Annotated in this window: 31 protein-coding genes and 1 CRISPR repeat array; of the genes, 22 read left to right on the top strand and 9 right to left on the bottom strand. The window is 64.1% G+C overall.

From position 1 onward, the window contains the following. Nucleotides 1-256: 256 nt before the first annotated feature. Both Q8O14_11860 and Q8O14_11855 read right to left on the bottom strand, forming a co-directional pair. Entirely contained in the window at nt 257-976 is a 720-nt protein-coding gene (locus Q8O14_11860) for a hypothetical protein (GenBank protein ID MDP2361422.1), read from the bottom strand. 94 nt (nt 977-1070) lie between these two features. Further along, nucleotides 1071-2285, bottom strand: coding sequence for a tyrosine-type recombinase/integrase (locus tag Q8O14_11855; GenBank protein ID MDP2361421.1), 1215 nt, complete (start codon nt 2283-2285; stop codon nt 1071-1073). 998 nt (nt 2286-3283) lie between these two features. On the opposite strand from Q8O14_11855, the gene Q8O14_11850 reads away from it, so the two are divergent. Further along, nucleotides 3284-3721 (top strand): EamA family transporter, encoded by a 438-nt coding sequence (locus tag Q8O14_11850; GenBank protein MDP2361420.1) that lies wholly within the window; start codon nt 3284-3286, stop codon nt 3719-3721. Between the two features lie 106 nt (nt 3722-3827). Here Q8O14_11850 and Q8O14_11845 read toward each other — a convergent pair whose 3' ends face one another. From Q8O14_11845 to Q8O14_11825, 5 genes are all read right to left on the bottom strand, one after another. Continuing rightward, complete coding sequence (locus tag Q8O14_11845; protein ID MDP2361419.1) at nt 3828-5069, bottom strand: TolC family protein; 1242 nt, start codon at nt 5067-5069, stop codon at nt 3828-3830. Next, on the bottom strand, nt 5066-8170 hold the full coding sequence (locus Q8O14_11840; GenBank protein ID MDP2361418.1) for an efflux RND transporter permease subunit: 3105 nt from the start codon (nt 8168-8170) through the stop codon (nt 5066-5068). The genes Q8O14_11845 and Q8O14_11840 overlap by 4 nt, the downstream gene beginning before the upstream one ends. Nucleotides 8171-8188: 18 nt before the next feature. Beyond that, nucleotides 8189-9754, bottom strand: coding sequence for an efflux RND transporter periplasmic adaptor subunit (locus Q8O14_11835; GenBank protein MDP2361417.1), 1566 nt, complete (start codon nt 9752-9754; stop codon nt 8189-8191). 171 nt (nt 9755-9925) lie between these two features. Continuing rightward, nucleotides 9926-10282, bottom strand: a complete 357-nt coding sequence (locus tag Q8O14_11830; protein MDP2361416.1) for a hypothetical protein — start codon at nt 10280-10282, stop codon at nt 9926-9928. 319 nt (nt 10283-10601) lie between these two features. After that, a complete protein-coding gene (locus tag Q8O14_11825; GenBank protein ID MDP2361415.1) occupies nt 10602-11660 on the bottom strand; it encodes a hypothetical protein in 1059 nt (352 codons plus the stop codon). Between the two features lie 372 nt (nt 11661-12032). Between Q8O14_11825 and Q8O14_11820 the strand changes: the two genes are divergently transcribed. From Q8O14_11820 to Q8O14_11795, 6 genes are all read left to right on the top strand, one after another. Next, complete coding sequence (locus tag Q8O14_11820; GenBank protein MDP2361414.1) at nt 12033-12653, top strand: hypothetical protein; 621 nt, start codon at nt 12033-12035, stop codon at nt 12651-12653. A gap of 18 nt (nt 12654-12671) precedes the next feature. Beyond that, nucleotides 12672-13940 carry a TolC family protein gene (locus Q8O14_11815; protein MDP2361413.1) on the top strand — a complete coding sequence of 423 codons (1269 nt, stop codon included), beginning with the start codon at nt 12672-12674 and terminating at the stop codon, nt 13938-13940. Then, complete coding sequence (locus Q8O14_11810) at nt 13937-15586, top strand: efflux RND transporter periplasmic adaptor subunit (protein ID MDP2361412.1); 1650 nt, start codon at nt 13937-13939, stop codon at nt 15584-15586. The genes Q8O14_11815 and Q8O14_11810 overlap by 4 nt, the downstream gene beginning before the upstream one ends. A gap of 78 nt (nt 15587-15664) precedes the next feature. Next, the gene (locus Q8O14_11805) at nt 15665-18928 is read left to right on the top strand and encodes a CusA/CzcA family heavy metal efflux RND transporter (protein ID MDP2361411.1); all 3264 of its coding nucleotides are present in this window, start codon (nt 15665-15667) and stop codon (nt 18926-18928) included. 35 nt (nt 18929-18963) lie between these two features. After that, a complete protein-coding gene (locus tag Q8O14_11800; GenBank protein ID MDP2361410.1) occupies nt 18964-20325 on the top strand; it encodes a sigma-54 dependent transcriptional regulator in 1362 nt (453 codons plus the stop codon). Further along, entirely contained in the window at nt 20322-21437 is a 1116-nt protein-coding gene (locus Q8O14_11795) for an ATP-binding protein (GenBank protein MDP2361409.1), read from the top strand. The genes Q8O14_11800 and Q8O14_11795 overlap by 4 nt, the downstream gene beginning before the upstream one ends. A 707-nt stretch (nt 21438-22144) precedes the next feature. Here Q8O14_11795 and Q8O14_11790 read toward each other — a convergent pair. Both Q8O14_11790 and Q8O14_11785 read right to left on the bottom strand, forming a co-directional pair. Continuing rightward, complete coding sequence (locus Q8O14_11790; GenBank protein MDP2361408.1) at nt 22145-26236, bottom strand: UvrD-helicase domain-containing protein; 4092 nt, start codon at nt 26234-26236, stop codon at nt 22145-22147. Beyond that, nucleotides 26233-28983: a DEAD/DEAH box helicase gene (locus Q8O14_11785; GenBank protein ID MDP2361407.1), complete on the bottom strand. Its 2751-nt coding sequence runs from the start codon at nt 28981-28983 to the stop codon at nt 26233-26235. The genes Q8O14_11790 and Q8O14_11785 overlap by 4 nt, the downstream gene beginning before the upstream one ends. Before the next feature lie 272 nt (nt 28984-29255). Between Q8O14_11785 and Q8O14_11780 the strand changes: the two genes are divergently transcribed. The 15 genes from Q8O14_11780 (at nt 29256) to cas2 (ending at nt 46378) form a co-directional block, all read left to right on the top strand. After that, nucleotides 29256-29894, top strand: a complete 639-nt coding sequence (locus Q8O14_11780) for a hypothetical protein (GenBank protein ID MDP2361406.1) — start codon at nt 29256-29258, stop codon at nt 29892-29894. A 65-nt stretch (nt 29895-29959) separates the two neighbouring features. Next, a complete protein-coding gene (gene cmr1 / locus Q8O14_11775) occupies nt 29960-31555 on the top strand; it encodes a type III-B CRISPR module RAMP protein Cmr1 (protein MDP2361405.1) in 1596 nt (531 codons plus the stop codon). Then, complete coding sequence (gene cas10, locus Q8O14_11770; protein MDP2361404.1) at nt 31552-33273, top strand: type III-B CRISPR-associated protein Cas10/Cmr2; 1722 nt, start codon at nt 31552-31554, stop codon at nt 33271-33273. The genes cmr1 and cas10 overlap by 4 nt, the downstream gene beginning before the upstream one ends. A 14-nt stretch (nt 33274-33287) precedes the next feature. Continuing rightward, nucleotides 33288-34409, top strand: coding sequence for a type III-B CRISPR module-associated Cmr3 family protein (locus tag Q8O14_11765; GenBank protein MDP2361403.1), 1122 nt, complete (start codon nt 33288-33290; stop codon nt 34407-34409). A 15-nt stretch (nt 34410-34424) separates the two neighbouring features. Further along, on the top strand, nt 34425-35279 hold the full coding sequence (gene cmr4, locus Q8O14_11760) for a type III-B CRISPR module RAMP protein Cmr4 (protein MDP2361402.1): 855 nt from the start codon (nt 34425-34427) through the stop codon (nt 35277-35279). A gap of 8 nt (nt 35280-35287) precedes the next feature. Then, nucleotides 35288-35680, top strand: a complete 393-nt coding sequence (gene cmr5, locus Q8O14_11755; GenBank protein MDP2361401.1) for a type III-B CRISPR module-associated protein Cmr5 — start codon at nt 35288-35290, stop codon at nt 35678-35680. Then, entirely contained in the window at nt 35677-36450 is a 774-nt protein-coding gene (cmr6, locus tag Q8O14_11750) for a type III-B CRISPR module RAMP protein Cmr6 (GenBank protein MDP2361400.1), read from the top strand. Before cmr5 ends, cmr6 begins: the two co-directional genes overlap by 4 nt. Further along, complete coding sequence (locus Q8O14_11745; protein ID MDP2361399.1) at nt 36447-37226, top strand: hypothetical protein; 780 nt, start codon at nt 36447-36449, stop codon at nt 37224-37226. The genes cmr6 and Q8O14_11745 overlap by 4 nt, the downstream gene beginning before the upstream one ends. Then, a complete protein-coding gene (locus Q8O14_11740; GenBank protein ID MDP2361398.1) occupies nt 37226-37549 on the top strand; it encodes a DUF1874 domain-containing protein in 324 nt (107 codons plus the stop codon). The genes Q8O14_11745 and Q8O14_11740 overlap by 1 nt, the downstream gene beginning before the upstream one ends. Before the next feature lie 31 nt (nt 37550-37580). Then, nucleotides 37581-39821, top strand: coding sequence for an MBL fold metallo-hydrolase (locus Q8O14_11735; GenBank protein ID MDP2361397.1), 2241 nt, complete (start codon nt 37581-37583; stop codon nt 39819-39821). A gap of 257 nt (nt 39822-40078) precedes the next feature. Beyond that, a complete protein-coding gene (locus tag Q8O14_11730; protein ID MDP2361396.1) occupies nt 40079-41758 on the top strand; it encodes a hypothetical protein in 1680 nt (559 codons plus the stop codon). A gap of 510 nt (nt 41759-42268) precedes the next feature. Continuing rightward, a complete protein-coding gene (locus tag Q8O14_11725) occupies nt 42269-42601 on the top strand; it encodes a YkvA family protein (GenBank protein MDP2361395.1) in 333 nt (110 codons plus the stop codon). Nucleotides 42602-42838: 237 nt separating this feature from the next. Next, entirely contained in the window at nt 42839-43288 is a 450-nt protein-coding gene (locus tag Q8O14_11720) for a YkvA family protein (protein MDP2361394.1), read from the top strand. A gap of 167 nt (nt 43289-43455) precedes the next feature. Continuing rightward, complete coding sequence (gene cas1 / locus Q8O14_11715; protein ID MDP2361393.1) at nt 43456-46056, top strand: CRISPR-associated endonuclease Cas1; 2601 nt, start codon at nt 43456-43458, stop codon at nt 46054-46056. A gap of 52 nt (nt 46057-46108) precedes the next feature. Further along, entirely contained in the window at nt 46109-46378 is a 270-nt protein-coding gene (cas2, locus tag Q8O14_11710) for a CRISPR-associated endonuclease Cas2 (GenBank protein MDP2361392.1), read from the top strand. Between the two features lie 466 nt (nt 46379-46844). Continuing rightward, nucleotides 46845-47684: direct repeats of the CRISPR family, unit length 35 nt; unit sequence CTATCAGCTTGAATGGCCCGAAGGGGCATTAAGAC. Nucleotides 47685-47735: the final 51 nt, after the last annotated feature.

Genomic DNA, 47735 nt, shown 5'->3' with positions numbered 1-47735 from the left:
CCGCCTCGTCGTGCACAACCTGCTGGGGCAGCAGGTGGCCGTCTTGGTGGATGGCATCCTGCCGGCGGGCACGCACCACCTGCCCTTCCAGGCCGGCCGCCTGGCCAGCGGCGTCTACCTGGTCACGCTGGAGGCGGCGGGAAGGGCGCAGACGAGGACGGTGACGCTGCTGCGCTGATGCTGGGCGATCCCCCACCGAGACAACAATCCCCACATCAAGCAGTGCCCTGCATCGCATGGCGCGGGTAAGGCCGCATCAGTTCTGCCCGATGGGAAAGGCCGCCCAGAGCAGGTGCAGGGCGCCCGTGTCCTTGACGAAATCATCTGTCACCCGCTTCGCGCCGAACTGGGCCTCCAGGGCGTGCAAGCGCGTGAGCAGGGACTCCAGGGCGCTGACGGTGGACGACCCCACCCGCTTGCGATTGTCGCGCAGGATGGACGCCCATGTCTCCCGTTCCCCCGGCTCCAGGCCGGTGCGTGGGGTTGTTCCGGTGCCAAGCTTCTCCCATGCCTCGACGAAGCGGGGCGTCCGGAAGGACTGGATCACCACGCAGCCCCACTTCTCATTGGACAGCTTCCAGAAGGCCAGCGGGTCCCGCGCGGTGTCCTCGAAGGGCATTGTCTGAGGACCGGCCTTGCCGAACGCAACCAGCCGCTTCACATCCTCTTCCACGGCGTCGAAAATCCAGCCACCGAAGGTCTTCGCCTCGAAAACGTAGACCTCGCCTGGGCGCTGGGCCAGCAGGTCCACGCGACGCCGACTTGTTCCATTGCTGCCCTTGAGGTAAACCTCCGGCGCCACGGCGAAGCCCAGGTTACGCAGGGCGGCGGCCAGGTGCACGACAGTGTGCTGCTCGGGCATGGGCGCATCGACCTCGCCGTTCAGCCAGCCTAGACGATTGTAGGAATCCCCCAGCTGGCGAGCGGCCTCGTGAAGCACGGAATTCAACGATGCAGGCATGGGACGAGTGGACATGACAGCCTCCAGGTAGATGGTTGAGCCTCGAGTCCTTAAGCGCCATTTGCAGCCATGATCGCGTGATCGTCAATAACAAGTCGTGACTACGGTTTCAGTCACGAGTCTTCCCCTCATGATCGGCCATGCTGTCCCCACAGGCCAGCATGGCGGCCGTGGCCTTTTCCAGGCTGGCCCGCACGGGACCCGTGGCTAGGCGGGCGTAGATCTCGGTGGTGGCCTTCGATTCGTGGCCCAGGGTCTTTTGGATCACCTCGAGCGGCGTGCCCGTGTCGATCTGGAAGGAGGCCAGGCTGCGGCGGAGGTCGTGCATGCGCAGGCCGCAGAGCCCGGCCCGGGTCAGCACGCGCTCCCAGCCCACCTTGGGATTGGCCATGTGTCCGCTGCGCGGCTGGGCCGGGTCCGCCGAGATGCGCCCGCCTTCACGACCGGGAAAGACGAAGGGGCTGTCCACCCCTTGCCGCCGGGCCTCCAAGAGTTCCAGCGCGTGGCTGGAGAGGACCACCTGCAGCTCGCGCCCATTCTTGGACTGCCCCGCCGGCACGATCCACACCGCCCGGGGAAAGGAGATGTCCTCCCAGCGCATGGCGAGCAGATTGCCCTTGCGCGCGCCGGTGTAGAGGGCAAGCAGGAGAAAGTCCCGCACGTCCTCGCTCGACTCGTCGCGAACCGCCTGGAAGAAGGCGGGCAGCTCCTCGGGGAAGAGGCGGCGGGTGCGGGCCTCCTCGCGGTAGAAGCGCACGCCGGCCGCCGGGTTGGGCATGTCCAGCTCGTGCTCGCGGATGGCGCGATTCAACGCAGCACGCAGGAAGGCCAGGACGCGGTTGGCCGCGCAGTGGCCGCATCGCTGGCCCAGGCTCTGGTGCAGGGCGGTCACCTCCTTGCGTCGAACATGGATCAGCGGCCGCGTCCCGGCCCAGCGGCTCAAATGCCGGGCCACGTGGGACTGGTAGTCCTTGACGGTCTTCCGCGAGAGATGCTCGCGGGCGTAGCCCAGGTACTCGGCCAGGGCCTGGCGCACCAGCAGCGGCGCCTCGTCCAGCACGGGCTCGGGCTCCTCGCCCAGGGCCAGGCTGGAGACGAACTGGGCGGCCAGCATGCGCGCCTTGGGAATGGACAGCTCGTCCAGCGAGCCCAGCCGGCGCACCACCTTGCCCGGCCCGTGGCGCTTGACCACGTAGAAGGACTTGCCGCCGGCGCCGGTGACCTGTACGGCGAGGGCCGGCACCTGGTCGTCATGGACGAACTCGCGGTTCTTGGTGGTGGTCAGGGCCGCCAGGGCCTGGACCGTGAAGCGGAAGCGGCGCACACGCCCTCCTGGAATGCTTCATCCTCTGCCAAGATCCCGGACCCGGCCCCGGAAGCGGGGTCGGAGCTCCCGTTGCACCGCCGTTCCACGCTTTTTTGTGAAAGGGCGGGACAGGCCGGGACCGAACACGGGACACAGTGTGCGCTGAAAGTCCTGCAAATCAAAGGGATCGTGAGGAAGAAGGACCTGACGTGACGAATCAATACGACTTGCGGAATACGCCTCTTAATCAGTTGGTTCGGGGTTCGAGTCCCTGTTGGAGCATTTGAGCATCAAAGGGTTCCGCCTCCGCTGGAACCCTTCCTTTTTGCACCGTTGCACGCCGGTTGCACCAACTTCCCCCATCCTCGATTCATCACGAATGATCCCGGACCTTGAAAGGCGCGTTGTGCGCTGGGGGAAGGGAAGGGGTTCGCGGGCAAGGGGATCAATCAGCGTCGGCCTTGTCCGAGCCAGGTCTGGACGGAGCTGGGCTCCGACCGGCGGACCGATTCCTCGTTGGGAAGACGTGCTCTGTCTTGCAAGGCAGCGATCAACTTGGCACAACGAAAGCCTAAGCCTGGCAAGGAAATTTGATCAGATATGCCTCATCCGGCCACTTCCTGAGGTGGTCGCGAAGCACGTCAAAAATCATCAGTTGGTTCGGGGTTCGAGTCCCGGTTGGAGCATGTGAGCATCAATGGGTTCCGCCACAGTGGGGATCCTTTCGTTCTGTCGTGTCGCAGCATAGCCGCCGCACAATTCTAGGTCGCCGATTTGCCTTGTCGATCGCCATCTGAGCCTCCCCGAGATGTCACGTAGTGGCAATCATCCCATGCGAGCGCACCTGTGCTCATCTGGAGTCGGGGCGGGTCAGGAGTTGGGGCGATGCAAGTGGCGCGCCTTACCTTGCTGGCGAATTGAGGCGTCACGGCTGGACGTTTCACATCCGGCTCGCCGGCAATGGGTGGACGAGCCGATCGCGCCACAGAAGAACAACTGTCACAAGGAAGGTCCACATGACGAGCTGGTTCTGGTACGCCGTCGGGGCGGCCGTGTTGTACGGCCTGCATCAGATCTTCACCAAACTGGCCGCCGAGCATGTGTCGGATGGACTGGGTGGTCTGATTGTCGAAGGAACGGCCACGGTGGCCATCGCCCTGTACTTGCTTGTTCTATGGCAGACCTCCGCCGAGGCCCAGCGCGCGGCAGGCCCAGGTATTCTCTACTCCGTCCTCACGGGGATCTGCGTGGGAGCTGGAACCGTGATGTTCTTTCTGCTTTTCCAGAAGGGCGGTCCCCTGTCGGCCGTGCCCATGGTGCTTGCCGGCGGGGCTGCCCTGATGGCGATCGCTGGCATCCTGTTCTTCAAGGAACCAGCATCCTGGCCCAGGCTGCTGGGCATTGCCCTGTCCATCGCAGGCTTGTTCCTGTTGCGCCTAACACCCGCGAAATGACGCGCAACGGTGGCGGGCGTCGAAAAGTCGACCCGCCATCCCGCCCCGATAACTGGCCCGCCAGGGAGTCGTTCCCTGGCGGGCTCCTTACTTCACCAGCACATCGTCAAATGGACACGAATTCCGACAACCGGGCCCAGGACTCCATGACCATTCGCAGGGCCTCCAGATGTTCAAGCTGTGCCTGCGTCCTCTCTCCACGCGCCGCTAGAACCTCGACCAGGCTCAGCTCACCCACGGCATGGCGGGCCTGCGCGGCCTGCAGGATCCGCTCGGCTTGCGGTTGGATCACGTCCACCTGAGCCCGGACCCGGGCCAGGGCCTCCTGCAGTTGCTGATGAGCCTCCTTGAGTCGCAATCGCCGCTCCTGGCCCGACCAACGTTGTCGCTGCCGGACGGCGTCGACCTCGGCTCGTGCTTCCATCACACGACCCTGGTTGCGATTGAACAAGGGCAGAGGAACGTTGAGACCCATGTCCAGCCGACGGTCGTCCGTGGCCTCCAGTCGGCGGAACAGCACCTCGACATTCACATCGGGAATGCGCTCCGCCCGGGCCAGTTTGAGCCGCGCATCCGCGCCGCGCGCCTGGGCCTCGTCCCACAGGACATCGGGGTGCAGGGCCAAGCTGTTCGCCACGTCCTCCAGGGAGGGAAGCTCGAAGTGGGCCTCCAACTCGCCGGCAAGTGATGCTGGCACCCGATCCGGCTCGCCCATCGCCGTGGCAAGGGAGGTCATGGCAAACCGGGCGAGTTCCCCGCTGCGCTCCAAATCCAATTTGAAGCGCGACCAATCCATTTCCACGTTCGCGATCTCATGGGGAGCCAACTCGCCTTGCTGGACGCGTGTGCGCGCCATGGACACCCCGGTTTCCAGATCCTCCGCGCCTTGAGCCAGGATCTCACGTGCCCGCTGTTGGAACAGGGCCGTGGCAAAGGCGTCCCGGACCTCCCGCTCCACCGCCCGGCGGACGGATTCCACTTGGCGGGCTTGGGCCTCCTGATCCAGTCGCGCCGCCTCCCGGGCTTTCCCTACTCGGCCGCCCAGCGGAATCGTTTGGGAGAAGCCCAAAATGGACTCACGCGAGTCGGGCTGATCGGTGTCGGTGCGCAGCTGCTCCGCGCCCGCGATGAGGGCCGGGTTCGACCACAGGCCCGCCTGGCGGGTCCTGCCATGCGCGGCCTCTTCCCGCGCGCGCGCCGCGGCCAGGCGCGGGTGGTGCTCATGGGCCCGGCGCAGGGCCTCCTCGAGGGTCAGTTCCTGCACGGGCGGCTCCGCCGCACGGGTCGTGGTCAAGCCCAGCAGCAGCAGGGCAGCGACGGTCATCATCAAACGAGTGGCGGCGTTCATGCAACACCTCCTGCTTCGCTGGCCACCGGCCGGCCATGTTTCAGGTAGAGGGCCGGGACGATGACCATGTTCAACACCATGGAGGTCATCAGGCCGAAGAGGATGACGATCGCCATGGGGGTCTGGATCTCGTTGCCGGGTTTGTCCCCGCCCAGAGCCAGCGGAATCAAAGCCAAGCCGGTGGCCATGGCGGTCATCAGAATCGGCACCAGGCGTTCCATCGCCCCGCGCTGCACGGCCTCGAGGAAGTCGGTCACTCCCTCGTGCTCCTGCAGGTGGCGGATGTGTGATACCAGCATGATGCCGTTGCGCGTGGCGATGCCAAACACCGTGATGAAGCCGATCAAGGAGGCCACGCTCAAGACGCCGCCACTGGCGAAGACGCCGGCCACACCACCGATCAGTGCCAGTGGCAGGTTGAGCATGATCAGGGACGCGTCGCGCGCGGAGCGGAAGGCCACGTGCAGCAGGAACCCGATGCCGATCACGACGGCGATGCTGATGAGCGTGAGTCGCCGCCCCGCCTCGGCGGCGCTTTCAAACTGTCCAGCGTACTCCACGTGGTAGCCACCGGCTTCCTGCAGAAGCGGATTCACGCGGGCCTGCACGTCGTGGACGACGCTGGTGACGTCACGACCGGAGACGTTGCACTGCACGACGATCTTGCGCTCGATCTGCTCGCGCAGGATCTGGTTCGGGCCCGTGTCACGCTGAATGCGGGCCAGGGCGTGCAGGGGCACGCGCGCGCCCATGGGCGTGTCCACCAGCAGGTCACCCAAGGTGTCCAGCCGCCACTCTTCGGTGGAAACAACGCGAACGACCAGATCGTAGGAGGCCTGGCCATCGATGATCCGTGACACCACCACACCCTGCAAGGCTGCCTCGACCATGTGGGCGACGTCCCGGATGGTCAAGGCATGGCGGGCGATCTCGGCCCGATCGAAGTGGATCTTCAGGATGGGCACTTCGGTCTGCTGTTCGACGGACAGGTCCACCACGCCTTCCACCTCCTGCATTGCCTGCCGGGCGCTTTCCGCCAGTGAACGCAACTTGTAGAGGTCCGGACCGAAGATCTTCACGGCGATGTTGGCCCTCGTGCCGGACAGCATGTGGTCGATGCGATGGGAAATGGGTTGGCCGATGGTGATGTTGACGCCCGGCACGCGCGAGAAGGCGGTGCGCAGCTCGTCCAGGAACTCCTGCTTGTCGCGGTCCTTCAGCGCGATGGAGACATCCAGTTCGGCGGACTCCACGCCCTGGGCATGTTCGTCCAGCTCGGCGCGGCCGGTGCGGCGTGCCACGGAAAGCACTTCGGGGAACTGCAGCAGGGTTTGCTCGATCACTCGTCCCAGCTGATCCGACTCTTCCAGCGAAGTACCCGGCAGGGTGACGGCGCTGATCGTCAGCGACCCCTCGTTGAACTCCGGCAGGAAGGCGCGCCCCATGCGGGTGGACGCGGCCAGGGCCAGCAGCAGCAGGAGCATGGCTGGAAGCGTGAAGCGCCACGGGTGGTCCAAGGCGGCCCCAAGGATGGGCCGGTACTTGTGTTTCAGCCAACGGACGAAGGCCGGCTCTTGCTCCTGTCGCACGCCCTTGCTGGAAGGCAACAGGAAGGAGCACAGCACCGGGGTCACGGTGACCGCCACGAAGAGCGAGGCCGCCAGCGCCACCAGGTAGGCCTGCCCCAGGGGTTGCAGGAGGCGGCCTTCGACGCCGGACAGGAAGAAGATGGGGATGAACACGAGGGCGATGATGAGGGTGGCGAAAACGATGGAGCTGCGGATCTCCACGCTGGCGTCGAAGACCACGCCCAGGATGGAGCGGCGCTCGCCGGCAGGCCGCGCGTGATTCTCACGCAGGCGGCGGAACACGTTCTCGACATCGATCACCGCATCGTCCACCAGCGCGCCGATGGCGATGGCCATGCCGCCCAGGGTCATGGTGTTGATGGAGGCGCCCAGCCACTTCAGGGTCAGGACCGCCGTGACCAGGGACAAGGGAATCGCGGTCAAGGTGATCAGGGTGGCGCGGTGGTTTCCCAGGAAGAGCATCACGACCAGGGTGACCAGCAGCACGCCTTCCAGCAGGGCCATGAGGACGTTGCGCACGGAGACATCGATGAAATCGGCCTGGCGGAAGATGTCGGTCTTGAGCGTCATGCCGGCGGGCAGTTTGGCTTTGGCCGCCTCCAGCACGGCATCCAGGCGCTCGGTCAGCTCAAGCGTGTTGGCGCCGGGCTGCTTCTGGATGCCCAGGATCACGGCGGGCTTGCCCATGGCCGAACCTTCCCCGCGCTTCTGGGCCTCGCCGATCTCCACGCGCCCCAGGTCGCGGACGAGGGTTGGAATGCCGCCACGGACCGCCACCATCGTGGCGCCGATGTCCTCCAGCGAGCGGACCCGGCCAATACCGGTCACCAACCATTCCGAGCCACGCTCATTGATGATGCCGGCCGAGACGTTCTCGTTGCCTTCCTCCAGGGCGTGAACGACTTGCGCCAATGTGATCTGGTTGGCCTGCAAGGCCGCTGGATCAACCACGACATGGAATTGCTTCTCGCCACCGCCGATGGGCGTCACCTGGGACACGCCGGGCACGGCCAGCAGACGCCGCCTCAAGGACGTTTCGGCGTAGCTGCGGAGTTCGGCGGGGGAATGCTGGTCCGAACTCAACGCCAGGAACAGGATCTCGCCCATGATGGAGGACTGGGGAGCCAGGGTCGGACGCTCGCCTTCCGGCGGCAGGTCGCCCGCCACGGAGCCCAGCTTCTCGCTGACGATCTGGCGGGCCTCGCGGATCTCGGTGCCCCATTCGAACTCCACCCACACGACGGAGATGCCGACCGCCGTGGCCGAGCGGACACGCCTGACGCCCGCCGCGCCATTCACGGCCGTTTCAATGGGGAAAGTGATCTGGGTCTCGACTTCTGACGGCGACATGCCGTGCGCTTCCGTGATCACCGTGACGGTGGGAGCCGTCAGATCGGGGAACACGTCCACGGGCATGCGCAGGGCGGTGGTGATGCCGAGCGCGGTCAAGAGCACGGCCACCACCAGGACAAGCGGGCGATTGTGCAACGCCCACTGGATCAATCTATCCATGATGATTCCTCTTAGGTTTCAATGCGCGTGGCCATGCGCGGGAATGACTCCGGACATGGAGGCCAGGCGCAGCGCGACGGCGCCCTTGGACACCACGCGCTCGCCCTCGCGCAAGCCTTCCAGCACTTGCACGAAGCCCTTGTCGCGGATGCCGGCGCGGATCACCCGCTTCTCGAAGGTCTCGCCGGACAGTTGGACGTAGGCGATCAGCAGCTCGCCTTCCTCCACCAGTGCACGCTCCGGCACAGCGACGGCGCTCTCGACCCGCGAGGTCTCCACTTGCAGCGTGACGTTCTGGCTGATGCGGAGTTGGCCATCCGGGTTGCGGGTTTCGTAGAGCAGGGGAACGGTGCGGGTGGCCACATCCACTTCCAAGCCCAGGGAGAGGAAGCGCCCCCGTCCGTCGCCGGTGACCGGGATGGGAGACTGATCGTCCCCCGCACCTTCGATGTAGGCGGCGCGGGCCTGGCTGAGTCGCGCGACGGACGCTTCCGGAATGCCGGCCTCCACCCAGACGACGGATGGATCCATGACGGAGAAGAGGGCCTGGCCGGCTTGCACCACATCGCCGGGACCGGCAAGCTGGGAGTTGAGGACACCGTCGATGGGAGCGCGCAGTTCCATGCGGACGCCATCGGCGGCCCTTCCCTCGCCGGCCTGCTGGAAGGTCTTGAGCATGGCGGATGCGGCCTCGTGGCGGGCCCGCGCCGACGCCAGCTCGGCCTCGGCCTCCTGCATTTCCCGCGGGGATCTCACCTGCTGCGCGGCCAGCGCCTTGGTGCGGTCGAAGTGCGCCTGGGCCAGTTCCCAGGCCGTCCGGGCCCGCACGGCCCCTGCCTGCGTCTCGGCCACCCTCAAGCCGACTTCCGAGAAGTCCGGCACCAGGATGGCCAGGACCTGGCCGGCCCGCACCGTTTGGCCAGGGCGGGGAACGGACCCGCTGGACGCGACCAGGCGGCCGGTGGCCGGGGCCGTCAGCGTGGCGCTGGTGCCTGGTTTGGCCCGCACCCGCGCCGGAACCCGCACGTGTTCCACCATGAGTCGCATGGTGACGGGTTCGGTGCGCGACAGGATGGTCCACTGCTGTTCCTTGAGAAAGCTGATGCCTTCGGGGCCGTCCGCCACGTCGACGGCCAGGGCAGCTTTCGCATCGGCCGCCACCTGGATCGTGCCCAGCTGGATGGTGGCCTCGCCACCCTCAATGGGAACCCGCAGCGACAGGGTCCAATCCCCAGGCTGGGGAAAGACCAGCTTCGGCAGGTAGATCCCCACCCGTGCCGGCGCCGCTTCCTCATGATTCAACTCGGTGCCTTCCTTGTGAAGAACAAAGGTCACTGGACCTTCGCGGCGGGGTTCAAGGGTCTGCAGGTCGGTGACGTGGGTGATGAAGGTGGTGGGTTCGCCGGCCACGGGGACTTGATGTTCGGCGAACACCTCATGCCGGTCCGTCCAGACCGTGACCTGAGCGGTCTTGGCTTCGGTTTCGCCTCCGGGGTCGGCGTGATCATGTGAGTTCCGGCAACCGGCGCTAGCCACGAGCAGGGCCAGGACCACTGGTAGCAGGGTACGGGTACGGGTACGCATGTGGACTCCATGGTTGTTGGTCCAGGTGCATTTACAAGCCGGACTTCCCGAGGTCGGGTACGCGATACTCGCAGGCCGACCACTTGCCGAGCGGAATCAGGCGGAGCCTGCCGGATCGGGCATGGATGGGATTGCCGCTTGCGGAGCTAAACGGTTCGAAGGGGAGGGAGCTTAGGCGACGGGAGGGGCACGGGCGCCGGGAGCTGCGGCATCAGGATCGGGAGGTGGATCCTTTTTTACCGCAACGGCGACATAGGGCTTGCTCAGGGGTTCAGACACAACCAGACTGGGAAGGGCCGGGAGTGCCAAGGAAACAAAGGCCACGGGGCGAGGCCGGCCCGCCAGAGAGATCTGGTGCTCCACGGCGTGGTGGGGACGGTGTTCGGTATCATCCATCGTCCAGGCGTGGGGATCGGTCAGGGTGCCGGTCAGAGCATCATGGAGCGAAGAACCACCCAGATGGTGGTGCTCCGACAACAGGTGCAGGCGCAAGAAGGTGAGCTGGAACGCCAACAGGACCGTGAACAACTGACGGAACCCCCTCCCGCGGGGCAAGTGCTGCCTCAAGTTGTTTCGAGAGCGGGCCATGTGTTCCTTCAGTAATACCGTATGAGGTCGGGTTCCTCACTTGGGCGCAAGGTGGCAATCATTCCCTCAACGGACAATCCGGCTGACTTACTTCCCCCAGCCTAATTTACTCAGTGAATGGACATTGGGCGAAACGAGCGATCATTCGTGTTCATCATGTTGATGGACAATGCCGCGAAGAGGCTCCCCTAGAATCAATGACGGTGCAGGATCCCTGAAATCCCAACCACGCTGTCGGAACCCAGGATGCCAGTCCCACCTACTCGCGCAACACGATGCCGTTTGGTTTCCTGCCCACCGCGATGTCCTTGATCCTGGCGCGTGTGGCCACATTGATCACTGAGACGGTGCCGGCGCCCTGGTTGGTCACATAGGCGGTCAGGCCGTCCGCGGTGAAAACGATGGCGTGGGCATCCGCGCCGGTGGGAATGTCCGCGTCGTGCATCCACGTGCCCTGGTCGTCATGATAGATGGCCACCGCGCCATCGGTGGCATTGGAGACCCACAGCTCGCCGCGCTGCATGTGGAAGGCCGCGTAGCCGGGCTTGAAGCCCAAGTCCAGCGTGTGGCGCACCTGCAGCGAGTCGTGATGGAAGATCGAGATGCTGTGCCCGTCCTCGTTGTCCGTGTACATCATGCCGTCCATCCCGGGCCAGGCGCCCACGGGATTCTCGCCCACCTGGATCTGACCCACCACGGTTTTCGTGTGGGGGTCGATCGCCGTCACCAGGCCGGAGCCGCCGCAGGCGATGAAGGCCATGTGGCCGTCGTCCGAGAAGGTGATCTCGGCGGGGTCCATGCCCACCATGATGGTGTCCATGGGCAAGTAGCTCATCGCGTCGAAGACCATGACCTTGCCGTCCATGGCCATCTGTCCCACCCAGATTTCCAGCCCATCTGGTGAGAAGACTGCGCTGTGTGTCATGGCGGGAAGAGACTGGGAGTGCAGGGTCTGGCCCGTGTTGGCGTTCAGGACGAGGAACTTGCCCACCATGCCCTCCATGCCGCCATGTCCGCCGCCCAGGTCCATGCCCGGCACACCGACCGCGATGCGCTGGCCGTCTGGCGAGAGGCTGAGGTGATGGGGCCAGGTCATCGCGTGGCCTTCACCATCCCGCAATTGGATGGTGCCGGCGACCTCGTTCTGCGAGAGATCGATGACAGAGATCGCGCCGTCCTGCCCATTGACCACATAGGCGGCGGGGTAGTCCACGTTCAGGCTTGTTGCAGAGCCGTTGTCCGATTCGCAGCCGACCCACGTCATCAGGCCCAGTAGCAGCGATCCTCCGAGCAGGGCTCCCTTCAGGGTACGCGTCATGGCGACGTTCCTTTCCGACTCCGGCGTTGAATTTGAAGTGTGTTTCCCTTCCCCGCAGGCGGTCAAACCCTGCCATGCGAAGGCGTGCGCCCAATTCAGCAAGCCATGTGCCAAGGTGTCGTCGGTGCCATCAATGGGCCTGTCGACGCCCCCCTAGCTTTGCAATCCGTTGTTCCCCGCAAATGACGAATGGGTTGAAGGGTGCTGGAGGTTGCGCCGCAGGAGAAATGTCGACAGCCCTGTTGGAGACTATTCCCCATAGCCGGATGTCCATGGTCCGAGCTGTCCCTCTCCGCGGCTTCAGCAGCGCTGCAATCGCCAGGATCTCAACTGGCCTGAGACTTGCCTCCATACCAGCAAACGGAAGTTTCCATGATTCACATCCGCTGCTTGATCCAGCTGACCTTCGTGTTCCTGGTTGTGCTAAGCGCCCGCCTGGAGGCGCATGAACACAAGGAGCATCATGAGGCCTCGCCTGCGCAGGACACGACACTCCAGGTCAACACACCAGCACCTGCTTCAGCACAGCCGCCCATGGTCATGATCGAAACCGGAGCGCACCATCACGATGTGGAAGGAGGATTTCTGGACCTGGTGGCCGACAACCACGCCACCCTGGTCCACTTCCCCATCGCCTGGGTGCTGCTGCTTGTCATGCTGGAGGCTTGGACACTGGCCAAGGGACGGGAGCTGCCGCCGATCGGCCAAACCTTGGCGGTCCTGGTGGCCCTGAGCTTCCTGCCCACGGCGGCGACCGGCTTGCTTCACGCCAGCATGATGGAGGCGACTCCCGACCTGCAGCGCACAATCGAGACTCATCGCCTGCTGGCCCTTCTCTCGGCCCTGCTGATGGTGGTCGCGGCCGGGCTGCGCTGGTATGCGAGCAAGCAGCGGGCGCTTGCCCTGCGTGCCGCCTACCTGGGCCTGGTCGGCCTGACGCTGCTCCTGGTGCTGTCCGCCGGATACCTGGGCGGCATCGTGTCGCGAAGCTGAGTGCGAAAGGAGAAAGGGATGATGCGCCACGCGCGGGTGACGATCCTGACAGGTCTGTTGGCATGTGCCGGGACCTGGGCCGAGGAGACGGACCTCCGGCCCCTCGCGCCGGATTTGGATCTGTTGATCCAGCAAGCCCTTTCCCAGGCGCCTGTCCTGGCCCTGGCTCACGCCCGCGTGGAGGCGGCTCGCGCCCGGTCGGGAGCCGCGGCGGCCCTGCCCGACCCATCGCTGGAGCTGGCGGGGCAGGCCATGGGCATCTCTCCGCTTGGGAACAACTCCACGTTGACGCTGGAACTCGGCCAGGAACTCCCCTACCCCGGCAAACGGGCCGCCCGCCGGGCCACGGCCGAGGCCGAGTCGGCCGTGAGCGAGATGGAGTTGAAAACCATGCAGGCCCAAGTGGTGGAAGCCCTGCGCATCTCCTACGCCGGACTCTATGCCGCGGATCAGGAATGGGAAGCGTTTAGCTTGGCTGGTGAATGGCTCTCCTTGGCAGAGGGCGCCGTCTCTGCCAGCATCGCCTCGGGACAGGCGGATCGGGCAGCCCTGCTGCGTCTGCGTGTGCAGGCCGCCGAACTGAGGCAGTGGAAGGCCGGCGTGACGGCGGAACGGGCGGGCCTGCTGGCGGACCTCAATCTATTGCTCGGTCAGCCGGCAGACCAGGATCTGGGTGTCGTGCACGCCCTGCCGGTGCTGGATCTGGCTCCCTGGGACAGTCTGGCGGCATGGCTTGACGCCAATCCGGAGCAGCGTGTAAAAGCTGCGGAGGTCCAGGTTGCGGTGCATCGGCAGGAAGAGTCGCGCCTGGATCTACGACCTGACTTCATGGTGGGCGCCGGGGGCGGCTTGTCGGCCATGTCGGATCCCGTCATCATGCTGAAGCTGGGCTCGACCCTGCCTCTCTGGCGTAACAAGAAGCAAGGTCCCTTGCTCTTGGCCGCCCGCCACGAACAAGAGGCGGCGGAGGCGGCTGCGGGCGCCGCGCGTGCCCAGGCCTTGGCGGACCTCAGGCGCTGGCAGGCTGAATGGCAGCGCACCCGGGAGGTGGTCCGCGAGTACCGGGACTCCATTCTGCCCCTGCGCGAATCCACCACCGAAGCGGGTCTGTCCACATACACCAATCGGGGAGCCGACTTCGCCGGACTAATCGACGACATCCTGCAGCGGATCGACGCCAGGACAGGCCTGGCGCGAGCCGAATCGGAGCAGATGATTGCCTGGGCGCGCATCCAGCGGCTCTGCCCGGAACCGGAATTTCAACGTGACGAAAGGAAGACACCATGAACCGGTCCACCAAGATCCTCGTGTGGAGTCTGGTAGCGCTGGCGGCGTTGGGCACGGGCCTGGCGCTGACCCTGCGTTCCCATTCCCCCACGGGCGAGCACGTCAGCCAGTACCACTGCCCCATGCACCCCACGTACGTCAGTGAAAAGCCGGGGGATTGTCCGATCTGCGGCATGCGCCTGGTTCCGGTCGAAGTGGCAGAGGCAAGCGCGTCCCCTGCTGCGACGGCGGGTAGCGGCATGGCGCCGCCTGCGCAGGATTCACTTGCCACGGGATGGACCTGCCCCATGCATCCCGACGTGCATGCCGACAAGACCGGCGCCTGTCCCACCTGCGGCATGGATCTGGTTCCCGAGAAGCGAAAACCGGCCACGGCTCCAGCCCTGCAGACAACCTACAGTTGCCCCATGCACCCCGATGTCAAGACCACCCAGCCGGGCAGCTGCCCCTCCTGCGGCATGGATCTGGTGCCCGCCAGGAAGGCGGAGGCGGAGCTGGGAAAAGGAGCTGGCCGCCGGCTGCTGTACTACCGCAATCCGATGAATCCCCAGGTGACTTCAGCGACGCCCGCCAAGGACGAGATGGGCATGGACTACGTGCCGGTGTACTCGGATGCTGCTGCGACCACCGGCGACGTGCCGGGACTATCGACGGTCTCCACCAGCGCGGAGGGCATGCGCCAGGCCGGCGTGCAGGTGGCGGTCGTGCAGCGGGGCGAACTGGGACGCGGCATTCGCACCGTGGGCCAGGTGCGGGCCGATGAGGGCCGGGTGCGGTTGATCAGTTTGAAGGTGGGAGGCTGGATCGAGGAGCTGTGGGTCCAGGTCACGGGCCAGGTCGTGCGAAAGGGCCAGCCTCTGTTGACGCTCTACTCGCCAGAACTGCTGCAAGCGCAGGAGGAATTCGCACAGGCCCTGGCCGGTGCCCGCCGGATGCAGGGTGGCGCGACCGCGAGCGAAGCCACGGCCCTGATGTCCGCCGCCCGTCGCCGTCTAGAACTACTGGACGCCCCGCCCACGCTGATTGCCGAGTTGGAGGCTGGGGCTCCGGCCCGACGGGCAGTGGTATTGGACGCACCCTCGGCGGGCTTCGTCACGGTCAAGCCCGTGCTCCAGGGACAGCGCGTCGAGGCGGGCATGGAACTCTTCACTGTGACGGACTTGGACAAGGTCTGGGTGGACGCGGCCATCTACGAGAGCGAAGCCGCGCGCGCCCATGTCAACCAGATCGCCGAAATCAGCCTGCCCAGCGACCCAGGTCATCCCTTCAAGGCCCACGTGCAGCAGGTCCTGCCCACGCTGGATCCGGTCACCCGCACCGTGTCGCTGCGCTTCCGCCTGGACAACCCGGGCCTGACGCTGAAGCCGGGCATGTACGTGGACGTGGCCCTGGAAACCGACACCCAGCCAGGCCTTCTGATTCCGGCCTCCGCCATCCTGGACAGCGGCCTGCGACAGATCGTCTACGTAGAGTCCAACCCGGGCACCTTCACGCCACGAATGATCCGCGTGGGCCTGCGCGATGGCGACCAGGCTCTGGTCGTCTCCGGGCTTAAGGAGGGCGAACGCGTGGCCAGTCGCGGCACCTTCCTGCTGGACTCCGAGGCCCGCATCCGCGGCGCTCTGGCCGAGACCCGCACTCCCTGACACCATCACGAGAGGTCCATCCATGATCCGGCGCATCATCGATCCGCAGTCACTGTCTCCATCATGTGAGGTTCATCGATGATCCGGCGCATCATCACCTTCTCGGCGCAACATCGCCTGCTGGTCATTCTGGCAGTGCTTGCCCTTTGTGCCGTGGCCTTTCGCGTACTGGGCAAGATCCGGCTGGACGCACTGCCCGACCTCTCGGATACCCAGGTCATCATCTACTCCAAATGGGACCGCTCCCCGGACCTCATCGAAGACCAGGTGACCTATCCCATCGTCAGCGCCCTGCTCGGCGCGCCGCGCGTGAAGGCCATCCGCGGCTACTCGGATTTCGGCTTCTCCTACATCTACGTCGTGTTCCAGGACGGCACGGACATCTACTGGGCCCGCTCGCGGGTGCTGGAGTACCTGTCGAAGATCCAGGCGGATCTGCCCCAAGGGGTCCGAACGGAGCTGGGGCCGGACGCCACGGGGGTGGGCTGGGTCTACCAGTACGCGCTGGTGGATCGTTCGGGCACGCACTCGCTGGACGACCTGCGCGCCTTCCAGGACTGGAATCTGCGTTACGCGCTGCAGTCGGTGCCGGGCGTGTCCGAAGTCGCTTCGATCGGGGGCATCAAGCGGCAAGTGCAGATCACCGTGGATCCCAACCGCTTGGCGGCGCACAACCTTTCATTGGACCAGATAGCCGGCGCCATCCGCCGGTCCAACAACGAATCCGGTGGCCGGCTGGTGGAGTGGAGCGGCACCGAGTACATGGTGCGAGTACACGGTTATGCCCAAACGTTGACGGATTTCGAGCGCATCGTGGTGTCGGCGGTCGATGGCGTGCCCGTCCTGCTGAAGGACGTGGCGCGCATTGCCTTGGGGCCGGACATGCGGCGTGGCGTGGCAGACCTGGATGGGCTGGGAGACGCCGTGGGCGGCATTATCGTCATGCGTCACGGTGAGAATGCCCTGAACGTCATCAATGCGGTCAAGGCACGGTTGGAGAGCCTGAGGCCCTCGCTGCCCGCCGGCGTCGAGGTGGTCACGACCTACGACCGCGCGGACCTGATCGAGCGGGCGCTGGACACGCTCAAGCACGAGCTCGTCGTCGAGATACTGATCGTCTCGCTGGTGATCCTGCTCTTCCTCTGGCACTTCCCCTCGGCCGTGGTGCCCATCATCACCATCCCCATCTCGGTGCTCTTGTCCTTCATCCCCCTCTACCTGATGGGCATCTCCGTCAACATCATGTCGCTGGCGGGCATCGCCATTTCCATCGGCGTGTTGGTGGACGGAGCCATCGTTGAAGTGGAGAACGCCTACAACAAGATCCACCACTGGCAGGTGGGGGGCCGCCAAGGCGACTTCCACCAGGTGCGGTTGGCGGCCCTGGTCGAAGTGGGTCCCTCGGTCTTCTTCTCCTTGCTCGTGATCGCCGTGGCCTTCCTGCCCATCTTCGCCCTGGTCGACCAGGAGGGTCGGCTCTTCAAGCCCCTGGCCTTGTCCAAGACCCTGGCGATGGCCATGGCCGCGTTGTTGGCCATCACATTGGACCCCGCCCTGCGCATGCTCTTTGCCCGCGAAGAGCCCTTCCGCTTCAAGCCGCGCTGGCTGGCCGGCCTTGCCAGTAGCCTGGCCGTGGGCACCTACCACTCCGAGGAGCGCCATCCCATCAGCCGCGCCATCTTCCGGGTCTACGAGCCCGCCTGCCGGGTTGTGCTCGAGCATCCCTGGAAGACCGTGCTGGCGGCCCTGGCGCTGGTGGCGCTCAGCCTGCCGGTCTACTTCAAGCTTGGCACCGAATTCATGCCGCCCTTGAACGAAGGCACGATCCTCTACATGCCCACGACGCTGCCGGGCATCTCCGTCAGCCAGGCGCAGGACCTGCTGCAGACCCAGGATCAGATCATCAAGTCCTTCCCCGAGGTGGAGCGCGTCTTCGGCAAGGCCGGACGGGCGGACACGGCGACGGACCCGGCGCCCTTGTCGATGATGGAGACGACGGTGGTGTTGAAGCCGCCCAGCGAGTGGCGGGCAAAGGAACGCTGGTATTCGTCCTGGTGGCCCGAGCGTCTCAAGCCGCTGCTGCGCCCGATCTGGCCGGACCACTTGTCCTGGGACGAGCTTGTCGATCAGCTGAACGACTCCCTGAGGACGCCGGGCGTCACCAATGCCTGGACCATGCCCATCAAGGCGCGCACCGACATGCTGACCACCGGCGTGCGCACGCCGGTGGGGATCAAGATTTTCGGCTCCGATCCAGCGGAGATCGAGCGCGTGGGGCGGGAGATCGAGCAGCTCATCCGCGAGGTTCCAGGCACACGCAGCGTCTATGCCGAGCGCGCCAGCAGCGGCTACTTTCTCGACATCGTGCCGCGCCGCGACCAACTGGCGCGCCACGGCCTGACCATCGAGGATGTGCAGATGGTGGTCGGCAGCGCCATCGGCGGCGACGAGGTCAGCACGGTCATCGACGGCCGACAGCGCTTCTCCGTCAACCTGCGCTATCCGCGCGAGCTGCGCAGCGACCTGGACCAGATGGCCCGCGTGCTGGTGCCCACGCCTTCCGGCACACAGGTGCCGCTGGGGCAGTTGGCCGATCTGCTCATCGCCAGCGGGCCGTCGATGCTGCGCAACGAGAACGGCTTCCTCTCGGGCTACGTCTACGTGGACATCGCGGGCCGGGACGTGGGCGGCTATGTCGACGAGGCCAAGACCAAGGTGGTTGCCGGGCTGAAGTTGCCGGCGGGCACCAGCCTGCAGTGGAGCGGACAGTACGAGAACATGCAGCGGGTGGGCGAGCACCTGCGGCTCATCATTCCCATCACCCTCTGCCTCATCCTGCTCCTGCTCTACTTGAACACGCGCTCGGGCTTCAAGACCCTGCTCGTCATGCTGGCCGTGCCTTTCTCGGCCATCGGGGCGATCTGGCTCTTCTATTGGCTGGACTACAACGTCTCCATCGCCGCCTGGGTGGGCATGATCGCCCTGCTGGGCCTGGACGCCGAGACCGGCGTCTTCATGCTGCTCTTCCTGGACCTGGCCTGCGATGAGGCGCGGCGCGAAGGCCGCTTGACCACCCACGCCGAGCTGGACGTGGCCCTCATGCACGGCGCCGTCAAGCGGGCGCGGCCCAAGATGATGACCGTGGCCGCCACCTTCATGGGCCTCCTGCCCATCATGTGGGCTACCTCGGCGGGCGCCGACGTGATGAAGCGTATAGCCGCGCCCATGATTGGTGGTCTTTTCACATCATTCCTGCTGGAATTGCTCGTGTACCCGGCAGTCTACAAACTGTGGATGCTGCGCACGGAGCTGAAAGGAATGAAGAAGCAGGCTGTTGCCTGATCCTTGCAGGGAGCTTCCGGCAGCCAGGAGAGACCATGAGCGACCGCATTCTCTTCGCGGACGACGATCCCAGTTTCCTCGAGGGGATGTGCTTCCTGTTGGAGGAGGCCGGCTATCCCGTTGAACGGGCCACCGGCGGGCGCGAGGCCTTTGAACTGCTGCAGCGAAGCCGATTTCCCGTCATGATCACCGACCTGCGCATGCCGGACCTGGATGGCCTGGACTTGCTGCGCAAGGCGCAGGGCCTCGACCCCGATCTCATCATCATCATGATCACGGCCCTGGGCGACGCGGCACATGCCGTGGAGGCGATGAAGGCCGGCGCCTTTGATTTCCTGCCCAAGCCTTGTGAGCGGGACGCCTTCATTCTAACCATCAGCCGCGCCATGGAACACGCCCGTTTGCGACGTCAGGTGCGCGAGTTGAGCCGGCCCGCCGGCAGCCTGGGCAAGCAGTTGATTCATGCGTCGGATGGGATGGCGGACCTGCTGGCGATGGTGGATCGTGTCGCTGCCTCGGACGCCACCGTGCTCATCGAAGGGGAGAGTGGCACGGGCAAGGAGCTGGTCGCACGACGCCTGCACGCCGCCAGTCCCCGGCACGCGGGGCCCTTCGTGGCCATCAACTGCGGTGCGCTGCCCCACGAACTGCTCGAGTCCGAACTCTTCGGCCATGTGCGCGGCGCCTTCACGGGGGCGACGCAGGACCGGCCGGGGCGCTTCCGCCAAGCGGAGGGCGGCACACTGCTGCTGGACGAGATTGGGGAGATGCCGCTGGACCTTCAGACGCGCCTCCTGCGTGTCCTCCAGGAGCGCGTGCTGGAGCCCGTCGGCGCGGACCATTCGATTCCCCTGGACGTGCGGGTGGTGGTGGCCAGCAACCGGCCCCTGGAGGCGGAGGTGGAAGCCGGGCGTTTCCGCCGGGATCTCTACTACCGCCTCAACGTCGTGCCGCTGCGCGTGCCGCCGCTGCGCGAGCGACCCGAGGACGTGCTTTGCCTGGCGCGTCATTTCCTGGCACGTCACAGTGGGGGACGAGAGTGGCGCATCCATGCGGACGCGGCGCGACGCCTGTGCGCCCGGCCCTGGCCGGGCAACGTGCGCGAGCTGGAGAACTTTTGCCAGCGCGCGGCCCTCTTGTCCGAAACCTGTGAATTGGACGTGGGCTTCCTGACGGAGCCTGGACCCGCCGGGCCGAATGTCATCACCACTGACGACATTCAATTGCCAGCGGAGGGCATCTCCTTGTTGGACCTGGAACGGGCCATCCTGGTCAAGGCGCTGGAGATGAACCAGGACAACCAGAGCGCAACAGCCCGCTTCCTGGGCATCCCGCGTCACATTCTGCTCTACCGGATGGAGAAGTTCGGCATCCTGGCGAAAGGGCGCGCCGAATGAAGGCCGAAGCTCAGACCACGGGCTGGGCTTGGCTGGCCTCCGGCCCGGCATTGTTGTGGCTGTGGGCGCCCATCCTGGCCATCAGCATGACGCACCTCCTGACGCCGGCCTCCGTGGACTGGCTGCATGATGTGCTCCGACGCCTCTACTACGTGCCAATCATCGGCGCGGCCTTCCTCTTCGGGCTGCGCGGGTCGGTCGTGGCCGCACTGGCCTCCACCCTGCTCTACCTGCCCCACGCCTTCTTGATGGCCGGCATGCAGGACTCCATGCTGCATCAGGACCCCACCGGCACGGCCAACAAGGTGCTGGAAGTCCTGCTTTACAACGTGGTGGGGCTGGTCACGGGTCTGCTTGCTGAACGCGAGCATCGCTCCCGGCTGGAGGTCGAGCGCAAGATCGAGCAGATGCTGGCGCTGGAGCAGCAGCTGGTCCGTTCCGGGAGATTGCAGGCGTTGGGGCAATTGACCGCAGGCTTGGCCCATGAGATCCGCAATCCACTGGCTTCGCTCAAGACGGCCGTCACGATCGTTTCCGATGAGATTCCCACGACCTCGCCACGGCGACGTTTCGTCGAGATCCTGGGCAAGGAGCTGGACCGCTTGGACGCCCTGCTCACCCGCTTCCTTGCCTTTGCGCGTCCCGGGCAGGTGAATTTGGTGGAGGTTGATCTGGCCCTGGTGATGGAAAGAGCGAAGGAACTTGTCCACGCCCAGGCCGAGCTGCGTGGTGTCCGCCTGGAAGCCGAGACGAATGGTCCGGCCCTTGTTCGGGGGGATCTCGATCAACTGACCCAGGTCCTGCTCAACGTCCTGCTCAATGCCATCCAGTTCAGCCGACCGAAAAGCCGAGTGCGAGTGCGGCGCGAAGAACAGGTGCTGCCCCATGGCCACTACCAGGTCATCTCCATCCTGGACGAAGGTCCCGGCATTGCCCCAGATCAGCTGGAACGAATCTTCGACCCTTTCTTCACCTCGCGTGCCGATGGCACCGGCTTGGGCCTTTCCATCGCCAGCCGGCTGATGGACGAGCACGGCGGCTACATAGACGTGGCAAATCGCCCCGAGGGCGGGGCCAGAATACAGCTGTACCTGCCAGGTCACAAGGCATGAGTTACCTGAAGGCAGGCCCACCGGATGAATTCACGCCTTGAGCTCGTCAATTGTCTTGGTGTGTCAATTGACAAAGTGGTCCCCATCGAGCCCGTCTAAGAGTATGGCAGCAATGGGATTAAATCCGATCTCCCTTGTTCCCTTAGGTCCAATGAACTACTCTCCCACCCAGGCGATTCCAGCCCCCTGGAATCGACCCGCCGGCATGCGTAGGGCACGTGCCGGCAAGTAGTCCAGCATAGGCATGTGCGGACTACTCCCCCAGAAAAGGTCTTCCTCCCACATGGGTGGGCGGAAGGCCTTTTTCACGCTTGGTTCGTGATCCCTCATGCGAGTGACACGGTGCATGTTGTTGTGTGAAGGGCTTGTCGTCCGTTTGAGGTGACAGGGCAAGCCACGTGAAGAAGCGACGCTGCCGACCGGTCGACGGCCCTTTCCTGGCGCACATGATGATCCAACTGGACGGCGATTGCCGGCAACGGTCCGCATGCTTCAGCTGGCCGCATGCCAGTGGTGAGGTCCGAGCCGGTCGATCCAGCGGTCTAGCAGCCTGTCGGGCTTGGGCCTTGGATGGGATCCGCGCCCAAATCGAGGCCGGTCTTTCGGAATTTTCGCATAGCATACTGGTGGTCTGTTCAAGAAAATTGCGGAAAATCCGGACCGATTGGGGCGATGAAGACCGCCAAGTGGACAAGTCCGACAGGCTGCTAGGCCGGACGAGGAGTCAAGGACTGTGAAGGGACCGGCTGTGGCACACCCGCCGGCACCACCAGCCAATAGAAGCCCCGCCGCTGCACCTCCGCATCCGGACGGAACTCCAGGCCTTCCCTCGTCAGCTCCCGGCGGATCACCGCCGCCACGCGCAGGCCGGTGCAAGGTGTGTCGGCGGGTTGGCCAAAACCAGCCAGGTAGTCGCTCAGCTGCTCCCGATAGGCCCTGGAGACCTGCCCCACCTCCAGGCGTCGGCCGTCGATCTCGGCCAACAGGCTCTTCCCTTGCAGCACCAAAGCCTGACCATGGGGCAGCCGGTCGTGGAGGAGGCGCTGGTGGGCCGCCAGGTCCTCCGCATCGGCATGGACGCCCCGGCGCACCAGGCCACTCAAATCCACGTCTTCCAGGGAGGCCAGCACAGGTGGGAGGCGGCGACTGGATGCAAAGGCCGTGCCGGCGGCCAGGGCCTGTTCGCGCGGCCCCTCGATCACGATCAAGCGGCGCGCGGCTCGCGTGCAGGCCACATAGGCCACCCGACGCTCTTCCTCCAGCTCATCGGGGCTGGTGCCCAGTTTCATGGCGGAAGGCGCCAGCACCACCGCGTCGTATTGAAGACCCTTGGCGCGATGGATCGTGCCCAGCAGCACCTCCTGCACAGGAGCCTTCTCTTCATCCTGGTCGGACGGCCAGAGCTGCAGGGCCTGCAGGAGCCCGTCGGGCTGGGCGGCCAGCTCATCGGCGGCCGACAACAAGTCGTCCCGCCGGATGGGATCTCCCAGGTTGCGCGCCAGACCCCGCGCCAGGCGTCGCCCTGTGCGCAGGGCTCGTTGATCCCAGTCCGCCTGCCGATCGCGCTGGGCTTTTCGGTCCCTGCTGATGCACTCGGCCACGCCCATCGCATCCGTTACTTCCGGCAGGTCCGCCAGCAGCGCCCGCACATGCAGCCACTCCCGCGCATGCTCGAAGTGGGCATAGGCCTGATCGGTCAGGATCTCCAACGAGCCCATCTGACTGCTCAGGTTCTGGAAGCGCGTGTCCCGCTCCAGGGCGGCCAGGGTCAAGCCCAGCTCGGCGTTGGTGCGGAAGAGCACGCCGATGCGGGCCAGCGGCTCACCCTTGCTCTTGGTTGTCCCAAGCAGGGGATAGAGGGAACCCAGCACCTGGGCCGGGTCATGAGGATCGCCCGGCAGCACGTGGACATCGCCTCCCTTGTGCCGGGCCTTCTGGGGTGCGCTTCCCCTCCGACCTCGCCGCTGCCAGGCTTCCGCCAGCACCGTCGAGCTGCAGCGGTAGTTGGTGGCGAGCGTGAGCGATGTGGGTGGCTTGTCCATGGCCGCCAGGGATTGCTCCAGCGCCTCGATCAAAGGTTCGGGGGCCGGGGACTCACCCAGCGCCGCCCGTTCGTGGCCATAGATGGACTGGTCCGGATCACCCACCGCGAAGAGCGATCCCCGGGCTCCTTTGGCCAGCACTTGCAGAAGTTCCAGACGTGGTCGCGTCAGGTCCTGCATCTCATCCAGCAGGATCTCCTTCGCCACCAGCCGAGCGGGCTGGCGTTCCAGTTCCCAGGCGGCCCAGGGGATCCACAGTTCCACCGGCGGCTTCACACCACAAATCGTCTTGCGAGCCTGATCGGGGTCCGGCCGCTCAACCAACAGCTTGGCGGCCGGCCGCCAGCCCTTGCCATCCCGACGCACCCAACCTTGCCCTTCCCAGTGGGACAGCCACTCTGGACGCCGGGCCTGGGCCTCTTCCAGGAGGCGTTGGAAGATCTCTGGTTCAGCGAAGCGTGCCGGTGGCCCCAGCACCAGGCCGGCGTAGCCGTGCAGGGTGTGCACGGGCACGCGCTCCGCCTCGCCGCGGATGCCCAGCTTGAGAAAGAGCGCGGCCAGGCGGTGTCGGATCTCCAGCACCACGGCCCGGTTGTAGGCCAGCACCAGCAGGTCCTGCGGTCTGCACTCCTTCTCCAGCAGCAGCCAGGCGCAGCGCAGGCTGAGGATGTGGGTCTTGCCGCTCCCCGGACCTGCCGAAATCAGCACCGCGCCGCCGGGAGGATGCGTAATGGCCTGGCGCTGCTCGGCATTGCCCAGCTCTGTCAAGGTCGCCTCGACCAGGTGCCCTTGTGCGGCGTGCAGCAGCTTGGCCATTTCGTCCGCAAGACCCTGCGCCTCCCAGCGCTGCCGCAGGGCGGGGTCCAGCAAGCGGCGCTGCAGGCAGTCCAGCAGCTCGTCGGCGGATGCACACTCAAAGAAATCGTGGAAGAAGCTGCGCTGCTCCGCGGGATCCAGGTGGGCGGCCAGGTCCAGACTTGCCAGGCGATATTCGCCCAGGCGCAGCTGCTCCTCAAAATCGTTCGCGACCACCTGGTCGGCGGCCTCTCCTGTCGACGCGCCCCCCGGCTCGATCGGGCGCGTGTCCAGCAGGTCCAGCTCGATGGAACGGCCGAGCAGGGGCTCGCCGCCCGTCAGGCCACATGCGGCCAGGTAGCCCAGCGCGCTCTCCAGGTCCGGCAGCGTGCAGCGCAGCTCGGTCAACCAGGTGGAGAGGATCTTGGCCTGGCCGGTCCGCTTCATCCCAAGGAGATCGGGCATCACGCGCCGGCAGAGATCCTCCAACTCGGGCAGGGCCTTGGTCAATCCTCCCAGGTGGCGACTAAGGGCGATCTGCACCCCGCGTTCGGCGTCGAAGGTGGATTCCACCCGGAGGCCCCCGCGGTGTCTCAACAGGCGCAGGAGCGGACCCACTTGCTGGGGGATCAGACGCATTTGGCGCTCCCGCCAGGACTGCTTCCGTCTGGCCTGCGCTTCCGCCGGCAAGCCCCGCAGCCAGGACCAGTCCACCTCCTCCGCCTGGTCCTGCGCCGCCTGCCTGAGGCGCAGGCGGAGTTCGTCGCGCTCCAGGATGAGGTCCTGGCTCTCCACCTGCCGGTTGAGGGACAGCGCCAAGGTGAAGGGGACGCAGGCCGAGAAGGGCAGGGAGGCATGCTCGGCGCACCACACCCGCTCCGCCTCATCGTGTTCCAGCGACAAGGTGACCATCGCCTCGTTCAGCAGCGCGAAGCAGTCCTGCCGTTCGCCCTCCTGAATCAGCCGGAACAGCTCGCCCAGCTCGCCCGATCCCGCTGCGCGGATGAGATCGTTGGAATTGACCTGGACGTGGCCGCGGGTCTGGGCGGACTGCCGCACGACCTGCTGCAAGCGGGCCAGCGGGCTGTCCCCGCTCAAGCGGCGCGGGCCCAATCGAAAGGAAAGGAAGGGCGGAAAGAAGCAGCCCAGCTTGATGCGCTGCAAGCGTTCCAGCCAGTGCAGGGCCACGCGCAGCTTGGTGTCGTCCAGCTTGGAACTGGGCAAAAGGGCGCGGGCGGAGAGCGGGATCACCAGTCGCCCCTTGTGCAGCCGGCCATGGATCCGGCGCGAGAAATCAAGCAGTGCGGAGAGGACGGTCTGCAGATCGCGCCAGTGCAGGCGGCCCCTGCGGTGAAAACCGCGGGCGCGGTTCACCTCATCCTGACTGTAATAGAGCCAGCAGGAAATGGGCTGCTCCGTTGAGTAGCCTGCCTCACGCAGCAGGCGCCGATCGCGGCCGGCCCGCCCGATCTCCTGCAGGTAGTCCTCCAGGGTGGTGGGCAGGTCCAGATGGGCCAGGAAATGGATGTTGGGGATGTCCATGCCCATGCCGAAGGCCTTGGTGGAGACGAGCACCTGCAGCTCGCCCTTGAGGAACTGCTCATAAATCTCCAGGCGCTCTTCGCTGGGCAGTCCGGCATGGAAGATGCCCACGGCGAGGCGCGCACCGCCCTTGGCCAGGAACTGGCGGAGCACTTCGGCATGCCGGGCCGTGTCCTTGCGGGTGCGGGAGAAGAGCAGGGCGCGGCTCCTCGCGGGGTCGAAGCCCTTCTGAAGCTGTTGGGAGACATGATGCAGGCGGCTCAACAGGTGGGGCTTGACCCAGCCTGCCGCCTCGGGGTTTTCCAGCGCCTCGCGGAGGCTGTCCATCGTGACGGAGGCGAGGGGGCCGTCCCGCACCACCTCGATGCGCAAATGATCGGGCACGGGCGAGGGGCGTTCCTGGGGCTGCTGGATCATCATGTCCTCCCCGCCTTCCACGGGGCGCGAGGACTGAACATCGTCCGCAACTCCTCGATGGCTTGCTTGGAAAGCGTGGCGGAGAGCAGGATCACGGGGGCCGGTTCCTGTCCCGTTTGGCGCAGTTGCTGCACCTGAAGGGCGGCGGAGTGGTAGTCCGGTCGGAAGTCCAGGCCCCATTGGCTGATGCAGTGGGCCTCGTCGAAGATCCAATGCTCGGCCCGGCCGTCGCGATTCAAGCGCGCCTGGAGGGCTCTCAGGAAGGCGCGGCTGCGGAAACGCTCGGGCGAGACGTAGATCATCCAGATCTCCCCGCCCGCCAGGCGCTGGTAGACATCCTTGAGTTCGAAGGGATCCAGGTCGCCCGTGATGGCGTCCACCACACCCACGAAGCCCAGGCGCATGAGGGAGGCCACCTGGTCGGTCATCAGCGCCTTGAGGGGTGCCACCACGACGGAGAGCCGCCGGTGCCAGGATCCCTTCAGCAGGCTGGGACCCTGGAAGATCACGGATTTGCCACCGCCCGTGGGCAGGGAGACAATCTGGTCGACGCCCTGCATCACGCGCTCGAGGTAGGCCAGCTGATCGTCGCGAAAGCGGCCCGGACCCCCCTGCTCTCCCCGACCGGCCAGGAAGGCGCCCTCCAGGAAGAGGCGCCATGCTGTCTGAGGCGGCTGGGGCCGGGAGCGTGGAAAAGCCTCCATCAAGGCCTGCGCGAGGATTCTGTCCGCACGCTGGGTGGAAAGATCGTGCAGGATGGGTGTCACCCCCGTCCGCCGCGGCGCCCAGGCCAGCCGCTCGTCCAGCAGCCAGACCTCACCGCCTCCCGCTTCGCGCCAATCCAGCAGGATCCTCCCGGCATGGCGCAGCCAGCTTTCCGTGGCGCGCAAGCGCCAGCCCGTGGGCACCCAGTCCGGCGGAGCATTCTCGTCCTCGCCCGCGCCGGAATCTTGCGTGTCGCCCTCGCCGGCGATCAGCCCCAGGTCGTCCACGCCCTCTGCTTCGTGCGAAGGCTCTGCATGCCTGCTGGGTGTCGCCCCGGGGAAGAGATCCAGGTCCATCGCCTCCAGCACCAGGCGCAGTCCGTCGGCATTAAGGCCCGGCAGTTCGTCCAGGCGCGCCGCAGGCAGGATGGCAAGGCCGCCGGGTGTGCGTCGTAGGCGTCGCACCAGGCTGCCTGCATCAGCCGCCTCCACCAGGCTGAGCCCAGGCTTCCAGGCTCTTAGAGTTTGGGCCAGGGGCGCGAGGTCTTCCTCGCGCTGCACCAGCAGCAAGGTGGGCTGGTCATCCAGCAGGGTGGCCACTTTTTGCAGCTGAAGGCCCCAGTAGTCGCCGCGGTGGGGAGTACCGGGTGAGAGAGTGTGCCTTTCATCGGCGTTGGGCAAGGATACGTCAGGTGGAGAGACGCCGTGCAGTTCAGGCAGTTCGCGGGTCCGCAGCGGCAGGAGGCCCGGCAGGGCCGCCAGCGAAGCACCTGCCAACCCGGCGGCCAGGTCCTCCGCGGCCAGCGGGGCGGAGCGCAGCTGCAGGACGGCCCCACCCTGACGGGACAGCCACCAGGCCCGGGACCTCGCTCCGGCCACGGGTTCCGCCTGGCCCAGCAAGCGCAGGGCCATGTTGGCGGGCAGGCGAAGGCGCCCGGCGCTCCCGGCGCCCAGCAGGAGGGAGGCGACCGGAAGGCCTGCTTCCAGCACCTCCGATTCCGTGAAGGAAGCTTCGGAGCGCTCGGTCCAGAGCCCGGCCGTGTCGCCCCCGACCAGGAGGGTGCGGCAGGAGGCATGATCCTGCAGGAAGGCCTTGACCTCAGGCTGTTCCACCTCAGCCCAGGAGAGAGCGAACCATTGTTGGCGCGAAGGGTGGGCGGGACAGCCGGCCTCCGGGCAGCCCTGGCAGTGGCGCCGCTGACCGCCGGCCGGTCGCAGGGTAGGATGCAGGGACCCCAGATGCAGGCTGTGCCCGGTGGTCCAGGCGCGCCAGGCATGGCGTGACTCGCGCAGGCAGAGTTCACCGGACGAACCTAGCACGGTCAATTGCCGGCGCGCGCCCAGTTCGCCGAGGAGGTGGGGCGGAGCCACGATCAGGGTGGGCAAGGCCGACCTGGGGGCCTCCCGGGAGGCCGCCTCCTTCTGATCGATCCAATCCAGCACGCGCTGGACCCACGGATGGGCGCCCTCTGGCTCCAGACACTCCTCGGGATCGCCCAGATGCGCCAGGGACTCCCTGGCCAGCGACCTCAAAAGCGGAGTCGGCAACTCGCCCAGCAGATCTTCGAGTCCATCCTGCCGCGCATACTGGGCCGCGCCGGAGTTCTCCGCCGCTTGGCGCATGAGCGGCGGGGAGAGGATTCCTTCGCGCGCCAACTGGCCCAGTTGGCGGGTGAACAGCTCAAGGGCCAAGGCGGCGTCCGCCGCGGCGCGGTGGGGCGCCTGCAGGGCCAGATTCCGCCGCCAGGGTGTGAGACGGGCCTGCCAGTGCAGGGTGTCCACCGCCTTGATGCGCTCCCAGGACAGGTCGGGAAAGAGCCGGCGCAGGTGCGGCAGATCCCAGGCCAGCAGGTTGTGCCCCACGACCAGGGGCGCGGCCTCAAGCAGATCCCTCAGGGCGGCGCGCATGGAGTCTGGGCTTGTGCAACTGCGGGAGCCGCGCGAACTGGCCAGACCCAGCTGGGTAATCGTGCTGCCGTCACATTCCACATCCAGGGCCACCACAGGAAGACCTGACAGAGGATGCTGGCGGCCGGTGTGTTCCATCAATCGATGGGTTCCGTGGCTTTCTTGTCATGATGCAGGTGGCGGAATGTGGCAAGGCAGACAGGCAATCGCACACCGGGAGCTGGAAGGCGGGGCCGGGAAGCCCGATGGAATGGCGGCTTGTCCAGCCCGCGAGGGCATACTATATACAACCGCGACCGATCGGACCCCCCCACTGGTTCAAGGTCAAGCTCGTGTCACGACAGCCACTAGACGAAGCCCATCGCCCAACGCTGCTATGCCCGGAGAACGATCTGGAGGCACGCGTCATTGTGGCCCTGGGTCAGAGAGAAGGGCTGGATCTGCGTGTTTCGGCCCAGCCCTGGGGCGCCAGGTTGGAGGGGGAGCCGACCGCCACCTTCGCCGGTCTCGGGCCGGAGGTCTGGATCGTGGAGATGCCCGGCCCCACCATCGAGGAGCGCTTGCGCCGCCAGGGCCACACGGTGCGCATCATCGACCACCACTGGTACTGGCAGCAGGATGGCTCCGTGTTGGATCGCCGTCATGCCCTCTCCAGCCTGGAGCAGGTGGCACAGCTGCTGCACGTCTCGCTGAGTCCCTGGGAGAAGGCCATCGCTCTCAATGATCGCGGCTACATCTGGGCCATGCTGGACGGCGAGGTCCCCTACGACCTGGCCATGGAGCTGCGTCGCCAGGAGCGGAATGGACATGCCGGGCTTGATTCGCCCCCTGAGTGGCAGCGACTTGCCTGCGTGGCCGGCGGCGAAATCTGGTGGGGCAGCGGATCGCACGCCGCCCTCCTCGATCGCCTCTCCCACATGGACGAACAGGAATGGAGGGCTTGGCTGGGTCGGGGACGCCAGCGGGCCGCTCGCGAACCATTGCGCATGTTGCTCGATGACACATTGAAAAATGGGTCGGCCAGCACCTTGACTGGGTATGGCGAGTAGTGTGGTCGTTGGTCCGACTTGTGCAAGGATGTAGACAAGGACCAGAAATTGAACAGGAGCCTCGCATGACGCGCAAACGAACGACGGTTCCACTTCCGCAGGACTGGGATCCGCAACGGGCGAGTGAAGCCCTCCAGCGCTCCACATTCACATACGCTTGTGAAGTTGTGACACCCTTGTTTGGCGGGGGGGTGAAGGCCGGCGTGGTGGATGCTGAAATGCCCGTCCGGGCCACCACGATCCGAGGCCAGCTTCGCTTCTTCTGGAGACTACTCAACCGACAGCGGTTTATACATGACGGCAAGGTGAATTTCGAGGATCTCTTCGTTGAGGAGCGATCAATCTTCGGCGGACTGGGCAACTCGGGTACAATTGCTGCAAGTCGGATTGCTGTGCACATCAGCAATGTCCGCAATTTTGGGATAGGGGCAGCCGCCAAGTACAGCAGGAGGCCAGACGGGAACTTGAAGACTCTTCCGGACTGGGAAGATTGGGCTGGCGGACAGGCAGTGGGATATGCGTTGTTTCCAGCCCAAGGCAGCGCCAGTAGAGAGAGAATCAGGGTGGAACCGAGTTTGCTGGCTAGGCCTGGATTCCGGTTTGATCTATCCATCGATATCGACGCTAGCCTGTGTGGTAAGAAGAGTGGGCAAGTGGAGGAGGCAGTTCGTTGGTGGGCTAGTTTCGGTGGAGTTGGAGCTCGAACCCGACGTGGCGCAGGCGCAGTTTTTGTCACCTTTGAGGACAAATCCCTAGTACCCGTGTCACGCGAGGATGCGCAGAGCAAAGGCTGCACGCTTGTTGTGCAGCAAACAGTCTTTGCAAAACCAGTTGCAGCATGGAGTGCGGCAATTGCCGCGCTGCAGACTTTCCGCCAAGGAGTGGGATTAGCACGCGAATCCGGCAACAACAACAGACCTGGCCGCAGCCGATGGCCAGAGCCGGACGCAATCCGGAGGATCGTCGGGACAAACTCGCCGGGTCACAAGCCGGTTTACAGGGCAGACAATTGGTTTCCTAGGGCAGCCTTTGGACTGCCTATTATCTTCCATTTCAAGGATGCCGATGCAGGCGATCCTCACAATTCTACCCTGCACCCAGTTATGGCAGACAGGATGGCGAGTCCGTTGGTGATACGGCCGTATTGGAACGGCAGTGATTGGTTGGCAGCCGCCCTACTTATGCCTATCGAAGAACCTGACCAGTTGATACTTGCTGTTGATGATGCACAGCATGCGGTCAAGACCTGGCCTGTTGATCCAAGAGAACAAATGGTCATCTGCGATTCATTTGAACCGATGAGTTCATACGCTGATGATGGCGTTTCTGACCCGCTGTCCGTCTTCTTGGCTTACTTCGCCGAACTTGGCTCTACCAGCACATCATCTGTAAACCTCTCTGATGTCTTACCACACCAATCCAATGAGCAGATTTGGACTGGAGCACAGATCAACCAAGACAAGAAGAACGGCTCCCTGACCGCGAAGCAGATGAAAAAGGGGAGACCGTCGGGAAGCTCGGCATTCGCCCATGCAGATGACGCGGAGCAGCTAATCCTTCAATTGCCGATCGGGTTACAGGAGAAGCTGAAAAGGAATCCAATAACAGCAACGGCAGTCGTCGTCGACAAGACGCTCATCAGAATCGAGGTGCAAACATGAGCGCTCGTCATTTGCTTGGAATCACCTTCGGTCCCGTGCAGGACTTCATAGCCGCCGCCCGTCGCACATCGGACTTGTGGGCAGGCTCGCAGTTACTCAGTTCTGCCTCGCGCGCCGCGGCACGGAGTCTTGAAGACCAAGGTGCGACACTGGTGTATCCGCCTTCTTCCAGCATTCGGGCGGACGGAGACGTGCCCAACGTGGTAGTGGCCATCCTGGAGGGAAGCGGAGACGAGGTCAGGTCCCTTTGTCGTGCCGCCCAGGATGCAGCCCGCTCCAAACTGGTCGAAGTGGGAGAGAAGGTGTTGAGCGACTGGCCAGGCTTGCGGGAGGATCGCTACCGGGCACAGCTCACCGACGCACTGGAAGCCTATTCTGCCTGGGTACCAATGGATGCAGGCTTCGGACCCGCATTCCGGAGCCTGGGGCTGGCCATGGCAGCACGCAAGGCCACGCGAAACTTCGAACCCCACCGGCACGGGGCCAAAGCGCCGAAGAACAGTCTGGACGGTCTCCGGGAGACAGTCCTGCCGGATAAATCATCCAGCATCCTGAGCAAAAAGCTGCGCTTGAGCAAGGGAGAACAATTGGATGCCCTGGGTGTTGTGAAACGACACCTGGGCCGGCAGGAGTCCTTCGCCGCCCTCACCCGGGTGGCTAGCCAAGAATGGTTGCAGACCTTGGATCCAGCGCACCTGAAAACCTTGATCGATGTCCATGAGCCGATGGTCAATCTGGAAGTGGTTAGGAGGACCAAGGCAAGCCAGTTCAGCGCTTTCCCTTATGACGCCTCCCTGTTGTATCCCAATCGCTTGGCGGCCGAGCGTCGGGAGTCCCCAGATGCAGCATTGCACCTTGATCGGCTGCAACAGGTGTTGAACCACCTATGGAAGCAGGTTGGCCAGCCACTGTCCTATGTGGCCCTCCTCCTGGCGGACGGCAATCGCATGGGGCGCTACCTCCAGCAAGTGGCAAAATCCAACGATCCTCCCGGTTTGGAGCTTCATGGAAGGTTGTCGCAAGGTATGGTGAACTTCGCGGACGAGGCACGACGAAAGGTGACCCGGCTTGGCGGGCAGGTGGTCTACGCCGGTGGTGACGACGTCATGGCCCTGGTGCCGGTGCATCAGGTGTTGAATGCAGCCCGTGAACTGGATCAGGCCTTCCAAGCCCAGTTGGCATCACTGCCAGGAGACGAGAAACCCAATCTGCGAGTGGGCGTGGCCGTGGCGCACATGGTCGAGCCCTTGGGCAACATCCGGGGTTGGGCTCATGACGAGGAGAGATTGGCCAAGGGTGACGGCTCCGATCCATCCCGTGCGCATGCCCTTTCCGTCTGTGTCTATCAGCGAGGCGGAGGCCAGTTGCGCACTCGTCTCAGTTTCGACCAAACAAATGATTTCGACGCATTGGAACAGTGGATGTCGGCCTATCGCGCCAAGCGGCTGGCCAGTCGCCTTGCCTACCAAATTCGCGGCATCGCCGAACGCGGCGAGCAACAAAGATTGAGTGATGGGGTGGTCGAGGCAGAGTTTGAGCGCCTGATGCTTCGCCAGCAAAAGGGGGACGACGGATCCAAACTGGACGACGATCTGGCCCTTGGGATCCGAACAAGATTGGGCGAGCTAGGCAATTTGCGCCAATTGGGGACTGAGATGATCCTGGCACGCTGGCTGTCGGCGCGGACCGAGAAGGACCTTTCCCGGGGGAACCAATGAAGCACACCTGTACGATGGAAGCCGTGACGCCATTGGTCTTCCGCGGCGGGAGGCCCTTTGGCGAGGGTAGTCGTGACGGAGGGCGCTTCCCCTGGCCCTCCAGCACGACGGGGGCTTGGCGAACCGCCTGGATGAGAGAGGCCGGGTTGGGAGCGGATCGGGCTGCAGAAACGCTTTCGCACCCTGTCGTGGGTCCCTTTCTCATGCGAAAGCACTCAACAGGTTGGGAACTGCATGTTCCAATGCCAGCGGATGCCTTGCGGCTGGATGATGGCGGGGGGCTTGTGCGGTTGTCGCCCCGTCTTTTGCCAGACGGGGTGGGAACGGATTTGCCTGCTGGACTTCTACCGCTTGCATTGCCAGAAGGAGTGGGATTGTCCAAGCCTGGTCGCTTGCCGTCCTTCTTGCCACTCCGCATGCTGCGGGATTGGGATGAGGGTCGAGAAGTGGCAGTGTCTGATCTGCCTCCGAACCCTTCGCCCTTCCAGCATATCAGGACCAGCACCCATGTGGGGCTTGAGCGCGGGCGAATGGCGGCAGAGGAAGGCCGTCTGTTCCAGGTGCAGGCGCTGGATTTCGAACGTCCACGCCGTGTGGATGGCAAAGGCTACGAGACGGAAGCCTGGTGTCTGGCCGTGCGCACGGCATCCCCGTTGAAGTCGACATTGGCCACGGTGGGAGGCGAGCGCGGTTTGGCTTGGCTGGAAGAGGCTGATCCGGATCCCTTGTCCCCCTCGGAAGGATGGGTGGAGCAATTCCGGCAGGTCCGCAGGCTGGTCGTCACCTTCCTCACGCCGGCCTTGTTTGATGGTGGTTGGCGACCGTCTTGGCTGGGCGCGGATGGCGTTGGCGAGCCGCCGGGCATCACCGGTTTGCGCCTGCGGCTGGTGGCGGCAGCCCTGGGTCGCTGGGAAGGCATCTCCGGATGGGATCTGGCTGAATGGAAGCCCAAACCCATGCGGCGGGCTGTACCTGCGGGGAGTACTTACTGGTTTGATGTGGAATCCCGGCCCGATGACCCCAATTGGCCGGAGCATGTCTGGTTGTCTTCCTGGAGCGACAGTGCCCAGGACCGCCTGGATGGTTGGGGCGCGGTGCTGCCACGGTCGATCACCGCCCAGGAGATTGAATCCTAAGACAAGGAGTTGCATATGCATTCGCTTCCGTTCTTCCTGCATGCGTTGAGCCCCGTCCACGTAGGAGTGGGCCAGGCCATCGGAGTGGTGGACCTGCCCATCCAACGTGAAAAGGCAACTCACCTGCCTTACGTGCCGGGATCCGGCCTGAAGGGCGTTCTGCGTGATGAGTTCAAGGATCCGGCGATCCAGAAGACCCTGTTCGGGCCGGACCGGATCAATGAGAATGACAAGGCCCATGCGGGCGCCTTGGCTTTCGGAGACGCCCATCTGCTCATACTTCCCGTGCGCTCCCTGGTAGGCGTGGTGGCATTCGCCACTTCTCCCTTCTTGCTTTCCCGCTATGCCCAGGCCGCTCGTCGCGGCGAAGTTGTAGTCGATGTGCCTTCCATCGATCTCCCAGTCAAAGAGGAGGAAGGCTGGGTGACCAAGGACTGCTCGCTCAGCCTGAACAACCAGGTGGTGCTTGAGGACGCCGACGTGTCGGTAATGGAGTGTGAAGCAGCCCAGAACTGGGCGGTCCACTTGGCGGAAAGACTGCACGAGAAGGAGTTCCGTCCACATTTCACGCGGCGCTTCATCATCGTGTCCGACAGTGTGCTGAGTTATCTGGCCGACACAGGAACAGACGTGCGAGCCCGCGTGCGCATTGACGACGCTCGACAGACAGTGGAGCAAGGGGCCTTGTGGTATGAGGAAAACCTGCCCGCCGAAAGCGTTCTGTTTGGCCTTGTGGGACTGGATATCGCCCGGGACGGCACGAATCTGAACGTGGAGCAGACCTTCCGCGCCACGATGGGCAGTGAGAAACTGGTGCAAGTGGGAGGCAAGGCCACCATTGGGCGTGGCCTGGTGCGGTTCATCCTGTAGGAGGAGAAATGGAACTAAGGCAATCCAGAGTGGCGGAGGAAGCCTTGCAGCGCGTGAAAGACGTCGCTGGCAAGTCCATTGCCAAGGATTATCGGTCCCGGGCAGACAACTTCCCGACGCTGGTGGCCCAGTCCGGCCTGGCCCAGGCCCTGGGTTTTTTGAAGGCCAAGACGGGAGACAGGAAGAAGCCACTTCAGCAGGCCTATGGCGCGTATCACGAGGACCTGCGTCGGGTCATGTGCGCCGGCTGGCCCGCAGCCGGCAGTACGGTGGACGCATTGTTCGAGCGTGTGGTGGCCGCGGATTTGGCCACCTACCAGCTCTACACCAAACAAGCCCTTGATGCGGCGCTCTGGCTCAAGCGCATGAGCCAAGCCTACCTTGAAAGGGAAGCCTCATGACTCGATTGGGACGCACGGCAATCAACCAGTTGCACCGCTGGGTGGAGACTCATCCTAACCGGGGCCTTCACCCGGGTTTGCTGCTGGCCCACGGCATGGAGTCTTGGCCGGTCAAGGGTGACAGTCAGATCAAGGCAAAACTGGTGGAACGCATCACCAACCTGACTCCGGTGGACTTGTATGAACCTGCATTGGCACGCTGGCGCCGGGCCACTTCGGACAAGGAGCGCTTCGCCTCCTTCGAAGCCAAGCTCGGGGGTCGCCTCTACATTGGCGTGACTCGCGATCACCCTCTGGAATCGGGGGTCACCACCTCCCACAGTTACGGCGTGCCAGTCATCCCGGGATCAGCCGTAAAGGGCCTCACCCGATCCGCCGCCTGCGAGCTTCAGGACCAGAATCTCCTGAAACCCGACGCCATTGTCTGGATGTTTGGCGAGGGTGGGGATGATGGAGAAGCGGGCGGTCTGGTGTTTCATGACGCATGGTGGGTGGGCAAGGACAATCCCTTTGTGGCGGAAGTTGTCACCCCTCATCACACAGACTACTACAGCAGTCATGGAAAGAGCCCGGCCACGGACATGGATAGCCCCATCCCGGCTCCCCAGATTGCCGTGCGGGGTTCCTTTTACTTCGTAGTGGAGGGTGATCCGGCATGGTCGCGAGCGGCGGCGCACATCCTGCGGAGTGCGCTGGATCTGCGTGGCATTGGGGCGAAGCGAAACTCCGGCTATGGCTTCTTCAACCCAAGTGAGAAGGACACACGATGAAGATCATGCACAACTGCTGGTTCCCGTCGCGTCTTCCCCTTGGACTGAGACTAGGTCTCGCCTCATTGCTATTCATAGTCGGCACCAGCTGGATTGCCGATGAAGTGCGCGAGATGGTCTTTCGTGGTGAGTCTCACCAACTCTGGGCCTTGACCTCAGCTGTTGTGATGATGGCACTTGGAGCATCCTGCTTGCTTGCCCTGGCCGAAGAGATGATCCCCGTACGCAGCTTGGGCCGCTCCGCCACGGTGCAGCCCCACAAGGCCATGATTGCGCTCCTATCTGTTCCCAAGAATCCTGAGAAACTTGAGAAACTGATACAAGAGGACAATGACTTGGACGCAGCCATTGACAGCATGACTGGCGATAGTTGGCAGCAGCTCTTCCGGGGCTTGAGACTCCACAAGGACAGCTTGTCGTGGCTGACATTGGTGACGTCACGCAATGGCAGTGATCAACACACAGAACTGGCTCGGCGCATCATCAAACGCCTCCTTCCCCAGTGCCGTGTGGGTGAAGACACGGTGGATGACTTCGAGGATATTGAAGCCTCGATGTCCGCCCTGCAAAGGCAGCTGAAGCTGTTGCACGAAGAAGGATTCGCTTCCAAGGATATCATCCTGGATGCCACAGGTGGAATGAAGCCCACGTCCATTGCCGTGGCCCTGGCCACCCTGATGGACAAGGAGCTGCAGTTCCAGTATGTGTCCAACAAGGGCAGCTTGTGCAGCTACAATGTAGTGGCGGCCACGCGGAACAACCTATCGGGGTTGTGATGACACGTTACCTGCTCAACTCCGCCCTGTTGACATCCTACGGTGACTACAACCATCAGGGGCCTGTGTCTGTGTCCAAGGCCAGGGAGTGGTTGGACCAAGGCCCCGTGAAGTCGGCCATCGGCCATGCCTCGACGGCTGCCCTGCTTTCCTTTCTGTTGAAGCGTCCGGTGGAGAGAAACCGGGTGGAGGTGGCCATGCTTCCCGGCGACGAGGCCCTGGTCTTGCGTGCCGGCCTCAGGCTTGGCGAGGGTGAGGTGCTGGATGAACAGGCTCTGAGGAACGCTCCGTACGAGATGTCGCTCCTGCGAAGGATGCGCTGATAGTGCCCAATCGGCCACTCCGGGAGGCACCATGAACACCCAACCGCTCCTCACCATCCTCGGCGGCGGTCACGAGATTGGCGCTAACTGCTACCTGCTGGAGTGGGGCGCTGACAGCTACCTGCTGGACGCCGGGCGCCACCCCGGCATCCGCGGCGACGAGGAGCACCCCTGGCGGGAGTTCTTCAGCCTGCCCGACCTGGACCGGCTGACCCGGGCGCCCCGGGCCATCCTCATCAGCCACGCCCACCAGGACCACATCGGCAGCCTGCCCGTTGTGTCGCGTCTCTTTCCGGAGACGCCCATCTACACCACCACCGCCTCGGCCGCCCTCATCCCCCTCATGCTGGCCGACGCCTCGCGCATCCAGCAGCTCTACGATCCCAAGGCGAGAAGCTACCGGCCCGATTACTACTGGGAGACCTTTCTTGACCGGGAGGACATCGAGGCCATCGCCGCCAATCTGCGCCTGCATGCCGTGGAACCCCGCTCCCCCGTGGATCTGCCGGGCGGGCTGCGCGCCGTCTTCCTGCCCAACAGTCACGTGCTGGGCTCGGCCGGCATCCTGCTCGAGCGGGAGGATTACCGTCTTTTCTATACCGGGGACTTCTCCCTGAGCAAGCAGGAACTGCATCCGGCCACCGTGTTGCCTCCGCCCGACTCGGTGGACACCCTGCTCATGGAGAGCACCTACGGCGGCAAATCTGACGAGCTGGACCGGGCGCAGGCCCATCGCGAACTGGGCGACTTCGTGGCGGCGCGCGTGGCCGCCGGCGGATCGGTGGTCATCCCCGTCTTCGCCCTGGGGCGCGCCCAGGACCTCCTGGCCGCCCTGGGCCGGCACAAGGCGGAGGGGCGCCTGCCGGCCGACCTGCCCGTGCATCTGTTCGGCCTGGCGCGCACGGTCACCGAGATTTATCTGCATCAGCAACGCCACCTGGCGCCCAACCTGGCGGGTCTGGACCTGCGCCGGGAGCTGGCCCCCCGCCTGAACGACGAGCGCTGGCCTCTGCTGGGTCCCCGCCGCCCGCGCCCTCAGGGAAAGCGTCCCAGCGCCGTCCAGGAGGACCAGGAGGCCCTGCGCCAGATGCGCTCCTTCCTGGACGAGCGGCCCCGCGTGGTGCTGGCCACCAGCGGCATGCTCAACCCTGGCAGCATGGCCTGGCTGGGCGCGCGGGTTGTGGCGGAGGACGAGCGCCACGGCCTGCTTTTCGTGGGCTACCTGCCCCCCCAGTCCCTCGGCGGACGCCTGCTGGCCGCCCGTCCGGGGGACAGCGTCTCCCTGGGCCGCCTGCCCCGCGCGGGTGGAGCGAGGCTGCACCTGGCCGTGCGCAATCCGCACATGCGCCGCGTCAGCTACAGTGCCCACGCCAGCCGCACGGAGCTGGTGCGCACCGTGGAGCAGATCAGCCCCAAGAACGTCATCCTTGTCCATGGCGACCAGTCGGCCCGCGAGCAACTGGAGGACTGGCTGGAGCACCGCTATCCCGTCCACCTGCCATCCCGGCGCGGCACCCTGCAACTCAACAACGACGGGCCGGACCACGTGCAGGACCTAGGCCTCATCCCCGCCCTGGTCCTGGTCCACGGCCGCAGCCTGTGGGAGCGCGCCGCCGCCGCTCTTCGCGTGGCGGACCCGGACGAGGAGCAGCTGCGCGCCTGGCTGGAGCGCGAAAACGCCGTGCAGGCCAGCGTCGAGACGGCCCTCCTGGCGCGCCATCCCATTCCCATCGGCGCCTGGATCCACCTGGTGGGAGGGGCCGCCGCCCCCTCGCGCCGCATCCGCGCCGTGCTGGCGGAGTGGCTGGGCGGACAGCGCCTCGTGGTCCACGAGCACGCCCTGCCCATCGGCTGCACCCTGCGCCAGGCGGGGGAGGCGGTGGCCGACCTGCTCGCCCTCCATGCCCGCCACAGCCAGGTTCTGGCCTGCGCCGATGATCCGGGCCTGCAGCTCAAGGCCGTGCTCACGGCCGTCACTCTGGACCGCCGGCTGGTCACCTTGAACGAGCGGTGCCTGCCCGAGAGCGCGGGCCACCTGCCCCTGGGCCTGGACCTCTCCCTCTTCCGCAGCCATGCCGGCACCATCGAGGACCTGCTCTTTCCGGCGGCCAGCGAGGATCCGCGCCCCCACCTGGAGCGCCTGCCCGCGCCACTGCGCGACTGTTTCGAGTACGACGAGGACATGCACCGCTTCGCCTGGAGCGACTACGGCCGCCTCTTGCGCCAGCGCTGGCTGAAGGACCTGGATGAGGAGATCCTGGTCGCGGGCTGAGCGTCGCACGCGCTCATGGTCGGCTCGCGCGTTGGGCGCCAGCGGGAGAGCCGCCCCTGGTGGTGGTGCGCCAGCGATTAAAGCACCGGCGCCCACCACTGGCGGCGGGGGTCAGTGCGCAGCCACTACTCAGAAGGGGACTCGCTGCAGCCGGCGGGCAACACATGGCAGGTATTGCTGGCAGCACGCGAAGTGAACCTGCAGACTTATGCAAACGAAAGGCATAAGCTATGAACAATCATAATGAAATCAACTTGATGGATAGATATACATATGGAAGCGCTGCATACATTTTTGAACATGAGGAATCAAGCAGACTTTCGAGGCACAACAAATTGATCAAAATACTAAAAGATCAAACAGCGGTAATAAATAATGCAATGGAAATGTCTTCTGGTAAAAGACTTTATGATGGACTTGTACGTGCTCAATTAAGCGAATTAAGTATTGGTGTAGTCGATAACATTAATGGATTGGCGGAATCTCTTTCGAATAGTATTGGAGAGTCATGTGACAGGGTTGAGAGAGCACTTTTTGATTTGGGGGATAGATTAATTGCTGAATTATCTCTAATAGTATGGGAAAACAAAACTCAGACAACCATTTTGAAGGAAATGAGAGATCTGCAACGTGATAGTCTACGTAATAAAGCTGCACAATTGGTAAGACAAGCATTGGTGCTTATAACTGCAAACGAATTTAATGAGGCGGAGAAGAGAATAGAAAAAGCGCTAGAATACGATATTACGTATTATAACGCATATTACGCTATTGGGATGATTAGAATACATCAGAGCAATGCAGAAGGTGCTATTAGTAGTTTTGAAAAGTCTTTAAGGATAGGAGGATCAATCGGTATAGATGAAAAGCATGAGTCACTATGGGCTATATCTAGAGTTAATTATTCAATTGGAAACTTTGAATTAGCTCTAAAGTTTGCAAAAGCGGCTATTGAGTACAGGGAGTTAAACTTCAGCCGAAGAATGCAGTATGTCGACTATTTACTGAAGAATAATTTGGTTAATGAAGCGATTAACGCGATTAGAGTGGAGATTGAACGAAATCCAAGTAAGGTAGGATTTATGATTACCAGATCGGAATTTAGTAGTATTGAAAATTCAATTAGAGATTGTTACATGAAATTTGTACAACGAATTGAAAATGAGCTAGATGAATTCAAGGCATTATGCGTCTCCATTGTGGAGATTCCAACAAAAATTTCTGCGGTGAAAGCTATTCAAGCATCATTAGAAGAGATATCTAGTTATGTTGATGAAGCGAAGAGAACAAATGATATAGATATTATTGTTTCTATGTCCAAGGTGATAATAAAAATTTCAGTAAATGCGAAAGACTTTAATATAATGAATGATTGTGTAATATCTTTAGAAGCTGAGAAAGAAAGGATTGCATGTGACATAAGAGATCGTGAAGCTGAAGAAAAAAAATGTGAAGATAAAATGAGCTCGATTGAAGGCCTAATTGGAAAAAACAGTAACCGAAGAGGGAAAAATGGTGGTTGGACTATATTGGGTATAATACTCTATTGGCCATTTATGATTCTATTGGTAGTAATGTTTGTAGATGGTTGTAGAACCTATCTTTCTGATCCAGATATCGATAGAGGTGCTGGTAATATGTGGGTTAGAACTTTCCAAATGATAGGATTAACAATAGCCTGGATGATAACATCCGCTGTAATTATAAAGCTAGTCGAAGTAAGTGGAAAGTCGCGAATAAGAACAATACAAGCGCAAATAGATAGATTGAGAGGTAAAAATCATGATAAAAGACATGAAACTTATATCATAGACAAGCAGGAAAAATCCGTAATTGCACAAATTGATGAACTAGGACGAGGTGTGAGGGGGGTTTCTACGATTGCAAAAGGAGTTTTAACGAAGAAAAGTTCACGGAAAATTACTGAGAAGGATTGACATTAATAGAGAGCGCACAAATGGAAAGAAAGCATGTTGGGAAAGCATCTATGAAAAACTACCATTCTAGTGGACCGAATCACGTGAAATGATGGATGATGACGCTTCAGGTTGCTCAGTGCAAGGCGCAGACCCGCAGGCGTAGCGGTGCTACGTCAAGGGGCTGCAACGCGGCAATGGGTGACGTGGGCGCTTCCCGCAGGGTTTGCGTCATGGACTGAGTTCGTAGATGAACAACGGGATCAGCAAACAGAATCCGCCAGATTGCGTGATTCGGTCCACTAGCTGCCGCCGTCCCGTTGAAATTCCCGCCACCCGCCCCTTGTCAGGGCAGGAAGGCCCACCGCGCCCGCCGCCGCACCGTAGCGACGCCAGGGCGCGACCCCTTCCGGCAACCGAAAGGACCTGACCATGAAGAGCGCCTGTGCCCTGTGCCACTCCACCAGCCACTCCACCCTGGACTGCCCCCGCGCCCGCCTGCACGTCAGCGAGGCGGAGGCCCGCGAGCGCATCCGCCGCGTCGAGCGGGGCTTCTGGCCCAAGCTGAGGCGCTGGGCCGGCCGCCTGCCCTTCGTGCGGGACGCCGTCGCCCTCTACCATTGCATGCGGGATCCGCTCACGCCTTTCTGGGTGAAGGCCGCGGCGGCGGGCGCGCTCAGCTACTTCATCTCGCCCGTGGACATGGCGCCGGACCTCATCCCCGTGCTGGGCTTCCTCGATGACGCCGCCGTGCTGGCCGCCGTGGTGTGGACCGTGCGCTCCAGCCTGACGGAGGCCCACTTTGCCCGGGCCGACGAGTGGCTGGGCGGGATGGGCCCCGCCGCCCCGGCGGATGACCGTTGAAAAGGCCCGGGTCCAGCCCCTTGGCTGGGATGACGCGCGCCGTGGCCGGCAGACCGGGGGGGCTGGTGGTTCGGCGGCCGCGTTGCGCCGGCCGGTTTCGGCCGGTCGGCGCCCCTGGCCCGCCGGCTTGAAAAGGCCGCGGGCCGGCCCCTTGGTCCAGGCAGCCGTGGAGGAGAGGAAAGGCGTCGGAGCGGCCGGCGCCACCTCCCGGCGCCCATGAAAAGGAAGGAGCACTCCATGTCCACGACCACCGCCTGCCCCATCTGCCGCCGCCGCGGCCATGGCGCCGCCGCCTGTCCCGACGCCCCGCTGGACCTCCAGGCGCTGCCAACGCTTGGCAATGTCCGGGCGCGCCGGCAGGCGGAGGAGACCGTCCGGACCTTCGACCAGAAGGGGTTCTGGAAGAAGGTGGGGCGCCTGGCCAAGATCCTGCCCTTCATCCGCACCGCCGTGGCCATGTTCTACTGCATGATCGACGGCGCCACGCCCCTGCCCGTCAAGGCGGCCGTGGCCGGGGCGCTGGCCTACTTCGTCATGCCCCTGGACCTGATTCCCGACTTCCTCCCCATCGTCGGCTACGGCGACGACGCCGGGGTGGTGACGGCCACCTACGCCCTGGTGCGCTCCTACGTCAGCGCCGAGCACTATGCCCGCGCCGACCACAAGCTGGGGCTGGACAAATGGTAGGGGAGCGCCGCAGGGGGCGGGCCCGCGCCTCGCCTGCCCCGTCTTCCGACCTGCCATCCTGAGGTGCGCCATGTTGCGGCGCCGGCCTGGTGCCAGCCGGAGGTTCTCCGATGGCGGCTGCTTGTTCCCATCCCCGGCCGGACCGCTTCCAGCCGGAGGAACAACCCATGGACTGGACCCTGCCCGATCTGCGCGAGGCTTGGGAGCGCGTGCGGCGCAAGGGGGCGGCGGGCGGTTTCGACGGCCGCGAGCTGGAGGACTTCCAAACCGACCTGGAGTCGCACCTGACCGGGCTGCTGGAGGATCTCAACCACCGCCACTACTTGCCCGACCCGGCCCTGCGCGTGCGCATCCCCAAGGGGGAGGGCCGCACCCGGCCACTGGGCCTGCTCACCATTCGCGACAAGGTGGCCCAGGTGGCCGTCAAGCCGCGGTTGGAGCAGGTGCTGGAAAAGGTCTTCCATCCCGCCAGCTACGCCTACCGCCCGGACAAGGGCCACCGCAAGGCGTTGGCCCGCGTGGAGCACGAGCTGCAGCGCGGCCTGACCTGGATCGCCGCGGCCGACATCAAGGATTTCTTCGACAGCCTGGACCACGGCCGGCTGCTGGCCGAGGTGGACCGCCATTTCCCCGACCCCTGGCTGCGGGAGCTGCTGCGCATGTGGCTGTGGATCGGGGTGGTGGACCGCGCCCAGGTGGCGGAGACGCCGGCCGGCGTGCAGCAGGGTGGCGTGGTCAGCCCGCTGCTGGCCAATCTCTACCTGAACGAGTTCGACCACCGCCTGGAGCAGGCCGGTCTGACCCACGTGCGCTACGCCGACGACTTCATCCTGCTCTGCGCCACACGTCCCCGCGCCGAGGAGGCCCTGCGCCAGGCCGAGCGCTGGCTGCGTGAGGACTACCGCCTGGCGCTGAACGAGAGCAAGCGCGAGTTGGCGCCCCTGGCCGCCGGCTTCACTTTTCTGGGCGTCTACTTCCAGGGCCGTCGCCGTCGCATCGACCAGAAGAAGGTGAGCAAGGCGGTGGGCAGCATCTACGGCTTCCGGCAGGGGGCGCACCGGCTGGAGGACCTGCTCGGGCGAGCCCGCGCCTCCTTCCGCTCCTGGCATCAGCACTACGCCTTCCTGGAACCCGCCGGCGTCTTCTTCATCTACGACCGCGTGCTGGGCAACGAGATCGGCGCCTTTCTCCAGGCCCAGTACCGGCGCGATCCGGCCCGGCGCAAGAAGGATGACCGCGCCATCCTGGAGCGCATCCCCTGGCTGCTCTACCACACCCGCCGGGAGCAGCGGGAGGACTGGGCGCGGCGCATCCTGGCCTTCCCGCTGGAGAAGCTGGCCGACCCCGCCTACCGCCATCTGCCCTTTCCCCGGGGTGAGCGCCCGGAGGAGGAGTCCGGCGAAGCCCGTGGACCCGCGGCCCCTTTGCGTCCTCCCGCGCCGTGGCGGCAGGAGCTGGAGGCGGCGACCCAAGCGGCGGTTGAGGCAACGCCGGACGCCGCCCATGCAAGGGAGCCGGCCCAGGCCGCGGCTCCCGCCGATCCAGACGTCCAGTCCGGCGCGCCGTCGGTGGCGGCGGTCCAGGCCGAAGCCACGGGCGCTGAGGCCGGACCCTCGTCGCCCGCCACCCTCGGCCCGTCGAAGGCGGTCCCGCCCGCCCCGTCCAACGCCGCGGCGAGTCCCGGCGACCGTCGCCTCAAGGCCCGCCTCTCCCGCCGCCGGCGCAAGGTGGAGCGCCTCTTCCTGGGCCGCCAGACCCTGGTGGTGAGCCGCTCCGGGGCCTGCTTGCGCCGCCAGGGGGAGCGACTGGTGGTGACGGTGGGGGAGGAGAAGCTGGGACAGTGGCCCTTGCGTGACCTGCAGCACGTCTGGCTGCTCACGCGCAACGTCACGGTGACCGGCCATGCCCTTCAGGCTTGCCTGGAGGCGAAGCTGCCCCTGGAGGTGTGCGGGCCGCACGGCCAGGTGATCGGCCGCCTGAGCGGGCCGGAACTGCCCGCCATGCGCTGCGGCGCCGCCCAGGAGCTGCTGCGCGACAAAGCGGGGGGGCTGGCCGTGGCGCGGGAGATGGTGCTGGGCAAGGTGGGCAACCAGCGCAAGCTGCTGCAGTACTTCCGCAAGTCCCGGCGGCGCCAATGCCTGTTCAACGCCGCCTGGAAGGAGCAACACCGGGTGCTGGACCGGGCGCTGGCGCGGCTGGAGGAGATGGACCCGCAGCGCACGACCTTGGACGCCGCCGCTTTCCGCGAACAACTGCGCGCCCAGGAGGCCCAGGCCGCCAAGGCCTACTGGTCCATCGTGCGCTGGGTCCTGCCCCAGGATCTGGACTTTCCGGGCCGCAAGCGCCACGGGGCGCGCGACCTGGTCAACAGCGCCCTCAACTACGGCTACGGCGTCCTCTACAACCACGTCTGGCGCGCCGTGCTGGAGGCGGGGCTCAACCCCTGCGTCGGCTTCATGCACGAGGACCAGCGCGGCAAGCCCACCCTCAGCTTCGATCTGATCGAGGAGTTCCGCGCTCCCATGGTGGACCGGGTGGTCTTCAGCCTTTTCTCCAAGGAGGAGCCCCTGCGCCTGGAGGACGGCCTGCTCTGCCACGCCAGCCGGCGCTTGATCGTCACCAACCTGCTCGAGCGCTGGCAGGCCCCCGCCCGCTATCGTTCGGCGCAGGAGCTGCTGGGGGAGATCCCCGCCCTCCAGGCCAAGCACCTGGCCCGGGTGGTGCTGGGGGAGGAATCCGCCTACCGCAGCTGGTCCTTCCAGTGGTAGACGTGGCCCGGTGCGGCGAGGGAGTTTCGGGAAATGGGGGAGGGGAGGCCACATGGTGGTCATCAGCTATGACATCCAGTCCGCCCAGGTGCGGCGGCGGGTGGTCAAGGTCCTGGCTGGGGTGGGACGACGAGTGCAGAAATCAGTCTGGGAAAGCCGGGTGGAAGGCGAGGCCCTGGCCCAGGTCCGCCGCCGCCTCGCCCGCCTCATCCAGCCCGGCGACAGCGTACGCTACTACCCGCTCTGCTTGGCCTGCTATGGGCGTCTTGTCTCCGACGGCGACGCGGGTCCCGCCTACCGGGAGGCGATGATCAGGCTGTAGTGGATCTGGACTGGGCGCGCGGGGAGCCCTGCGACAAGGGCCGCGCGACACCATGTTGTTGATGGACAAAGAGTCATGCTCCGAGATCGCTGCATCTGTTCAGTGGAAGATTGTCGCAGATGGTAGCGCCCCGGCCTCGGCCCGCCCCATCTTCGACAATCCCTTGGCCCATGGCCGCAGCGGCCCTTGTCCATCAAGGAGATCGCTGTACGAAAAGTGCCACCTTGTCGCAGTTCGACCCGCCGCGTCCCAATTGCGTCAATCTTCGACAAGAGGAAAGCCATGCCTGACAGCCGGATGAGCTGGGAATCCGCCCCTTTGCCGCCACCGTCTCCGACCACCTTTTTGGGGATCTGCGACAATCCGCCCTCCGCCCCCTTGAAGGTGTTGATGGGGAATGATATGCTCTTCCCGCTGGGTGGCCGCCACGCTGTACGAGGAAGGCGGAAGTCCTTGCCCGGGGAATCTATCAGCTTGAATGGCCCGAAGGGGCATTAAGACGCCGTAGACCATGCGCTCGAGAAGCGTCATACAGTTGACGCCTATCAGCTTGAATGGCCCGAAGGGGCATTAAGACACCGGAGAGCGTTTTGTTGATGCCTTGGACTTCCACGGTGAAGTGGCTATCAGCTTGAATGGCCCGAAGGGGCATTAAGACTTCTGGCTCGAAGGATTTCGATTGCCAGCTTTTTGTTTGTCATCTATCAGCTTGAATGGCCCGAAGGGGCATTAAGACGCTTGAGCTTGAGACTGCGCCGCTTCTCACGAGCAACCTCGCGCAACTATCAGCTTGAATGGCCCGAAGGGGCATTAAGACGTCAAGCTAATAATTGACCAAGCTGATACGATTTCATACTTGGCCACCTATCAGCTTGAATGGCCCGAAGGGGCATTAAGACGCCTCAGCATCATCTTTCGAGGTGCCGACGTACACGGGCGGAATCCGACTATCAGCTTGAATGGCCCGAAGGGGCATTAAGACATGCCGGCACGATTGCATACAATTTCTTCATCATTCCTCCTTTTCCCTATCAGCTTGAATGGCCCGAAGGGGCATTAAGACTCCCCCGTGCCCGAGCGCCGCACCAGCATGCTGACGGGCATCTTCCCTATCAGCTTGAATGGCCCGAAGGGGCATTAAGACATCAATCTTAGTATCACGGGGTCGCTCCCGCTTATTCTATTGATCTATCAGCTTGAATGGCCCGAAGGGGCATTAAGACAAATGCCCAACGAAAGCTCCCAGTGGGAGCAAGATAAATCCCCAGGGACTATCAGCTTGAATGGCCCGAAGGGGCATTAAGACGTCGTGTGGCTGATCGGCAGTGAATACCTTGTCGCAAATGTCAGCTATCAG

The organism is bacterium (assembly GCA_030685015.1).
GTDB lineage: Bacteria > CAIWAD01 > CAIWAD01 > CAIWAD01 > CAIWAD01 > CAIWAD01.
This window is presented reverse-complemented; position numbering and strand designations above follow the sequence as displayed.

Excerpts from the sequence above, each read along its gene's own strand:
- Q8O14_11860 (MDP2361422.1), bottom strand. The coding sequence starts at position 976 with ATGTCCACTCGTCCCATGCCTGCATCGTTGAATTCCGTGCTTCACGAG.
- Q8O14_11850 (MDP2361420.1), top strand. The coding sequence starts at position 3,284 with ATGACGAGCTGGTTCTGGTACGCCGTCGGGGCGGCCGTGTTGTACGGC.
- Q8O14_11845 (MDP2361419.1), bottom strand. The coding sequence starts at position 5,069 with ATGAACGCCGCCACTCGTTTGATGATGACCGTCGCTGCCCTGCTGCTG.
- Q8O14_11840 (MDP2361418.1), bottom strand. The coding sequence starts at position 8,170 with ATGGATAGATTGATCCAGTGGGCGTTGCACAATCGCCCGCTTGTCCTG.
- Q8O14_11835 (MDP2361417.1), bottom strand. The coding sequence starts at position 9,754 with ATGCGTACCCGTACCCGTACCCTGCTACCAGTGGTCCTGGCCCTGCTC.
- Q8O14_11825 (MDP2361415.1), bottom strand. The coding sequence starts at position 11,660 with ATGACGCGTACCCTGAAGGGAGCCCTGCTCGGAGGATCGCTGCTACTG.
- Q8O14_11820 (MDP2361414.1), top strand. The coding sequence starts at position 12,033 with ATGATTCACATCCGCTGCTTGATCCAGCTGACCTTCGTGTTCCTGGTT.
- Q8O14_11815 (MDP2361413.1), top strand. The coding sequence starts at position 12,672 with ATGATGCGCCACGCGCGGGTGACGATCCTGACAGGTCTGTTGGCATGT.
- Q8O14_11810 (MDP2361412.1), top strand. The coding sequence starts at position 13,937 with ATGAACCGGTCCACCAAGATCCTCGTGTGGAGTCTGGTAGCGCTGGCG.
- Q8O14_11805 (MDP2361411.1), top strand. The coding sequence starts at position 15,665 with ATGATCCGGCGCATCATCACCTTCTCGGCGCAACATCGCCTGCTGGTC.
- Q8O14_11800 (MDP2361410.1), top strand. The coding sequence starts at position 18,964 with ATGAGCGACCGCATTCTCTTCGCGGACGACGATCCCAGTTTCCTCGAG.
- Q8O14_11795 (MDP2361409.1), top strand. The coding sequence starts at position 20,322 with ATGAAGGCCGAAGCTCAGACCACGGGCTGGGCTTGGCTGGCCTCCGGC.
- Q8O14_11790 (MDP2361408.1), bottom strand. The coding sequence starts at position 26,236 with ATGATGATCCAGCAGCCCCAGGAACGCCCCTCGCCCGTGCCCGATCAT.
- Q8O14_11785 (MDP2361407.1), bottom strand. The coding sequence starts at position 28,983 with ATGGAACACACCGGCCGCCAGCATCCTCTGTCAGGTCTTCCTGTGGTG.
- cmr1 (MDP2361405.1), top strand. The coding sequence starts at position 29,960 with ATGACGCGCAAACGAACGACGGTTCCACTTCCGCAGGACTGGGATCCG.
- cas10 (MDP2361404.1), top strand. The coding sequence starts at position 31,552 with ATGAGCGCTCGTCATTTGCTTGGAATCACCTTCGGTCCCGTGCAGGAC.
- Q8O14_11765 (MDP2361403.1), top strand. The coding sequence starts at position 33,288 with ATGGAAGCCGTGACGCCATTGGTCTTCCGCGGCGGGAGGCCCTTTGGC.
- cmr4 (MDP2361402.1), top strand. The coding sequence starts at position 34,425 with ATGCATTCGCTTCCGTTCTTCCTGCATGCGTTGAGCCCCGTCCACGTA.
- cmr5 (MDP2361401.1), top strand. The coding sequence starts at position 35,288 with ATGGAACTAAGGCAATCCAGAGTGGCGGAGGAAGCCTTGCAGCGCGTG.
- cmr6 (MDP2361400.1), top strand. The coding sequence starts at position 35,677 with ATGACTCGATTGGGACGCACGGCAATCAACCAGTTGCACCGCTGGGTG.
- Q8O14_11745 (MDP2361399.1), top strand. The coding sequence starts at position 36,447 with ATGAAGATCATGCACAACTGCTGGTTCCCGTCGCGTCTTCCCCTTGGA.
- Q8O14_11740 (MDP2361398.1), top strand. The coding sequence starts at position 37,226 with ATGACACGTTACCTGCTCAACTCCGCCCTGTTGACATCCTACGGTGAC.
- Q8O14_11735 (MDP2361397.1), top strand. The coding sequence starts at position 37,581 with ATGAACACCCAACCGCTCCTCACCATCCTCGGCGGCGGTCACGAGATT.
- Q8O14_11730 (MDP2361396.1), top strand. The coding sequence starts at position 40,079 with ATGGATAGATATACATATGGAAGCGCTGCATACATTTTTGAACATGAG.
- Q8O14_11720 (MDP2361394.1), top strand. The coding sequence starts at position 42,839 with ATGTCCACGACCACCGCCTGCCCCATCTGCCGCCGCCGCGGCCATGGC.
- cas1 (MDP2361393.1), top strand. The coding sequence starts at position 43,456 with ATGGACTGGACCCTGCCCGATCTGCGCGAGGCTTGGGAGCGCGTGCGG.
- cas2 (MDP2361392.1), top strand. The coding sequence starts at position 46,109 with ATGGTGGTCATCAGCTATGACATCCAGTCCGCCCAGGTGCGGCGGCGG.